Genomic DNA, 57,671 nt, shown 5'->3' with positions numbered 1-57,671 from the left:
CCCGTCGGGCGCAGCGCTCGACGGCGGCGGGCCCGCCGAGTGCTCGGGCAACGGGCAGGGCGGGGCTGGACGCGCTGGTCATGACGGCTCCGGCGGCGAGGGAGGGTTCCGGCGGCAACGGGCTTCCGGCAACGGGCTTCCGGCAACGGACTTCCGGCGAGGGGCGGCTCCGGGAACAACGGGTTCCGGGAGCAACGGCCCCGGCTCAGCCGTCGTCCGCCAACTCCAGGTGCCGCCGGACCAGATGGTGGACGCAGGCCACCGCGTGCGCCTCGGCCGCGGCCCGGGCGCCGGCCGCGTCGCCGGCCAGCACCGCGACCAGGATCTCCCGGTGCTGCTCGGCGAAGCGCTCCTGGTCCGGCCCGTGCGGGGCGGGCAGCCAGAGCAGCGGGCCGAGTTCGGCCTGGAGCCGGACGGCGAGCTGGGTGAGCCGCACCGACTGGGCGGCGACGGCGAGTTCGATGTGGAAGCGGGCGTCGGCGCGGCACCGCTCGGCGGGCCCTGCGGCGTCGCGCAGGTCGTGCACCAGCCGGGTGAGCCTCGGGCCGAGGTCGGCCGGGGCGCGTTCGGCGGCGAGCCGGGCGGCGGTGCCGAAGACGGCCAGCTCCTCGTCGCCGAGGTCGCGCAGGTCGACGGTGGCGAGGTCGCGCAGCCGGGCGAGCTGGAGGTGCTGGGAGCCCTCGGCGGGGGTGCGGACGAAGCTGCCGCCGTTGCGGCCGCGCCGGGTCTCGATCAGCCCGGCCTCGCGGAGCAGGGCGAGGGCCTCGCGGACGGTGCCGTTGGCGACGCCGAGCTGGTCGGCGAGGTCGTTCTCGCTGGGCAGTTGGTCCCCGTCCGCGACCAGCCCGAGGGCGATCGCCTCGGTGATCCGGCGGGCCACCGCGTCGGCGCGCCCGAGGTCGGCGAGCGGCGCGAGGACGGCGCTGAGCAGCGGGGTCGCACTGCCGATGGTCGTCACACCGCCCCCTCCTCGATCACCGTCGCCGGGTCGCCCGCCGCCGGATCACCCACCACCGGATGAGCGTCTCCGAACCGCCGTCGCCGAACCGCCGTCGCCGGATCACCGTCCGACCGGATGTTTCCCGCAGGGTACCTCCCGGTCGAGCGCGCACCCTTGCCGCTAGAAACTCAATCTCGTATGTTTTCCCGCAGCCTCGGCCCGAACAGCACCCCGCAGCACTCCCCCACGCATCACGACGACGCGTCACAACGACGCGTCCTGACGACGCATCACGACACGTTCCCAGGAGCAGGTCATGACCGATGCCAGTGCCCGTGCCACCGCCCACTCCCCCGACCCGGACGCCGAACGGCTGGCCGCCCTCGGCTACACCTCCGAGTTCAAGCGCGACATGAGCCTCTGGGCGAACTTCTCGCTCGGCTTCACCTATCTCTCCCCCGTGGTCGGCGTGTACACACTCTTCGCCACCTCGCTCCAGACCGCCGGGCCGCCGATGGTCTGGAGCTTCCTGATCGCGGGCCTCGGCCAGCTGCTGGTGGCCCTGGTGTTCAGCGAGGTGGTCGCCCAGTTCCCGGTGGCCGGCGGGGTGTACCCGTGGGCGCGCCGGCTCTGGGGCCGCACCTGGGGCTGGCTGACCGGCTGGGTCTACCTGCTGGCGCTGATGTCCACCATCGCGGCCGTCTCCTACGGCGCCGGCCCGTACGTGGCCGCCCTCCTGGGCGTCGAGCCGAGCACCGCGACGACCGTCTGGTGCGCGCTCGGCCTGCTGGCGCTCGCCACCGTGATCAACCTCGGCGGCACCCGGGTCCTGTCGGCGGCGGCCATGTTCGGCTTCGCCGCCGAGCTGCTCGGCGCCCTGGCGGTCGGCGCCTGGCTGCTGCTGACGCACCGCTACCACGGCCTCGGCGTGGTCTTCGACCGCTTCGGCGCGGGCGGCGACGGGAACTACGCCGACGCCTTCCTGGCCGCCGGGCTGATCGCGGTCTTCCTGTTCTTCGGCTTCGAGGCCTGCGGCGACGTCGCCGAGGAGGTGGCCGATCCGGGTCGACAGATCCCCAAGTCGATGCGGCGCACCATCTACGTCGGCGGCGCGGCGGCGATCGGGGTCAGCCTGGCCCTGGTGATGTCGATCCAGGACATCGGCGCGGTGGTCTCCGGCGACGACAAGGACCCGGTGGCCAAGGTGCTGCACGACGCCTTCGGCGCGGCCGGCGCCCGGGTGGTGATCGGCGTGGTGCTGATCTCCTTCCTGTCCTGCGTGCTGAGCCTCCAGGCTGCGGCGAGCCGGCTCGCGTACTCCTTCGCCCGGGACCGGATGATCGCGGGCAGCCGGCTGCTGGCCACCGTCTCGGGCCGGCTGCGGGTGCCGCCGTACGCGCTGCTGCTCGCCGCGGCGCTGCCCGGCGTGATCGTCGTGGGCGCCTCGGCGCTCTCCGAGGGCGCCCTCACGAAGATCATCTCCTTCTCCAGCATCGGGATCTACCTGGCCTTCCAGATGGTGGTGCTGGCCGCCCTGCGGGCCCGGCTGCGCGGCTGGCGCCCGAGCGGGGACTTCCGGCTCGGCCGCTGGGGCCTGGCGGTGAACATCGGCGCGCTGGTCTACGGCGTCGCCGCGATCGTCAACATCTGCTGGGGCCGCACCCCGGACGCCGCCTGGTACGACAACTACCTGGTGCTGCTCTCGGCGGTGGTCGTGCTCGCGGCCGGCGGCCTCTACCTCCTGCTGGCCCGCCCGCACCTGCGCGGCGACGCCCCCTCGGGCGACGCGGCGACCGGTGGCGCGGCGACCGGCGGCGCGACGGCCGCGGCCGGGGCGGCCAGGGGGCGGTCGTGACCGGGCTCCCGCTGGACGGCGTCCTGGTCGCCGACTTCGGTCGGGTCCTCGCCGCGCCCTACCTGACCATGCTGCTGGCCGACCTCGGCGCCGACGTGATCAAGGTCGAGCAGCCCGGCACCGGCGACGACACCCGCGCCTGGGGCCCGCCGCACGCCCAGGGCGAGGCCACCTACTTCCTCTCCGTCAACCGCAACAAGCGCTCCCTCACCCTCGACCTGCGCGACCCGGCCGACCACGCCCGCGCCGTCGAACTCGTCCGCCGCGCCGACGTGCTGGTGGAGAACTTCCGCCCCGGCACGATGGCCCGCCACGGCCTCGGCCCGGACCGCGCCGAGGCGCTCAACCCGCGGCTGGTCTACTGCTCGATCACCGGCTTCGGCTCCGGCGAGGGCGCCGGACTGCCCGGCTACGACCTGCTGGTGCAGGCCGTCGGCGGCCTGATGTCCGTCACCGGCCCGGCCCCCGGCGAGCCGGTGAAGACCGGCGTCGCGCTGGTGGACGTGCTGACCGGACTGCACGCGGCGGTCGGCGTGCTGGCCGCGCTGCGCGAGCGCGAGGCCACCGGCCGGGGCCAGCTGGTGGAGCTGAACCTGCTCTCCACCCTGCTCTCCGGCCTGGTCAACCAGTCCGCCGGCTACACCCTGGCCGGCGCCGTGCCCGGCATCCTCGGCAACCGCCACCCCTCCATCGCCCCGTACGAGGTGTTCACCGCCGCCGACCGCCCGCTGGTCGTCGCGGTCGGCAACGACCGGCAGTTCGCCGCGCTCTGCCGGGGCGTGGGCGCCCCCGAGCTGGCCGCCGACCCGCGCTTCGCCACCAACGCCGACCGGGTCGCGCACGTGGGCGCGCTGGCCCGCGAGCTCACCGCCCGGCTCGAACGCCGCACCGCCGCCGAGTGGTTCGCGGTCCTCACCCCGCTCGGCGTGCCCTGCGGACCGGTCAACGACCTGGCCGGGGCCTTCGCCCTCGCCGACTCGCTCGGCCTGCACCCGCGGGCGCCGCTGCCCGGCCCGGACGGCCGCCCGCTGGAGCTGGTCGCCAACCCGATCGGCCTCTCCCGCACCCCGCCCCGCTACCACCTGCCCCCGCCCCGGCTCGGCGAGCACACCGCCGAGCTCACCGCCTGGCTGGACGCCCCGTACGACCGACACGCCCCACATGACCCGACCGCCCCGACCGAGCCGTACGACAAGGACCCCGAGGACCGCCCATGAGCACCCCGCACCGGACCCGCACGCCAGGGTGACCCCGACGGGCACCGGCGAGATCCACACCCTGGTGGCCGGCCAGGCCCTCACCGGGCAGGCGGCATACCGCTAGGCGCGTACGGGGGGACGCCGAGGCCCGCGTCCGGCTTGTCCAGGGCCGGGCGCGGGCCGCCGATCCCCACCCGGTGCCGATGCCCGCGGCACCCGGTGAAGCCTTCCGAGGGGCGCGGTCAGACCGCGACCGCCTCCTCCATCTCCTCCTCGGCCTCCGCCGGCGTCTCGACCGGACGGCGCCCGCGGCCCTCGTACATCGCCGCGGCCACCAGCGCCGCACCGCCGAGCAGCAGCCAGACCAGCAGGGTCACGACGTGCCCGCCGAGGCCCGCGCCGCCGTCGAAGTACATGATGCTGCGCGCGCCCTCCAGGAAGCCGGCGCCGGTCCAGAAGCCGTGCAGGCCGCCGAAGAACCCGTTCTGCAGCTCGGGCCGGTAGATGCCGCCGGAGGAGGTGAAGTTCAGCATCACGAACAGCACCATCAGGGCCAGCGTGGTCCACTTCTTCAGGAAGCTGTGCAGGCCGATGCCGATCAGCACGATGCCCGCCGAGTAGAGCCAGCCCAGCGCCCAGATCGCCGCGTAGCCGTGGTCGACCACGTGGAAGACCGGCCCGGCGGTGACGATGCCGATCACGCTGACCGCCAGCGAGACCGCCACCCCGACCAGCGCCCGGACCGCCATGCTCAGCCCCGCGCCGGCGGCGCCGATCACCGCGACGCTGGCGTAGGAGCCGATGCTCAGTGCGACCAGCAGGAAGAACAGGCCCTGTCCGGTCGGGTCGCCCGCGGCCGGCGTGGTCAGGTCGGTGACGTGCAGCGGCACGCCCTGCCGGTCGGTGACGTTGGTGAACACCGCCGTGGCGGCCACCACCGAGGTGTCCGAGTTCCCCTTGGCGACGATCAGCTCGGGGCTCTTGGCGTCCGGCACGAAGGCGCCCACCAGGTCCCGGTCGCGCAGCTGCTGCTCGGCGGCGGCCCGGTCGTCCACGGTGCGGACGTCGAGCGCGTTCCCGGCCTTGCCCTGGATGGCCTGCGCCAGGCCCTGCGCCTGCGGCGTGGTGCCGACCACCGCCACCTTGAGGTGGTGGGGCTCGGGCTGGTGGAAGGCGCCCTGGTAGGCGAGCGCCATCCCCAGGCACATCAGCAGCGGGGTGATCAGGTGGACGGCCAGGTGCTTGAGCGAGTGCCCCAGGGTGGGCGCTGCGGCGGGGTTCCGGGGTGTGCTCATGGCGTTCGTACCGTCCTCCGGTGGCGTGTCTGTCAGCTTGATCATGAAGGTGGCAAATGCAACCAATGAGGGTGGTAAATGCAACCATCTATCGATGTAGCTTACAACTATCCGACACCGATCGGAAGCCGGGCCCCGAACAGGACCCGGCTCCCCGCCGCACCCGTACGCAGCCCGACTACCCCGCCCGCGCTCAGCCCAGCTCGAACACCCCGTACGAGAACCCGTCCGCCCGCAGCTCCCCGTCCGCCACCCGCACGCCCTGCACCTCCAGCGGCCGGACGCCCGGCGCCGACGGGACGCCCTCCGGCAGGCCCGACAGCCGGACGGACGCCGGCTCCCGGCGCGGATTGACCGCCACCAGGTACCGCCCGGCCCGGGTGTACACCAGCGGGTAGCCGGCGTGCCGGACCTCCACCCCGCCGGCCGCGCCCAGCCCCGGGTGCGCCCGGCGCAGCGCGATCAGCCGCCGGACGGTGTGCAGCAGCGAGGTGGGGTCGGCGCGCTGGGAGAGCACGTCCGGACGGTGCGGGTCCGGGTCCACCGGCAGGTACAGCCGCTCGGGCGGGGCGCTGGAGAAGCCGGCGGTGGGGCCGGGCGTCCACTGCATCGGGGTGCGCGAGCCGGCCCGGTTGAACCGCGGCCCGAGGACGCTGCCCTCGGTGTCGGGCAGGCCCGGCAGGTAGCGCATGCCGATCTCGTCGCCGTAGTAGACCGCCGGGAGGGTGGGCCAGGTGAGCAGGAAGGCGAAGGCGGGGGCGAGCTGCTCCGCGGTGCGCGGACCGGTGGCCAGCCGGGAGAAGTCGTGGTTGGCGGTGGGCAGCACGATCTGCCCGCCGCCCTCGGTGAGTTCGGCGGCGGAGCGCCAGGCGTCCAGGAAGGGCTGCGGGGTGCCCCGGCCCTCGCCCTCGAAGTAGCAGGCCTCCTGGTGCCAGAACTCCTCGACCGTCCCGCCGTTGTTGTTCCAGAGCGAGCGCAGCGGCAGGCCGTGGTCCGCGCCGCCGAAGTGCAGGAAGAAGTCGGCGTGGAAGCCGGCCGTGACGGCGGCGGCCGGGTCGCCCCACTCGGCGAGCAGGACGGCCTCGGGGTGGGCGCGGTCCAGCCAGTCGCGCAGCTCGGTCCAGAGCTTGGCGGTCTCCACCTTGCCCGGGTCGTCCTTGACCAGCGAGTAGGCCATGTCCACCCGGAAGCCGGACACCCCGAGGCCGAGCCAGTGCGCCATGATCGCGCGCAGCGCCGCCCGGTTAGCGCGCGGGCCGTCCGCGTCCACCGACTGCCGCCAGGGCTCCTCTGAACTGCCGCGCGCGTAGCCGAAGTTGAGCGCTGGCTGACAGTCGAAGAAGTTCGGCAGGTACCAGCCGGGGCGGCTGCCGGGCGAGGCGACGAAGCCGTCCACCGGGCGGTCGGACCAGATGTACCGGTGGTCGGACGGGTCCTCGGCGGAGGCCAGGAACCAGGGGTGGCGGTCGGAGGTGTGCCCGGCCACCAGGTCCAGCAGGACCCGGATGCCCTTGCCGCGGGCGGCCTCCACCAGGGCGGCCAGGTCCTCGGTGCTGCCGTAGCGCGGGGCCGGGGTGAGGTAGTCGGCGACGTCGTACCCGGCGTCGCGGAACGGCGAGGCGAAGCAGGGGTTGAGCCAGACGGTGTCGACGCCGAGCCAGGCGAGGTGGTCCAGGTGCTCGGCGATGCCTGCGAAGTCGCCGATGCCGTCGCCGTCGGAGTCGGCGAAGCTCTGCGGGTAGATCTGGTACAGCACGGCGTCGGCGAGCCAGTCGGGGCCGGGGCGGGTCGAGGTCATGGGCGGTTCCTCCTGCCGGGTCCGGGGCCCGGGGCTGGCCGGGCGGGGAGGGGGCTGGGCCGGGACGGGCTCGGCCGGGGCCGAGCCGGGTGCCCCCGATTCTCGTCCAATCCCGGCCGTCCCGACAGCCCGCCTCGCCCCGCCGCAGACGCCGATGCCCCGCCGCGAACACCGACGGCCCGACTGCGCCCCCGCCGACGACGCCGACGACCCGCTACGCCCCCGCCGCCCCGGCGCAGGCCGCCGTGAACGCCCGGGCCCGCCGGGTGATCTCCGCCCAGTCCCCCGCCGCGACCACGTCCGGCGGCACCACGTCCGTCCCCGCGCAGACCGCGAGCGCGCCGTGCGCCAGGAACTCGGCGGCGTTGCCCGCGTTCACCCCGCCGGAGGCCACCAGCGGCACGTCGGGGTACGGGCCGCGCAGGTCCTTGAAGTAGCCGGGGCCGAACGCCCGGGCCGGGAAGATCTTGACGGCGGCGGCCCCGAGGTCCACCGCGTGCGCCACCTCGGTCGGGGTGAGCGCCCCGAGCACCACCGGCACCCCGGCGGTGGCCGCCGCCTCGGCGACCTCGGGGCGGCAGCCGGGGGTGACCAGGAAGGACGCCCCCGCCTCGACCCCGCGCCGCGCCTGCTCGGCGGTCAGCACCGTTCCGACGCCGACCCGCCAGCCGGCCTTCGAGGCCCGGAGCAGATGGTCCGTCACATTAGGTGTGGTGTAGGTGAATTCGGTCAGGTTGATGCCGCCCTCGGCGAGGGCGGCGCAGAGCGCGGCGGCGTCCGGGATCCGGGGTGCGCGGACCACCGCGATCACCGGTTCGTCGCGCAGGACGGAAAGCCCGGTCGGAACGGAGGGGTCGGAGGAGGGGTCGGTCGGGGCGGACGGCTCGGTCATATGGCCAGGGTTCCTCGGTCGGTTCGGCGCAGGGCACGCCCGGGTCGGGCGCCGGTGGTGCGGCCCTCCCGGACGACGGCGCTGCCGTTGACGTACACGTACTCGATGCCCTCGGCGGGCAGCCGGGGGTCCTCGAAGGTGGCGGCGTCCCGGACCTTCCCGGGGTCGAGGAGCACCAGGTCGGCGTGGTGGCCGGGGGCGATCCGGCCCCGCCGGTCCAGCCCCAGCCGGGCGGCGGGGCGGCCGGTCATCCGGGCGATCGTCTCCTCCAGCGTGAGAACTCCCAACTCCCGGCTGTAGTGGCCGAGGTAGCGCGGGAAGGTGCCCCAGGCGCGCGGGTGCGGCCGGGCGCCGACCAGCAGTCCGTCGCTGCCGACGGTGTGCGCGCGGTGGCGCATGATCGCCCGGACGTTCTCCTCGTGCCCGACGTGCTGGAGGATGGTGGTGGCCAGCCCGTCCCGGCGCAGCAGGTCCAGGAAGACCTCGGTGCCGGTCCGCCGCTCCTCGACGGCCAGTTCGGCGACGGTGCGGCCGACCGTCCCGGCGAGCGGGGCCGAGCCGACGCCGGAGATCTGGATCGTCGCCCAGTCGGTGACCACCCCGTGGCAGCCGTCGCTGCCCTTCTCTTCCACCTCGTACCGGATCCTCGCGCACTGCGCGGGGTCGTCGAGCCGCGCCAGCGTCGCGGCCGGGCCGCCCTCGGTGGCCCAACTCGGCAGCAGGGCGGCCAGGGTGGTGGAGCCGGGCAGGTAGGGGTAGCTGTCCAGGGTGAGGTCGACGCCGTCGGCGAGCGCCCGGTCGAGGAGCTCCAGCAGCTCGCCGGCCCGGCCCCGGTTGACCCCGAAGTTCATCGTGGCGTGGGTCAGGTGCAGCGCGCAGCCGCTCCGCCGGGCGATCTCCACCATCTCCGCGTAGCCCTCCAACGCCCCTTCGCCGTACGAGCGTTGGTGCGGGGCGTGGAAGCCGCCGTAGGCCGCGACGACGGTGCACAGCTCGACCAGCTCGGCGGTGTCCGCGTACATCCCGGGGGTGTAGCTGAGGCCGCTGGACATGCCGACCGCGCCGTCCAGCAGGCTCTTCGCCAGCACCTGCCGCATCCGGTCGAGTTCGCCGGGGGTGGGCGGACGGTTGGCCCAGCCCATGACGAGCATCCGCAGCGTGCCGTGCGGGACGAGGTAGCAGGCGTTGACGGCGACGCCGCTGCGGTCGATCCGGTCGAGGTAGCCGGCGACGTCCCGCCAGTCCCAGTCGAAGCCGTCCGGATCGCCGTTCCAGCCCGCGAGTTGGCGGCGCAGCGCGGGCAGCGTGGTGTCGTCCACCGGGGCGTAGGACAGGCCGTCCTGGCCGAGGACCTCGCAGGTGACGCCCTGGGTGACCTTGGCCGGGTGCTCGGGTTCGCGCAGCAGGGCGAGGTCGGAGTGGGCATGCATGTCGATGAAGCCGGGGGCCAGTACCAGCCCGTCGGCGTCGACCACCTCGGCCGTGCCGGGGCCCTTGCCGATCCCGCCGGTCCCGCCGCCCTCACCGGACTCGCCGGTCCTGGCGATCTCGACGATCAGGCCGTCGGCGATCCGGACGTCCGCCCGGTAGCGCTCCGCGCCGGTGCCGTCCACCACGGTGGCACCGCGGAAGACCGTCGCGCCCCCGCGGGCCGCTCTCTCCCCGGGCATCAGAAGAACGTCCTGACCAGGCCGGTGACCTTCGGCTCGGCCGCGTCCGCGGAGTCCAGCACCGGGATCGCCGTCCACTTGTCGAAGGCGGTGCAGGGGTGCGAGACGCCCAGCCGCAGCACGGCGCCGATCGGCGCGAGGTCGCCCGCGTCGCGCAGGAAGGCGTGCTGGTCGTTGAGTGCCGTGATCCGGGCCGCCGTTCCGGTCAACTCGGCGCCGCCGCGCACCCGTTGCGGCTCCGGCAGGCCCTCATCGAAGGGCAGGTCGCGCTTGCCGGCGTCCAGCAGCGCGAGCTGCGGCTCGGGCCGGGAGACGACCCGGGCCCAGCCGTGCAGCGCACCGCGGAACGGCGTCCGCCCGCCGTCCCGGGCCAGCGGCGAGATGCCCCGGTAGAAGCCGTCGTCGTGGGCGATGTACGCGCCCGAGCGCAGCACTGTGAACGACTCCGGCAGGTTCGCCAACTCCTCGACCACCAGGTCGAAGTAGGCGCTGCCGCCGGCCGAGACCACCGGCGGGGTGCCGTCCGGGTAGGCGCTCGCCAGCCGGCCGTGCAGCTCGCCGAGCTCCCGCAGGTAGCCGCGGACGGCGGCCAGTCCCTCGGTCGAGGCGTCGTGCGCGATCGCGCCCTCGTAGCCGCCGATGCCCGCCAGGCGCAGGGTGGGGGCGCGCAGCACCGCGGCGGCGACCTCGACGGCGGCGTCCGCGCCGCGGGCGCCGGTCCGCCCGCCGGGGCCGCCGAGCTCGACCAGCACCTCGACCGGCCGTTCGGCTCCGGCGGCGCGCAGCGCCTCGTCCATCAGCCGCACGCTCTCGACGGAGTCGACCCAGGAGAGGAAGGCGAAGTCCGGGTCGGCGGCGAGTTCGTCGGCGAGCCAGGCGAGTCCGGCCGGGTCGAGCAGGGCGTTGGCGAGCAGGATGCGCTGGACCCCGAAGGCCCGGGCGATCCGCACCTGCGGCAGGTTGGCGAGGGTGATGCCGTGGCTTCCGGCGTCGAGCTGCGCCTGCCAGAGGGCGGGCGCCATGGTGGTCTTGCCGTGCGGGGCGAGCGCGACGCCCGCCTTGGCGCACCAGTCGGCCATGGTGCGGACGTTGTGGTCGAGGGCGGCGCCGTCGAGGGTGAGCAGCGGGGTGCCGAGCGAGGAGAGGGTGGGGCCGGTGGCGAGCCACTCCCGCGTGCTGCGGCCCCACGACTGCGGCGGAGCGGCTTTGAACCGCCAGTCGAGCGGTTCGTCGGCCAGGGCCGCCACCGCTCCCCGGGCGATCCCCGGCCCGGTACCGCTGCTTGCGAAGGTCTGCTCCACCGTGTTCCTCCATCCGCACAGGTTGCAACATGCGCAACGAGGGTTGCACATGCTGGCAACACGGTTCTAGCATCGGCGCCGGATCACGGTCAACGGACCGGGCTCCCGGTCGACGGGGTCGGCTCACGTGCGGTGCTCGCGGAGAAACGCGGTGCTCACGGACGAACGCGGCGTTCACGCGCCACGGAGTCGGCCCGGTGGGCCCGCTCTCGACGGAACGGCCGCAGACGAGGAGCCCCGCACATGCCGCGACAGGACACCCAGGGCCCGACCCGCCCCGGCGCTCCCCCGACGGCCGTGTGCGTGGGCGAGTCGATGGCCGTCCTGCTGCCGGACCGCCCGGGCCCGCTGGAGTCGGTGGAGAACTTCCGGCTCTCGGTCGGCGGCGCGGAATCCAACGTGGCGAGCGCGCTGGCCGCGCACGGCGTGCCGACCGCCTGGATCAGCCGGGTCGGCGACGACGGCTTCGGCCGCCGGCTGCTCGCCGAGGTCGCCGCCCGCGGCGTGGACGTCTCGGCGGTCGCGGTCGACCCGCACCGCCCGACCGGCCTCTACCTGAAGGAGGTCGGCGGCACCACCGGCGACCGCCACGACCTCGGGCCCGGCCGCAGCCGGCTGCACTACCACCGGCGCGGCTCCGCGGCCGCCGCGCTCTCCCCCGGCCTGCTCGCCGACCCGGCCGCCGCCGCGCTGCTGGCCGGCGCCCGGCTGCTGCACCTGTCCGGCATCACCGCCGCGCTCTCCGACGACTGCCTGGCCCTGCTGCGCGCCCTGCTCGCCGACCGCCGTCCGGGCCGCCTGGTCAGCTTCGACCTCAACTGGCGCCCCTCGCTCTGGCTCGACCGCGACCCGGCCGTCCTGCCGCCGCTGCTGGACGCCGCCGACCTGCTGCTGCTCGGCGCCGACGAGGCCGCGACCGCCTTCGGCACCGGCGACCCGGCCGAGCTCCGCCGCCGCTTCCCCACCCCGGCCACCGTCGTGGTCAAGGACGCGGCCCGGCAGGTCACCGCCCTGGAGCAGGACGGTACGGCGGTCACCGAGCCGGCCCTCGCGGTCGAGGTGGTCGAGGCCACCGGCGCCGGCGACGCCTTCGCGGCCGGCTACCTGGCCGGCACCGTCCGGGGCCTGGACCAGCGGCGCCGGCTGCGGCTCGGCCACCTGAGCGCCGCCTGCGCGCTGACCGCCCCCGGCGACCAGGCCGAGCTGCCGGACGCCGCCGTGGTGGCCGCCCTGCTCGACGCCTCCCCCGCCCAGTGGGCCGCCACCCGGGTCACCCCGGAGGGCATCACCGGCCCGTCCCTGCCCGCCGGCGTCGCACGCCCGACCGACCGGACGCCGTGCGCCGACCGGTCGTCGTCCGCCGACCGGGCCCGGGCACAATGAGCGGGAACCCCAGCCCTCGAAGCGGAGCACGATGAGTCAGACCGTCACCCGCGCCCTGCGCATCCTCGCCGAGCTCGGCGAGGGCGAGCGCTCCCTCGACCAGCTCGCCGAGGTGCTCGGCGTCCACAAGACGACCGTGCTCCGACTGCTGCAGAGCCTCGAAGAGGAACGGTTCGTCTATCGCGACGCGGCCTACCGCTACCACCTGGGCGCCGGCCTCTTCGCGCTCTCCGGTCTGGCCCTGGAGCAGCGCGGCGTGCGCCGGATCGCCGCCCCGCACCTGGCCGAGCTGAACGCCGCCACCGGCCAGACCGTGCACCTGGCCGCGTACGAGGGCGGCGAGGTGGTCTACATCGACAAGTTCGACTCCCGCCACCCGGTGCGGATGTACTCCCGGATCGGCCTGCGCGCCGCCCTGCACAGCGCCGCCGTCTCCAAGGTGCTGCTGGCCGACCTGCCGCTGCCGGAGCGGCGCCGGGTGGTGGCCGGGATCGACTTCGTCCGGCACACCGAACGCACCCTGACCTCCCCCGAGGCGCTGCTCGCCGAGCTGGAGAGGGTCGCCGCCCAGGGCTGGGCGCAGGACCACGCCGAGCACGAGTCCTTCATCAACTGCGTGGCCGCGCCCGTCCGGGACGCCAGCGGGCGGGTGGTCGCCGCCGCCTCGATCTCCGTCCCGGACGTCGTCCTGCCGTACGAGCAGGTGCTGGACCTGCTCCCGCAGCTGCTCGCCACCACCCGCGCCGTCTCGGCCGACTGCGGCCGCCCCGACCACAACTGACGAACCGTCATACAACGTAAGGAACCCGATGTCCGCCGAGCACCCCCAGACCTCCGAGAAGACCGAGATCCGCACCGACGGCGCCCCCGCCCCCGCCTGGATGTTCTCCCAGGGCGTCCGCAAGGGCCCGTTCCTCCAGGTCTCCGGCCAGGGCCCGCAGGACCCGGCCACCGGCGAGTACCTGCACCACGGCGACGTGAAGGCGCAGACCCGCCGCACCCTGGAGAACGTCAAGGCCATCGTCGAGGCCGGCGGCGCCACCATCGAGGACGTGGTGATGTTCCGCGTCTACCTCACCAAGCGCGCCGACTTCCCGCTGATGAACGAGGTCTACGCCGAGTTCATCGACGAGAACGTCAAGCCCGGCGGCGTGAAGCCGTGCCGTACCACCGTCTTCGTCGAGCTGCCGCAGGAGCCGATGCTGGTCGAGATCGACGCCCAGGCCGTCATCGGCTGACCCGGCCCCGCCCGACGGAAGGGCCCGGACGCCACCCGCGCGTCCGGGCCCTTCCGCCTGCCCGGGCCCGCCCGCTCGCCCCACCGCCCGCTTGCCGCACCGCCTGCTTGCCACACCCCCAGCCGCACATTAGGTTAGGCTCACCTAACTAACTGGAGGTCCGTCCATGAGCCTGCCCACCGGCGACACCGAGGTCCCCGAGCCCAGCACCGCCGACCGGATCCACAGCCTGCTCAGCACGACCTCCTCGCTCACCGTCCGCGCCCTGGGCGAGCACCACCACCTGGACACCCAGGTCTCCGTACACGGCTCCCGGCTGCGGCTGCGCGCCACCCTGGACGACCCGCTGACCACGGCCGCCGTCGGCGCCGCCGAGGGCCTCGCCGTCGTCCTCGACGTCACCGACATCGCCCCCGTCGCCGTCCGCGACCGCGTCCGCGCCCGCCTCACCCTGGCCGGCCGACTGCGACCGGCCCACCTCACCGACGACGGCCTCGGCGTGCACCTGCGGGTGGACGTCGCCCACGCCGTCCTCGCCACCCCGTACGCCACCGGCGCGATCACCGCCGCCGACCTCGCCCTGGCCACCCCCGACCCGCTGGCCCGGTACGAGGCCATGCTGCTCACCCACCTCGCCGACGACCACGCCGAGGCGCTCGACGTCCTCACCCGGCTGCTCGACCCGGCCGTGCTCGCCCACGCCCCGGAGGTCCGCCCGCTCGCCCTGGACCGCCACGGCCTGGTGCTGCGCCTGGACCACTCGCACGGCCACCGCGACGTCCGCCTGGTCTTCCCCGAACCCGCCCGGGACACCGACGACTTCGGCCATCGGATGCACGAGCTGCTGGCCGCCGCCCAGTACGGCCTGCCGGTCCACCGGCGCTGAACCCGGGCCCGCCCGGCACAAACGCCCGGGCCCGCCCGGCGCGAACGCCCGGGCCCGCCGGCCACCGCGGCCCCGGCCCGGTCACCGCTCGACCGCGTCCTCCAGCACCACCCGCCCGATCCGCGCGTACAGCCCGGGCCGCCACCGGCGCACCGCGAGCGCCAGCCCGATCCCGCCCGCGAACACCCCGATCACCAGGTACGGGATCAGCCGGAACAGCAGCGTGTGCGCCGCCTCCCCCGCCGCGGCGTCCCGGTTGAGCACCAGCAGCACCACCACCCCGGCCATCGCCACCCCGCCCGCCAGCGGCGCGGCCAGCGTCCGGAACCAGTGCGCCGTCTCCGGGTGCCGTCCGCGCACGTGGAAGTACCCGACCACGGCGAAGGAGCAGAGCGTCTGCACGACCAGGATCGCCATCGTCCCGAGCAGCGCCAGCAGCGTGTACAGGTGCGCGTACGGGTCCATGCCGGCCGCCAGGAACCCCGCCACCAGCCCCACCGCGATGACCGACTGTGTGACCGAGGCGACGTGCGGCGAGCCGTGCCGCGGATGGGTGCGGCCGAGCGCCGGGTGCAGCAGCCCCTCCCGCCCGATCGCGTACAGGTACCGGGCCGCGCACTGGTGGAAGGCCATCGCGCAGGCGAACGAGCCGGTGACGACCAGCCATTGGAAGACCTTCACCGCCCAGGCCCCCAGGTGCGCGGCGAGCTGGTCGAAGAACAGGCTGTTGCCGTCCTTGCCCGGCACCGCGCCGCCCGCCACCGCGACCGCCCGCTCGACCCCGTTGCCGGACACGATCATCCAGGACACGAAGACGTAGAGCAGCCCGACCCCGATCACGGAGATCAGCGTGGCCCGCGGCACCACCCGCTTCGGGTCGCGGGACTCCTCGCCGTACATCGCGGTGGACTCGAAGCCCACCCAGGACCAGAACGCGAAGAACAGTCCGAGCCCGGCCGCCGAGGTGCCCGAACTCCCCACCCCCTTCAGCGCGTTCAGCGGGTTCAGGGTCCCGGCCGCGAGCCCGTCCGGCCCGCCGCCGGAGAGCAGCACCGCCAGTGAGACCGCCGACAGGACGCCGATCTCCAGCACCAGCGCGACCCCGAGCACCCTGGCCGTCAGATGCAGGTCGAACCAGCCCATCACCCCGATCACCGCCGCCCCGAACAACGCGTACCAGCCCCAGCCGACGTCCACCCCCAGCTGCGAACGGACCAGCCCGCGCAGCGAGTACGCGAAGAAGCCGAGGGCCGCGGCCTCGGTGACGACGTACGCGAGCACCGCGAGCAGCCCCGAGGCCATCCCCGCCACCCGCCCCAGCCCGTGCGAGACGTAGCCGTAGAACGCGCCGGCCGCGGTGATGTGCCGGGCCATCGCCACGTAGCCGACCGAGAACACCGTCAGCACCACGGTCGCCACGATGTACGCCGCGGGCGCGCCCGCGCCGTTGCCCTGACCGACGATGATCGGCAGGTTGCCGGTCATCGCGGTGATCGGGGCGGCGGTGGCGAGCGCCATGAACACCACGCCGACCAGGCCGACCGAGTCCGCCTTCAGCCGGTCGACCCCGCTCGCCCCGGGCCGCTCCCGCCCGGCCGTCTCCCCCGCCACGCCCCCGCTGCGGACCGCCATCCGGCCTCCTCGCCTCCCGGCCCGCCCGACCGCCGGACCGGCCGGGCGCTGACCGTCCGCCAGCATGGCGCCCCGGAGGCACCCGGAGATCCCGGCGACCACCCTGCGGGACACCGGAGTTGACGCTTCGTTCGATCGCTCGAACACCCCGGGCGGGCCCGGGAACGAAAGCGGCCGGCCCGGCCGCACGAGGAGGTCCTCATGCGGCCGGGCCGGCCTGGGCGTGTCCCGCGCCCATGTCCGCCGTGCGGCGATCACCCGGTCGAGCGGTCACCCGACATGACCATCCCGGGCGATCGGTTCGCCCGCAGCGGCGGTGGTTCCTGGTACCCCGGAGCTCTCGGGGTCAGAGCGCGACGCCGTGCGCGCGCAGGTAGGCGACCGGGTTGATGTCCGAGCCGTACTCCGAGCCGTTGCGGATCTCGAAGTGCAGGTGCGGGCCGGTCACGTTGCCGGTGGCGCCGGAGAGGCCGATCTGCTGGCCGGCGGTGACGGTCTGACCGATCCTCACGCCGATCGAGGAGAGGTGCGCGTACTCGGCGTAGTGGCCGTCGGCGAGCCTGATCTCGACCTCGTTGCCGTAGGCGCCGCCGTTGCCGGCCTTGACCACGACACCGTTGGCGACGGCGCGCAGCGGGGTGCCGGTGGAGGCGACGAAGTCCTGGCCGGTGTGGTGGCCGGAAGCCCACATCGAGCCGGCCACGCCGTAGGCGGTGCCGAGCCGCGGGCCGGCCAGCGGGGCGACGAAGCCGGAGGTGGCGGCGGCGACCGGAGTGGCGGTCACGGCCTGGGCCGGAACGGCGACCTGGAGCTGGGTCTCGAGCTGCGCGGAGGGCTTGGCGGCCTCGGTCTGCACCTGGACCTGGGCCTGCGGCTTGGCGGCCTGGGTCGCCGGAGCGGACGGCTTGGCGGGCTTGGCCGGAGCGGCGGGCTTCGCCGGGGCGGCGTCGGCGGCCGGCGCGGCGGCGTGGCCGGACAGCGCGAGCTGCTGGCCCGGGAAGATCAGGTTCGGGTCGGCGCCGACGACCGAGCGGTTCTGCTCGTACAGCGCGTGCCAGCCGCCCTCGACGTTCTTGGCGTCGGCGATCTTGGACAGGGTGTCACCGCTGACGACGCGGTAGCTCTCCTGCGCGGCCTGGGCGGCCGGAGCGGCGGCCTTCGCGGCCTGCTTGGCCTCGGTGGAGGCGGCGGCCGGAGCGGCCGGGGTGTGGGCCTGGGCGCTCATCGCGGTGACGAGCGGGAGGGCGAAGGACACACCGGTGACGGCGGTGGCGATGCCGATGCGGGCGGCGCGGGGCAGGGCGATACGACGAGCCTGTGCAGGCATGGAATTTTCCTCTCCGACGCCTGCGAGGTGAGCTGTCGGGTTCGGGCTGGAGTTGCCCGGCCGCTTGCGCGGCTTCACCCCAAGCCGGTCCTGGACGCCCGCGCCCTGAGGCGCGAACTCCGGTCCGGCGACTTACCTGTGGGTCCCCCGCTCCTGCCGTACAGAGTTCGTTTCGAACCACCGGGCAGCGGCAGGACTCGGCGTTCCACCCGGCGGATCCGTCCGGACTGGCCGGGCGGTCGCTGAACTAAAACCCATCCGTTCGGGTGAAGCAATGTCGATCTCTTGAAACGGCAACGATCCCCCCTCCCACAGTGACCCTCCGCAGGCCCGAGCCCACGGTGCGTACACAACCCATTCACCCCCCGCCACTGATCCACGACCCTGCGCCGAGATCGGCCACGCCGCGCACCCGTCCGCTCACGCACCGCCAGCCGCCAACACACCCACCGGTGACCCTTGTCACGTGCGCCTCGGCAGCGCAGGATTCGCCCGTGGCCACCTCCAAGGCCGGCACCCTGCGCCTGGGCACCGCGCAGGGTCGCTGGGTACTAATGGCGACGGTGCTCGGCTCCAGCATGGCGATGCTGGACGGCACCGTGGTGAACGTCGCGCTGCCCCGGATCGGCGCCGACCTCGGCGCCTCCCTCGCGTCCCTGCAATGGACCCTGAACGCCTATCTGCTCACCCTGGCGGGCCTGATCCTGCTCGGCGGCGCGCTCGGCGACCGCTACGGGCGGCGCAAGGTCTTCCTGATCGGCGTGGTCTGGTTCGCCGTCGCCTCCGCGGCCTGCGCCGCCGCACCGAACATCCACGTGCTGATCGCCGCCCGCGCCGTCCAGGGCATCGGCGGGGCGCTGCTCACCCCCGGCTCGCTCGCCATGCTCCAGGCCGTCTTCCACCCTGACGACCGCTCGGCGGCGGTCGGGCTCTGGTCCGGCCTCGGCGGGGTGTCGGCGGCGGTCGGCCCCTTCCTCGGCGGCTGGCTGGTGGACGGCCCCGGCTGGCGCTGGATCTTCCTGCTGAACCTGCCGCTCGCCGCCGCCGTGATCGCGGTCACCACCCGGTCGGTGCCGGAGAGCCGGGACGAGGGCGCCTCCGGCCGCTTCGACGTCCTCGGCGCCGTGCTCGCCGCCCTCGCCCTCGGCGCGATCACCTACGCGCTGACGGCGGCCGGCGAGGGCCTGTCCCCCGCCGTCTGGGTCAGCGGGGTGCTCGGAGTGGCGCTCGGCGTCGCCTTCGTGGCGGTCGAGCGCCGCGCGCCCGATCCGATGCTGCCGCTCGGACTGTTCTCCTCCCGGCTGTTCACCGCCGTGAACCTGGTCACCCTGTGCGTGTACGCGGCGTTCAGCGGCGTCTTCTTCCTGCTGGTGGTGCAGCTCCAGATCGTGTCCGGCTTCTCGCCACTGGTCTCGGGCTTCGCGCTGGTGCCGATCACCGTGCTGATGCTGCTGCTGTCCGCGCGCGCCGGGCGGCTCGGCAAGCGGATCGGCCCGCGCATCCCGCTGACCGTCGGCCCCCTGCTGTGCGCCGCCGGGGTGCTGCTGATGCTGCGCGTCGGCCCGGACTCCTCCTACTGGGTGGACGTGCTGCCCTCCGTCACGGTGATGGGCTGCGGCATGACGCTGCTGGTCGCACCGCTGACGGCGACCGTGCTGGCCGCCGTCGAGGTCCGGCACGCGGGCATCGCCAGCGGGGTCAACAACGCCGCCGCCCGCGCGGCCGGCCTGCTCGCGGTCGCCGCCCTCCCGGCGCTGGCCGGGCTGAGCGGCGACGCCTACCGGGTGCCCTCCTCGGTCGACTCCGCCTTCCACACCGCGATGCTGATCTGCGCGGGCCTGCTGGCCGCCGGCGGGCTGATCGCCCTCGCGACCGTACGGGGCAACGTGCTCGCCGCCGACGACCAGCAGGTGGCCGAGCCGAACTGCGACTGGCCGTGCGGCACCACCACCCCGCCGCTGGACCCGGGCCACGTCCCCACGACGCGCGAGGGCCCCGCCACCGGTCCGGCGGCGGGGCCCTCGGCTCAGGGCTGACGAGACGTCAGAGGATGTCGCCGGGCGCGTACTTGGCGGCCTCCGGGTAGGCGGCCGCGACGGCCTCCACCTGGCGGACCACCTCGGCGACCTGGGCGCCGGCCGCGCCGGTGAAGGACAGCCGGTCGGCGAGCAGCGCGTCCAGCGCGGCCCGGTCCAGCGGGATCCGCTCGTCGGCGGCCAGCCGGTCCAGCAGCTCGTTCTCCCGGGCGCCCGCGCGCATCGCCAGCGCGGAGGCGACGGCGTGCTCCTTGATGACCTCGTGCCCGGTCTCCCGGCCGACGCCCGCGCGCACCGCGCCCATCAGCACCTTGGTGGTGGCGAGGAACGGCAGGTAGCGGTCCAGCTCGGCCTCGATCACGGCGGGGAAGGCGCCGAACTCGTCGAGGACGGTCAGGAAGGTCTCCAGCAGGCCGTCGAAGGCGAAGAACGCGTCCGGCAGCGCGACCCGGCGCACCACCGAGCAGGAGACGTCGCCCTCGTTCCACTGGTCGCCGGCCAGCTCGCCGGTCATCGAGGCGTAGCCGCGCAGGATGACGGCCAGGCCGTTGACGCGCTCGCAGGAGCGGGTGTTCATCTTGTGGGGCATCGCGGAGGAGCCGACCTGGCCCTCCTTGAAGCCCTCCGTGACCAGCTCGTGGCCGGCCATCAGGCGGATGGTCTTGGCCAGGCTGGAGGGCGCGGCGGCCAGCTGGACGAGGGCGGTGAGCACCTCGAAGTCCAGCGAGCGCGGGTAGACCTGGCCGACGCTGGTCAGCACGTTCTCGAAACCGAGGTGCCCGGCGACCCGGCGCTCCAGCTCGGCCAGCTTGTCGGTGTCGCCACCGAGGAGGTCGAGCATGTCCTGGGCGGTGCCGACCGGGCCCTTGATCCCGCGCAGCGGGTAGCGGGCGATCAGCTCCTCCAGGCGGCGGAAGGCGACCAGCAGCTCGTCGGTGATCGACGCGAACCGCTTGCCCAGGGTGGTGGCCTGCGCGGCCACGTTGTGCGAGCGGCCGGCCATGACCAGCTCGGCGTGCTGGGCGGACAGCTTGGCCAGGCGCACCAGCACGGCCACCGTGCGGTCCCGCACGTGCTCCAGGGACTGGCGGATCTGCAGCTGCTCGACGTTCTCGGTCAGGTCCCGGGAGGTCATTCCCTTGTGGATCTGCTCGTGCCCGGCGAGCTCGCTGAACTCCTCGATCCGGGCCTTCACGTCGTGGCGGGTGACCCGCTCACGGGCGGCGATCGAGCCGAGGTCGACCTGGTCGATCACCCGCTCGTAGTCGGCGACGGCGGTCGCCGGAACCTCGACGCCGAGGTCCTGCTGGGCCTTCAGGACGGCGAGCCACAGGTGGCGCTCGAGGACCACCTTGTGCTCGGGGGACCACAGCTGGGCCAGGGTCGCCGAGGCGTACCGGGAGGCCAGGACATTGGGGATCTGGGGCTTCGCGCTCACGCTTCGCAAGAGTAACAGCCGAGGTCACGCCGGACGGCGGCGGAGTGGGGTAGGCTGGGTCAATTGAGCGCCTTTCAGATGGCGCTTCGCGGCCTTCTCACCGCAAGGATACCACACCGATGAGCGAACCGCCAGTGACCGCGCGGGACTCCAGCGCCCTCGCCGCGGCCCTGCGCACCGAGCAGGCCCACCTCACCCGGCTCTACGCCCGGCTGGACACCGAGCGCGAACGGGCCCGCCGCACCGCCGACGGCGCCCACGACGGCGCCGGATCCGGCGGCACCCACCAGGCCCGGCTGGAGCGCGAGGTGCGCGCCCGCGAAGCCTCCCGCCACGCCGCCCGGCTGGAGGCGGTCGAGCGCGGCCTCTGCTTCGGCCGGCTCGACGAGCGCGACGGCACCGTCCACTACATCGGCCGCACCGGCCTGACCGACGAGGCGTACGAACCGCTGCTGCTCGACTGGCGCGCCCCGGCCGCCCGCCCCTTCTACACCGCGACCCCCGTCCACCCCGGCCCGGTGGTGCGCCGCCGCCACCTGCACACCCGGGGCCGCACCCTCACCGGCCTGGACGACGAGGCGCTCGACCTCGCCGGGCTGGACGACTCCGGCCGCCGCGCCCTGGTCGGCGAGGCCGCCCTGCTCGCCGCCCTCGACCGCGAGCGCACCGGCCGGATGGGCACCGCCGTCGCCACCATCCAGGCCGAGCAGGACCGGGTGATCCGCTCCCCGCTGCGCGGCGCCCTGGTGGTCCAGGGCGGCCCCGGCACCGGGAAGACACTGACCGCCCTGCACCGCGCCGCCTACCTGCTGTTCACCCACCGCGCCGCGCTGGAGCGCCGGGGCGTCCTGGTGATCGGCCCCAACCCCGGCTTCCTGCGGTACATCGAGGAGGTGCTGCCCGCCCTCGGCGAGACCGAGGTGGTGCTCCGCACCGTCGCCGAACTCCTCCCTGGCCTCGCCGCCACCGGCACCGACGACCCCGCCGCCGCCTTCGCCAAGGGCGGCCCCTGGATGGCCGGGGTGCTCCGCGCCGCCGTGGCCGCCCACCAGACGGCCCCCGTCGAGGGCCTGGACCTCGGCGAGGGGCTGCGGGTCTCCGCCCGGGCCTGCGCCGAGGCCAGGGACGCCGCCCGCGGCTTGCGACTGCCGCACAACCGGGCCCGCGCCTTCTACCTGGGCACCCTGCTCGACGCCCTCGCGATCGGCCAGGCGCTCACCCTCGGCCGCCCGTACGACGACGAGGAGGCGCACTACGCCCCGCGCGAGTTGTGGGAGCGGCCGGACGTCCGCGCCGCGCTCGACCCGCTCTGGCCCCGGCTCACCCCGCAACAGCTGCTCGAACGCCTGCTCACCGACCGGGAGTTGCTCGCCTCAGCGGCCCCCGAGCACGCGACCGCCCTGCTCCGCCCGCCCGGCTCCGAGTGGACGGCCGAGGACGTCCCGCTGCTCGACGAGGCCGCCGAACTCCTGGGCGCCGAGGGGCCCCCGGCCCCCACCGGTCAAGACTCGGACGAACTGGCCTTCGCCCAGGGCGTGTTGACCATCACCGGGCAGACCGACGACGCCCTGCTGGACTCCGCCGCCCTGGCCGAGCGCTTCCGCGACGACGGCCCGTACCGCTCCACCGCCGAGCGCGCCGCCGCCGACCGCACCTGGGCGTACGGCCACGTCGTCGTGGACGAGGCGCAGGAGCTGTCCGCGATGGCCTGGCGCGCCGTCCTGCGGCGCGTCCCGACCACCTCGCTCACCATCGTCGGCGACCTCGCCCAGACCGGCTCGCCCGCCGGCGCCCGCAGCTGGGCCGAGACGCTCGACCCGCACCTGCCCGGCCGCTGGCGCGAGGAACGGCTCACCGTCAACTACCGCACGCCGGAGCCCGTCATGGCCCTCGCCGCCGCCGTGCTGCGCACCGCCGTACCCGGCCACCGGCCGCCCGAGTCCATCCGCCCGGGCACCGAGCGGCCCCGCGCGGTCCGCGTCCCGGCGGGCGGCTTCGCCGCCGCGCTCGCCCGGCTGCCCGCCGGCCCGGGCACCCTCGGCGTGATCGCACCGGACGCCCTGGCCGGGGAGCTGGACGCACTCACCGTCGCCGACGCCAAGGGGCTGGAATTCGACGCGGTCGTGGTGGTCGAGCCGGCCGCACTCGCCCCGCGCGACCTCTACGTCGCCCTGACCCGGACCACCCGCTCACTCACCCTGCTCCACCACCGGCCGCTGCCACCGGAACTCGCCGGGCTGCTCTGACCGGGACGAAGCACTGGTGGCGTACGGGCGGCGCGGGGTCCTACTGCGCGCCGCCCGTACGACCGGCCAGCACCGGCAGCACCTGGGAGCAGATCGAGTGCAGGGCGATCCGCTGCTCGTCGGTCATCGCCTCGAAGGCCTGGTGGGTCCGGGCCATCTCGCCGCGGATGCGGTTCAGGATCTCCCGGCCCTCGGCCGTGATCACCACGATCTTCACCCGGCGGTCACCGGCCGCCGCCTCCCTGTTGGCCAGGCCCAGCGACTCCAGCCGGTCCACGATCCCGGTGACGTTCGAGGCGTCGCAGCCGAGCCTCCCGGCCAGCGCCCGCATCGGCACCGGCTCCTGCACCGCGCCCAGCGCCTTGGCCTGCGAGGAGGAGAGCCCGTGCCGGGCTGCGGCGGCCGCGAAGTCCTGGAAGTACGCGGCACCGACGGAGGCCAGCGCCTCCATCAACTCGGCGTTGGTCGGTACGGTCGTCGTCGCTGTCGAACCCATGGGGCCAGAGTACGACCAGGTGCTTCAGCAACTCAAGCTTTGACCACGGCAACCGTCCGCGAGCCGCCCCGGAACCCTCCGGTGTCAGAGCACCAGCTGGTCGAACAGCCGCCGGAGCTCCGCCTCCGGGTCCGCGGTCAGCCCGGTGTGCACCGGCCCCGGCTGGACGATCGCGCTGCGCGGCGCGGTCAGCCAGCGGAACCGCTGCCCGGCGCTGTCCCCCGCCGCCGGACCGGCCTGCGGGCCGCCGTGGCAGACCGCCTCGATCCCCTGCAGCGCCCGCCGCACGCCCTGCACGTCCGCCACCGGGTCCAGCGCCAGCAGCCGGGCCTGGTCCAGGTGGGTCCGGGCGGCCAGGTGCGATTCCTGTCGGCAGTACAGCAGCACCCCGACGTTGACGCACTCGCCGCGCTCGACCCTCGGCACCGCGCGGATCACGGCGTACTCGTAGTCGTGCAGCTCGACGGTGGCCGGCAGCACGGACAGCGTGAACTCGGTCATGCGGGCACCTCCGGCAGCCAGTCGCGCGGACCGGCCAGTCGCTCGGTCAGCTGGGTCCGGTACGCGGCGCGCACCTCGTCGGGCGAGTCGAAGCCGAACTCGTCCACCAGCCAGACCTCGGGGATCTGCGCCACCGCGCCCTCGATCGCCGCCTCGGCGAGCGGCGCGAGCGCCTTGTCGGCCGCCGCCAGGTCCGGCCGGGCCCCCAGCAGCGCGTGGTCGGAGGCGTCGTACGGACGGCGGATCCAGGCGGCGGCACCCGGCCAGTTGTGGTGGAAGATCAGGCTCGCGCCGTGGTCGATCAGCCGCAGCCCGCCGGTCGCCACCAGCAGGTTGGGGTTGCGCCAGGAGCGGTCGACGTTGCCGATCAGCGCGTCGAACCAGAGCACCTGCCCGGCGAGCTCCGGATCCACCTCGAAGCAGAGCGGGTCGAAGTTGAGCGCGCCGCTGACGAAGGCCATCCCGAGGTTGGTCCCGCCGCTGGCCCTCATCTGGTCCTGGATCTGGTGGTCCGGCTCACTGCGCGCGAGCACCGGGTCCAGGTCGACCGTCACCAGCTCCGGCACCGGCAGCCCGAGCCGCCGGCCGAGCTCCCCGGCCAGCACCTCCGCGACCAACGCCTTGCGGCCCTGCGCCGCACCGACCCATTTCAGCGCGTACAGCCGCCGATCGTCGGCCTCGACCAGGCCCGGCATCGAGCCGCCTTCTCGCAGTGGCGTCACGTACCGGATCGCCGTCACCTCGGGTAGCACGGCCGACAGCCTATCGGTGTCGCCACCCTTTCCTCTCTCCCCCTCCCGCCGCCACCCCGTTCTCCCTCTTCTCCCTTTTCTCCCCGCCCTCCTCCACCCCACCCCCACGGCCCCGCCCCGGTGGCAGCCCCCGCTGCTCCGTGCGAGTGTGGCGGACAGTAATGGGGACCTTCACGGCAAAGGGATGAGCGATGGAACGACCTCGGATCCTGATCGTGGGCGGTGGCTTCGCCGGCCTGGAGTGCGCCCGCCGCCTCGAACACAAGCTGTCACCGTCGGAGGCCGAGATCTCGCTGGTCACGCCGTTCAGCTACCAGCTCTACCTCCCCCTCCTCCCCCATGTCGCGGCCGGCGTCCTCACCCCGCAGTCCGTGGCCGTCTCGCTGCGCCGCACGCTGCGCCGCACCCACATCGTCCCCGGCGGCGCCATCGGTGTGGACCCGGCCTCCAAGGTGTGCGTCGTCCGCAAGATCACCGACGAGGTGGTGGCGCAGAAGTACGACGTCCTGGTGCTCGCCCCCGGCAGCGTCACCCGCACCTTCGACATCCCCGGCCTCACCGACTACGCCCGCGGCATGAAGACGCTCGCCGAGGCAGCCTACGTCCGCGACCACGTGATCGCCCAACTCGACCTCGCCTCGGCCACCTTGGACCAGAAGGAGCGCGAGTCCCGGCTCCAGTTCGTGGTGGTCGGCGGCGGCTACGCGGGCACCGAGACGGCCGCCTGCCTCCAGCGCCTGACCACCGCCGCCGCCCACCGCTACCCGCGTCTGGACGCCCGGCAGATCAAGTGGCACCTGATCGACATCGCCCCGAAGCTGATGCCGGAGCTCGGCGACCCGCTCGGCGAGGCCGCCCTGGAGGTGCTGCGCGACCGCGGCATCGAGGTGTCGCTGGGCGTCTCGGTGGCCGAAGTCGGCGCCGAGACGGTCAAGTTCACCGACGGCCGGGTGCTCCCCTGCCGCACCCTGATCTGGACGGCCGGGGTGGCCGCGAGCCCGCTGATCGGCACCCTGGACGCCGAGACGGTCCGCGGCCGGCTCGCCGTGACGGCGGAGATGCGGGTGCCGCAGTTCGAGGGCGTGTTCGCGCTCGGCGACGCCGCCGCCGTCCCCGACCTCGCCAAGGGCGACGGCGCGGTCTGCCCGCCGACCGCCCAGCACTCCGCCCGCCAGGGCCGCGCGGTCGCGAACAACGTGATCGCCTCGCTCCGCAACCAGCCCCTGGAGCCGTACTACCACAAGGACTTGGGCCTGGTGGTCGACCTCGGCGGCAAGGACGCGGTCTCCAAGCCGCTCGGCATCGAGCTGCGCGGGGTGCCCGCCCAGCTGGTGGCGCGCGGCTACCACCTGATGGCGATGCGCACCAACGCTGCCAAGTTCCGGGTGGGCGCCAACTGGCTGCTCAACGCGACCGCCGGCGACGACTTCGTCCGGACCGGCTTCCTCGCCCGCCAGCCCGCCCGGCTGCAGGACTTCGAGTACACCGACGCGTACCTGACGAAGGATCAGGTCATCGCGCACGCCCAGTCCCTGCTCGCCAAGGGCTGAGCACCGCGGAACGGCGGAACGGCGCCCCCACGGCCGAGGCCGCGGGGGCGCCGGACCGTGTGCTCACCGTGCGGTCAGGTACATCCCGCTCGCGTCCTGCCCGGCCGTGTTGCGGCACGCGTAGTCACCGCTCGGGCGCGCCCACAGCAGCGTCAGGCAGCGCCCGACCGCCTGCTGGCCGTAGTAGTTGGGGTGCATCGACTCCTGCAGCACGCCCTGCGTGGAGTTGAGGCCGCCGTCCAGGAAGCGCGCCCACTCACTGGTGGTCGCGGACGGGCCGGAGCTCGCGGTCGGCTGCCGGGTGGCCGTCGAGCAGACCTCGCGGCCCTGCAGCATGTCCGACAGGTCCAGAAACTGCGCGCCCTTGGCGGCGGCGACGCCCGCCAGCGCCTGGGAGATCTGCGGCACCATCGAGTCGCGGGCCCAGTCGGCGTCGCCGTCCCAGAACGGGCAGCCGCCGGTGTTGGAGCGGGTCCAGCCGCTCTCCGGGTACCGCATCTCGGCGCCGCGCGGGATCGGCGACGGGTAGGACTGCAGCACCAGGCGGTAGTCCGACTGCGCGTAGCCGGCGCCGGCCATCACCGCGCGGATCTCGTCGATCGCCTTGCCGACCCCGGCCATCGCGGCGGGCATCTTGGCGTCGATCCCGGACTGCGCGGAGTCGTGGCAGTAGGAGTACCAGATCAGGTAGTCCTGCACACAGGTGGAGATGACGTCCGAGAAGCCCAGGTCGTTGCCGCCGATCGACAGGGTGATCAGCTTGACGTTGTTCTGCCGTGCCACGGTGGCGAGTTGGTCGGCCTGCGGGGCCTCGCCCTTGAGCGACTGGCCGCCGTTGGCGGCACGGAAGACGTTCGCGCTGACGGCGCCGGAGCAGGCCAGGTCGATCTCGTTCTGGGCACCGGTCGAGGCGCTGAGCACCTCGGCGACGTCCGAGCGGTCGCACCCGCTCGCGGCGGTGGCGCCGTAGACCCGCGAGGGGTCGTACGAACTGCCGGTCCAGGCCCGGTCGGTGCCGTTGCGGCCGCCGCCGGTGCCGGCCGCGTTGCCCTTCCAGCGGCCGGCCTCGCCGGAGATGTAGCTGTCGCCGAGGGTGACGCTGGCGGTGGGCCCGGACGGCAGGACGGCCGGTGCGGCCGGGGTGGACGGAGCGGCGGAGGCCGGCGAGGCGACGGCCAGGCCCGCGACGGCGATCGGGAGGGCCAGGGCCGCGGCGAGCAGTCGTCGGCCGGGGCGAGGGGCGCTGCCGGTGCTGCGGGCACTGCGGGTACTGCTCGAACAGTTCTCGGGCACTGCGGAACTCCTGCGGCTCGGTCCTCCCGGGGAAACGGGGAACGGGAGGACGCCTGGGTGAGGGTGGGCCGCCGGCCGGTGGCGCGATGAAGATGACATGCGCGCGCCCACCACCGCTAGGCGTCTGCGGGAGGTTTCCGCTTTTGTTACCGCCGGGTTCAGACCAACCGGGCGGGCGACGCCCGGACGCCGCCCGCGGTTCACACCCGCCACACCTGTCCCACCCGCCCCGCACCCCAGGGCCCGAGCACGACTCACACCAGCCGCGACCCGACCCCGCCCGCCCCCAGCACCGCCGCCAGGTCCTCCGCCAGCTCCCGCGCCTGGGCCGCCTCCAGCCGCGCCGTGGTGAACCGCAGCCCGGGCGGCGACTGGATCCGGTACCGCGCGCCGGGCGCCGCGACCCAGCCGCGCTGCACCAGCGCCGCCAGCACCGAGGTCTCGTCCGGCACCGGCACCCAGACGTTCAGTCCGCTCCGCCCGTGCGCCGCGATCCCGCGCGCCGCCAGCTCGTCCAGCAGCGCGTCCCGCCGGGCCCGGTACGCGGCGGCCACCCGGTCGGCCGGCGCGGCGTCGCCGCTCCACAGCTCCGCGACGGTGCGCTGCAGCAGGTGGCTGACCCAGCCGGCGCCCAGCCGCAGCCGGCCGGTCACCCGTCCGATCGTCTCCTCGTCGCCGACCGCCACCGAGACCCGCAGGTCCGGCCCGTACGCCTTGGCCGCCGAGCGCACCACCGCCCAGTGCCGGGTGCCCGCCCCGACCAGCGGGTGGTACGGCTGGTCGACCATGCCGTGCCCGTGGTCGTCCTCGATCAGCAGCACCCCGGGGTGCTCGGCCAGGACGGCCTTGAGCGCCTCGGCCCGCCGCGCGGTGAGCGCCGCACCGGTCGGGTTCTGCGCCCGGCTGGTGACCACCACGGCCCGGACGCCCTCGGCCAGCGCGGCGGCCAGCGACCCCGGCAGCGGGCCCTCGTCGTCCAGCCGGACGGGCACCTGCTTCAGCCCCAGCGCGGGCAGCAGGTCGAGCAGGCTGCCCCAGCCCGGGTCCTCGACGGCCACCGCGTCGCCGGGGCGCAGCCGGGCGCCGAGGATCCGTTCGACGGTGTCCAGCGAGCCGGAGGCGACGGCGATCGGGCCGCCGGGCAGGCCGTCGGCCTCGAAGGAGGCGCGGGCGAGCGCGAGCAGCCGCGGGTCGACGCCGGCGTGCCCGTACAGCACGGGGTCGGTGCGCGCGGCCTCGGCGGCGGCCGCGAGGGCCTGGGCGAGGTCGGGCAGCAGGGCCGGGTCGGGGTTGCCGGTGGACAGGTCGCGGGCGTGCGGCGGGACGGGGATGCGGATCTGGTCGCGCGGGGTGAGCGCGGGTCTGGGCAGGATGCGGCTGCCCTTGCGGCCGGCGGTCTCGATCACGCCGCGGTCGCGCAGCAGCCGGTAGGCGGCGGCGACGGTGTTGGGGTTGACGCCCAGTTCGGCGGCGAGGTCGCGCAGCGGGGGCAGCGCGGTTCCCGGGGCGAGCTGCCCGCTGCTCACGCCCTGCTCGACGTGGGCCGCGATTTCGCTGGCGCGTCGCCCTTTCAGCGGATAGTCTCCTAGCACAAAGCTAAGTATGCACTAGTACATAGAGGATGTCATGTCGGCCAACCCGGAAGACTCGCCCAGCTACTCCCGCACCCCCAGGACCACCCCCACCCGCTACCGGGACCGGGCCACCTGGGAGCAGGAGGCGATCCACGCCATCCTCGACAGCGCCTACATCTGCCACCTCGGCTTCGTCGTCGACGGCGCCCCCGTGGTCCTGCCGACGATCTTCGCCCGGGTCGGCAGCCGGCTCTACGTCCACGGCTCCACCGGAAGCCGCCCGATGCGCAACGCCTCCGGCGAGCAGGGCATGCCGGTGTGCGTCACCGTCACCCAGGTCGACGCGCTGGTGCTCACCAAGTCCGCGTTCAACCACTCGGTGAACTTCCGCTCGGTGGTCGCCCACGGCACCGCGCACCAGGTCACCGACCCCGAGGAACTGGACGTGGCGCTCGCCGCCCTGGTCGACCACGCGATACCGGGGCGCTCCGCCGAGGTCCGTCCGGCCAACGCCAAGGAGCTCGCCGCCACCGCCGTCGTCCGGCTGGAGCTGGACGAGGTCTCGGCCAAGACCCGGGAGGACGGCGCCGCCGACGACCCGGAGGACACCGGCCTGCCGTACTGGTCCGGGCTGATCCCGGTCACCACCGTGCACGGCACCCCCGAGCCGCACCCCGGCACCGCCGTCCCGCTCCCCGCGCACCTGCGCGGCTACCCCCGCTGACGGGAGGCCCACCCGTGCTGATCAGATCCTGGGACCGCGGTGACGAGGCCGAGTGGCGCGCCTGGCTGGCCGAGGGCCGCGACTTCGGCCTGCTCGCCGCCAACGGCGGCCCCGGCGAGGGGCCGGTGCTGGTCCCGACGCACTTCCTGCTGGACGCCGACCGCGGCGAGATCCTGCTCCACCTCGCCGCGCCCAACCCGCTGCTGGCCGCCGTCCGGGCCGACCCGAAGGTCACCCTCGCGGTCACCGACGGCTACGCCTTCGCCCCGGGCCACTGGCGCGGCGCACCGGGCACGCCCACCAGCTACTACGCCTCGGTCCACTTCCACTGCACCGCCGAGGTGGTGGAGTCCGCGGCCGGCAAGGCGGAGATCCTCAACCGCCAGCTGGCGCACTTCCAGCCCGAGACGCCGGAGGTCCGGGTGGTGCCCGGCGAGGGCGAGCTGGCCCGGCAGCTGCCCGGCCTGCGCGGGCTCCGGCTGACCGTCGACGAGGTGCGGGCCAAGTTCAAGTACGACGACAAGAAGCCCGCCGAGGCGCAGTACGCGATCGCCGACCGGCTCGCCGAACGCGCCGACGGCCGGGGGCGCGGCCGCGACCAGTACGCCGCCGCCCGGGCCCAGTTGCTCCGCCGTCACCGGCGGCGCACCGCCGAGCCGCGGGGCGCCGCCGGCCCCGTGGGCGACGCCCCGCGCGCCGACCTCCCGCGCACCGTCGACCGGCGCACCGAGCGGCCGCGCGCCGCCGACTGACCCCGGATCACCCGGTCGGCCGCCCCCTCGGGCAGGTCGGCCGCCGCGCTGCTCGAATGTGAGACGAGCCCTGCCCACTCGGCGTCAGAGCGGGCCCGTCCACCCCCGGGAGCGCGCGTGTCCTCAGTCAACAGCCAACGGGCGGCCGGCGAGGCCCACCTCGGCCACGTGGTGTTCATCTCGGCGGCCGCCGCCATGGGCGGCTTCCTGTTCGGCTACGACAGCGCGGTGATCAACGGCGCCGTGACGGGCATCCAGAAGCACTTCGGGGTCGGCCACGGCACCACCGCCTTCGTGGTGGCGATCGCGCTGCTCGGCTCGGCGGTGGGCGCGGTGATCGCCGGCCGGCTCGCCGACCGCCTCGGCCGGGTCCGCACGATGCTGCTGGCCGCCGCCCTGTTCGCGGCCAGCGGCATCGGCTCGATGTTCCCGCCGAACATCGAGACCCTCGCCACCTGGCGCGTGGTCGGCGGCATCGCGATCGGCATCGCCTCGGTGATCGCCCCGACCTACATCGCCGAGGTCGCCCCGACCGCGTACCGCGGCCGGCTCGCCTCCTTCCAGCAGATGGCGATCGTGCTCGGCATCACCGTCTCCCAGCTCGCCAACTGGGCCCTCAACCAGGCCGCCGGCGGCGAGTCCACCAACCACCTCGGCGGCATCCAGGCCTGGCAGTGGATGCTCGGTGTCGAGGCCATCCCGGCCCTGGTGTACGGGCTGATGGCGCTCGCCATCCCGGAGTCGCCGCGCTTCCTGATCGCCGACCACCGCGAGGAGCAGGCCCGCAAGGTGCTGGTCGAGGTCGAGGGCGAGGGCGTGGACCTGGACGCCCGGGTGGCGGAGATCCGCTCGGTACTGGAGTCCAGCCACAAGCCCCGGATGAAGGACCTGATGGGCGGCCGCTTCGGCCTGCTGCCGATCGTCTGGGTCGGCATCGGCGCCTCGGTGTTCCAGCAGTTCGTCGGCATCAACGTGATCTTCTACTACTCGTCCCTGCTGTGGCAGTCGGTCGGCATCAACGAGTCCAACTCGCTGCTGATCAGCCTCTCCACCTCGATCATCAACGTGATCGGCACGGTGATCGCGATGGCCCTGGTGGACCGGATCGGCCGCAAGCCGCTCGCCCTGGCCGGCTCGATCGGCATGGCGGCCGCGCTGGGCACCGCCGCCTGGGCGTTCTCCTACCGGGAGGGCACCGGCGACACCGCCACCCTGGACAACACCCACGCCACCGTCGCCCTGGTCGCCGCGCACGTCTTCGTGCTCTGCTTCGCCTTCTCCTGGGGCGTGGTGGTCTGGGTCCTGCTCGGCGAGATGTTCCCCAACCGGATCCGCGCGCTGGCGCTGTCCGTCGCCGCCTCGGCGCAGTGGATCGCCAACTGGGCGATCACCGTCAGCTTCCCGGACCTCGCCGACTGGAACCTCTCCGCGACGTACGTCATCTACGCGGCCTTCGCGCTGCTCTCCATCCCGTTCGTGGCCTTCTGCATCAAGGAGACCAAGGGACGCGCCCTGGAGGAGATGGGCTGACCCGGACCGCCCCGCCGAACTCCCGCCGCTCGCGGCCCGACCCACCGAGAGGAAGCCATGCCTGACCAGGGCGGCTCCCGGCAGAACGTCACCTTCCCGAGCAACGGCCGTACCGCGCACGGCTACCTGGCCCGCCCGCCGCAGGGCGTCGGACCGGGCCTGGTGGTGGTGCAGGAGTGGTGGGGCCTGACCTCGCACATCGCCGACATGGCCGACCGCTTCGCCGCCGAGGGCTTCACCGTCCTCGCCCCCGACCTGTTCGGCGGCGCCACCACCCACGACGGCACCGAGGCGGCCCGGTTCCGGCGCGAGCTGCCGGTCGACCGGGCGGTGGAGGACCTGGCCGGGGCGGTCGACCACCTGCTCGCGCTGGACGGCGTGGTCGGCGACGCGGTCGGCGTGGTCGGCTTCTGCATGGGCGGCGGCTTCGCCCTGCTGCTGGCCGCCCGGGCCGGCGACAGGGTGGCCGCCGTGGTCCCGTTCTACGGCCTGCCGCCCGACCCGGACTTCGACTACCGCGGCCTGACCGCCCACGTGCTCGGCCACTTCGGCGAGCTGGACGGCTCGATCCCGATGGCCGCCGTGGACGAGGCGGCGATCCGGATCGGCGAGGCCACCGACGTCCGCCCGGAGATCCACTTCTACCCGGCCGGGCACGCCTTCATGAACGACGAGAACCTGATCGGCACCTACGACCCGCTCCAGGCCCGGATCGCCTGGCGCCGCACCGTCACCTTCCTCTGGGGCCACCTCGGCTGACGGGGCCGGCACGGCCGACGGGGCAGCCCTCGACGTTCGGGGCCATCTCGGCCGACGGGGCGGACTCGGCCGACGGGGCAAGCTCGGCTGAAACCCCACCCTCCCGACGCCCCGGTACGACAACCGGATGGACACCCGTACGCCCCCACGGCATAGTCTCCGGGTGCCGACCCCACCCTCACGCCGCTTCGCCTGGGCGAGCCGCAACTTCCGCATCCAGACCGCCGCCACCGTGGTCAGCGGCCTCGGCAACGCCGGCGCCCCCATCGCCACCGCCTTCGCCGTGCTCGGCACCGGCGGCACCACGACCGAGGTCGGCTACGTCACCGCCGCCCGGCTGGTGCCCACCGTCCTGCTGATGGTGGTCGGCGGCACCCTCGCCGACCGGCTGCCGCGCCACCTGATCATGGTCGCCGCCAACGTGTTCAGCGGGGTCTCCCAGGCCGTCCTGGCCGCCCTGGTGCTGACCGGTGACGTCCGGCTCTGGCAGATGCTGGCGCTCTCCGCGGCCGGCGGGGCCGGCTACGCCCTCTACTCCCCCGCCTCCGGCGGCATGATCATGCAGGCCGTCCCCCAGGAGCACGCCGCCCGCGCCTTCGCGGTCTTCCGGATGGGGCTCAACGCCTCCCAGATCGGCGGCGCCGCCCTCGGCGGGGCGCTCACCGCCCTCGTCGGCCCGGGCTGGGTGCTCGCCCTGGACGCCCTGTGCTTCCTGGTCGCCGCCGCCCTCCGCTTCTTCCTGGAGCCGGAGAAGGCCCCCGCGTCCTCCGGCAGCAGCATGCTGCGCGACCTGCGCGAGGGCTGGCGGGAGTTCGCCTCCCGCCGCTGGCTCTGGGTGATCGTGCTCCAGTTCTCGGTGCTGGTCGCCTGCATCAACGCGGTCGAGTCGGTGTACGGGCCGACCGCCGCCAAGGAGCGGCTCGGCGGGGCGGGCGCCTGGGGCCTGGCGATGGCCGCCTACGGCGTCGGCCTGGTGGCCACCGGCGTGCTGATGACGCGCTGGCGGCCGCGCCGGATCCTGCTGGTCGGCAACTGGGGGGTCTTCCTGTTCGGCGTGCCCGCCCTGGCCCTCGCCGCCGAGGTGCCGCTGCCGCTGCTGGTCGTCGCGATGTTCCTGTCCGGCGTCGGCGTCACCGTCTTCGGCGTCAACTGGATGGTCGCGCTCCAGCAGGAGATACCCGAGGAGATGTTCTCCCGGGTCACCGCGTACGACGAGCTCGGCTCCTACTCGCTGGCCCCGGTCGGCACCGCGCTGGCCGGCCCCGCCGCCGTGGCGCTCGGCCTGTCGGGCGCGCTCTGGGCGTGCGCCGCCGCCTGTCTGGTGCTCAGCGCGGTCGTCCTGCTGGACCCGCAGGTGCGCCGGCTGAGCCGTCGGGGCACGACGGACGCACCGGTGCCCGTCAGCGAGCCCGCGCCCGCTCCATGAGCCCCCTGTGCGCCCCGCGTGCGCCCGCCCGTGGGCAACCGCCGGTGCGCGGGTGACGTCCGAAGTGTCAGGAAACACCACCGTCTCCGAGGGGCCACCGGTGCCGAAGCCACTGCTGTTCCTGGACGTCGACGGCGTCCTCAACCCGGTCCGCCCCCACCCGGACGCCGGGTTCGACACCCACACCCTGTTCGGCTACACCGTCCTGCTGTCCGCCCGGCACGGCACCTGGCTGCGCGAACTCGCCGGAACGTACGACCTGGTCTGGGCGACGACGTGGGAGGAGAACGCGAACACCCACATCGCCCCGGCGATCGGCCTGGACCCGCTCCCGGTGGTCACCTTCACCGGCTACGTCCCGCAGCCCGGCGACCCGCGCGTCCCGCTGATGGAGCTGTTCTCCGCCGCCAAGTGGGCCCCGCTGCTGCGCTACGCCGCCGGCCGGCCGTTCGCCTGGGTGGACGACGTCATCCCGCCGCGGCTGGTCCGCCGCTCCCGGTTGCGCCGGGACCGCCTGCTGCTGCCCGTCGACCCCGGCGAGGGCCTGGAGCGCCGACACGTCGACCGGCTGCTCGCCCGTCCGCCGCGCGGCCGGGCGCGGTCGCTCAAGGGGTCGGCAGCCAGCTGACGTGCCCGGCCAGCAGCGCGTACCCGACAAAGGCCACCGTGTCGATCAGCGCGTGCGCCACCACCAGCGGCATCACCCGCCCCCAGCGCCGGTACAGCAGGCAGAACACCGCGCCCATCACCATGTTGCCGACCAGCCCGCCGACCCCCTGGTAGAGGTGGTAGGAGCCGCGCAGCACCGAACTCGCCGCCACCGCCGCCGGCCAGGACCACCCGACCTGCCCCACCCGGCGCAGCAGGTAGCCGAGGACGACGACCTCCTCCAGGATCGCGTTCTGCCAGGCCGACAGCAGCAGCACCGGCACCCGCCACCACACGTCCGGCAGCCCGGACGGCGCCACCGTCAGGTTGTACCCGGCCGCCTGCGAGGCCAGGTAGAGCGCCAGCCCCGACCCGCCGATCGCGGCCGCGACGGCGGCGCCCCGGCCCAGGTCGCGCAGCTTCTGCCCGAGGTCGAAGCCCAGCACCCGCAGCGCGACGCCCTCGCGCACCAGCAGGTACCCGACCAGCACCACCGGCATCAGCCCGCGCCCGATGTAGTACAGCTGCCACACCAGGTCCAGCCAGGGCCGCCCGGGCGCCCGCGAGCCGTTCAGCGTGGCGACCTGCTGGCCGAGCTTGAGCGGTTCGGTGAGCGAGCCGGTGAAGCTGATCAGCGCGCTGATCCCGCTGGCCCCGAGGGAGAGGCCGAGGACGATCAGCAGTTCCGCGCCGAACAGCCGACGGGTGGGCTTCGCGGTCTCCGGCGCGGTCGGGACGGTGGTCACGGGGGCTCCAGCGGACGGGCGGTCGCTCCGGCCGTCGGCCGACCGCCGGAGCGATCATCCTGACACAGCCGCCGGACCGCCCCGACGGGGAGGGCTCAGCCCACCGGCCAGGTGTGCACCGGCTCGCCGCCGCGCATGAGTTCGGCGTAGCGCCTGGTCATCGCCGCGAGCGCGGCCGGCCGGTCCATCCCGTACTGCTCGCGCAGCCGGTGGAAGGTCGCGGTCTGCCAGGACGCGCCGTTGGTGCGGCGCAGGCAGCGCTGCTCGATGATGCCCAGGTAGCGGTCCCGGTCGGCGGGCTCCACGCCCCACTCGTCCAGCCCCTGGTAGGCCATCGGCAGCAGCTCGTTGAGCACCAGGTCGACCGCGGACACGGTCTGCAGCCCGCCGCCGCGCCCGGCCCGCCCCGAGCGCGGCCACTGGAACACCGCGTCGATGCCGTACCGGGCGCCCTGCTGGAAGTTCTCGTCCGCCCGCTCGAACGGCAGCCGGGTCCAGATCGGCCGGGGCTGCTCGGCCAGCACCCGCACCAGTCCGTAGTAGAAGGCCGCGTTGGCGAGCGTGTCGGCGACCGTCGGCCCGGCCGGCAGCGCCCGGTTCTCCACCCTCAGGTGCGCCACCCCGCCCGCGATGTCGTACACCGGGCGGTTCCAGCGGTAGATGGTGCCGTTGTGCAGCCGCATCTCGGCGAGCCTGGGCGCGCCGCCGGAGGCCAGCACCTTCATCGGGTCCTCGTCGTCGCAGATCGGCAGCAGCGCGGGGAAGTACCGCAGGTTCTCCTCGAACAGGTCGTACGCCGAGTCCACCCAGCGCTCGCCGAACCAGGTGATCGGGCGCACGCCCTGGGCCTTGAGCTCCGCCGTACGGGTGTCACAGGCCTGTTGGAAGAGCACCGGACGGGTCTCCCGCCACAGCTCCCGCCCGAACAGGAAGGGCGAGTTGGCGCCGAGCGCGAGCTGCGGCCCGCAGATCGCCTGGGCCGCGTTCCACACCGAGGAGAACCGCTGCGGGGTCACCTGGAGGTGCAGTTGGAGCGAGGTGGCGGCGGCCTCGGCCACCATGGTGATCGACTCCAGCTGGAGGTGCTCGACGCCCTCGATGTCCAGCGCGATGTCCTCCCCGCGGGCGGCCAGGATCTGGTCGCTGAGCAGGCTGTACCGCTGGTTGTGGCTCATCGCGTCCAGCCCGGTGTGGGCGTGCTCCAGGGTCGGCAGGATGCCCACCATGACGATCCGGGCGCCCGCCTCGGCCGCCTGCCGGTCGGCGTAGCGCAGCCCGGTGTCGATCTCCTCGCGCAGTTCCTCGAACACGTGCCCGCAGAGCCGGTGCGGCGTGATGTTGACCTCGATGTTGAAGCGGCCCAGTTCGGTCTGGAAGTCGCTGGAGCCGATCGCGCTCAGCACCTGCGCGTTGTTCATGGCCGGCAGGCCCTGCTCGTCGGCCAGGTTGAGCTCGATCTCCAGGCCCATCACCGCCCGCGGCCGGTCGAAGCGGTCCTCCCGGATCATCCGTCCGAGCACGTCCAGACACGTGTGGAGCTTGCGCCGGTAGAGCTGCCGGTCCGCCAGTTCCGCCCGAGTCGCCACGACCTTCTCGCCCACGGTCCCCTCCTCCAGAGCCACCCCGTCGAGCACCCGGTCGACCGACCGTGCAAGCATGATGCCCACCGCGAAGATCGATACCCGAACGTGCGTACTGGCTTGCAATGCAAGGCATCTGACGGAAAATCAGACGAACTGTGGACTTGCCCGACACCACAGCCTGTGATAAACAGATCACCCTGCGCACCTGTTCGAATTCGCACAGCGCTCCGGCCGGTCCGCCTCGCCCCGAAAGCCCTCGTCGAGGCGGCGACCGCGCCGGCACCGCGATCCTGCACAACCGGACACGGCCCGGCCCCGTCACCGACGACGCGTCGCCCCGCCACGCCGGTATGCCGCACTCGCACGCCGATCTCGCTTGGAGAGGCGGACCCCGCCATGACTCTGCAAACCCCCCAGCCCCCGCCGAGCGCCCTGCGCGCCGTCCTGGGCGCGCTCGACTCGGAGACCGCGCTGCGCCAGCCCGCCGCCGCAGCACTGCGCCATCCGACCGGCCCACTGCTCCCCGCCCACCCGCTCGCGGTGCACGTCCTGAACGGCCCGCGCCCGGAGCTGCCGGCCGCCCGCCGCACCGGCTGGCGCTTCCTGATCAAGGACGGCGCCGAGGTGGCCGCCGCCGCCGAGGTGGTGCAGAGCGCCGAGGGCCACAGCTTCTCCCACTTCACCGCCGGCCCCTACCTCGACTCGACGGTCCGGGCGCTGCGCGAGGCCTGGCAGCTCGCCCAGGGCTCCCGGACCCGCCGGCAGCCCCGACTGCTGACCTTCCCCGGCCAGTACGCCACGGCGCTCTGGCTGCACAACCCCGACGCCGACCCGGACGGCGACCTGCTGATCCCCCTGGCCCCGGCCCCGCTCGGCGTCGCCGCGCACCGCGCCCGGCCGGCCGCCGAACTGCTGCCGCTGCTCGCCCGCGCCCCGCTCGCCGGGCCGCTGCTGCTCGGCACCTCCTGACCCGCCGACGCCCCACGGGCCGCCGGGCCCACCCGCCCGGCGGCCCTCGACCGCGCCCGCGCGCCCGCTCCCAAACCCTCACCCGAACGGTGACCACCCGTCCGGGCCATTCGGCATGGCCCCAACGGGCCATGTCCCGACTGACCCACCGGTGCGCCTTTTCCCGTCGGCCCCACCTGAACGGGTGATCTCTACCCGGGAGTTGTGGCGCATGTCACGAAATCCCTGCGCGCGGCTCCCGGGATGCCGACACTGGGAACCAGCGTGGAAGGACCCCCTGTCCTACCCACTTGGGCGCCGGCCCACACTTGGCCGGCGCGCGGACAGGATCCGACCACCGCGGCGGCCCCGGACGGCACCACCTCCGGCGACCGCACCACGGGGAGGATCGCAGAGCGAAGCGAGGGTACGCATGTGCCAGCACCGTCCTGAGTGCCCGACGGCCGAGTCCGAGGACCGCGAGGCGGCCGTATCGGTGGCCCGTCACCCGGAGCAGGGCTGGAGCCTGCTCTGCAACGGCGTCGTCCTGTTCGAGGACACCGGCGAACTGCTGCCCGACGGCCGGGTGATCGCCCCGCGCCGCCCCGTCGCCCACGCGGCCTGACCACCCGGTCCGACCGTACGGCGGGGGCAGCCGCCGACCAGCGCAGACGGGCAGGGCCCCGGCGGAGAACTCCGCCGGGGCCCTGCCGTCCGACCCGGACCACCTGGGCCCGGTCGGGTCAGACGCCGTACTCGTCCAGCGGCGGGCAGGAGCAGACCAGGTTGCGGTCGCCGTACGCGCCGTCGATCCGGCTCACCGGCGGCCAGTACTTGTCCGCCGGGTTCACGCCCGCCGGGAAGACCGCCTCCTGCCGCGAGTAGCCGTGCGCCCAGTCGCCGGCCAGCGTGGCGGCGGTGTGCGGGGCGTTGCGCAGCGGGTTGTCGTCGGCCGCCCACTCGCCCGAGCCGACCTTGTCGACCTCGGCCCGGATGGTGATCATCGCGTCGCAGAAGCGGTCGATCTCGTGCAGGTCCTCGGACTCGGTCGGCTCGATCATCAGCGTGCCGGCCACCGGGAAGGACATCGTCGGCGCGTGGAAGCCGTAGTCGATCAGGCGCTTGGCGATGTCGTCCACCGTCACGCCCGTCTCCTTGGTCAGCGGGCGCAGGTCGATGATGCACTCGTGCGCGACCAGCCCGCCCGGACCGGTGTAGAGCACCGGGAAGTGCGGCGCCAGGCGCTTGGCGATGTAGTTGGCGTTCAGCACCGCGACCTGGGTCGCGTGCTTGAGGCCCTCGCCGCCCATCAGCCGGACGTACGCCCAGGAGATCGGCAGGATGGCCGCCGAGCCCCACGGCGCGGCCGAGATCGGGCCCACGCCGGTGGCCGGGCCGGCCTCCGGCTGCAGCGGGTGGTTCGGCAGGTACGGCGCCAGGTGGGCGCGCACCGCGACCGGGCCGACGCCCGGGCCGCCACCGCCGTGCGGGATGCAGAAGGTCTTGTGCAGGTTCAGGTGCGAGACGTCCGCGCCGAACTTGCCCGGCTTGGCCAAGCCGACCAGGGCGTTCAGGTTGGCGCCGTCCACGTACACCTGGCCGCCGGCCTCGTGCACCAGGGCGCAGATGTCGGTGATCTGGGTCTCGTACACGCCGTGGGTGGACGGGTAGGTGACCATCAGCACGGCGAGGTTGTCGCGGTGCTGCTCGATCTTCGCCTTCAGGTCCTCGACGTCCACGTCGCCGTCGACCAGGGTCTTCACCACGACCACGCGCATGCCGGCCATCACCGCGGAGGCCGCGTTGGTGCCGTGCGCCGAGGACGGGATCAGGCAGACGTCGCGCTGGGTGTCGCCGTTGGCGTGGTGGTAGGCGCGCACGGCCAGCAGACCGGCCAGCTCGCCCTGCGAGCCCGCGTTCGGCTGGATCGACACGGCGTCGTAGCCGGTCACCTCGACCAGCTGCTGCTCCAGCTGGCGGATCAGGGTCAGGAAGCCCTGGGCCTGGTCGATCGGCGCGAAGGGGTGCAGCTGGCCGAACTCCGGCCAGGTCACCGCCTCCATCTCGGTGGTCGCGTTGAGCTTCATGGTGCAGGAGCCCAGCGGGATCATGCCGCGGTCCAGCGCGTAGTCCCGGTCCGACAGGCGGCGCAGGTAGCGCAGCATGGCGGTCTCCGAGCGGTGGCTGTGGAAGACCGGGTGGGTCAGGTACTCGTCCTCGCGCAGCAGCGCGGCGGGCAGCGCGTCGGCGGCCTCGGCGACCTCGACGGCGGGGACGCCGAACGCGGCCCAGACGCCGGCCAGGTGCTCGCGGGTGGTGGTCTCGTCGGTGGAGACGGAGATCCGGTCCGCGCCGTCCTGGTGGACGTTGATGCCGTTGGCGCGGGCGGCGGCGGCGATCTCCGCGGCGCGGCCCGGGACGACGGCGGTGACGGTGTCGAAGAACTCGCCGTGCAGCAGCTCGACGCCGCCGGCCCGCAGGCCCTCGGCGAGGGCGGCGGCGTAGCGGTGGGTGCGGCGGGCGATGTCGGCCAGGCCGTCGGGGCCGTGGTAGACGGCGTACATCGAGGCCATCACGGCGAGCAGCACCTGGGCGGTGCAGATGTTGCTGGTGGCCTTCTCGCGGCGGATGTGCTGCTCGCGGGTCTGCAGCGCCAGGCGGTAGGCGCGGTTGCCGTCGACGTCGACGGAGACGCCGACCAGGCGGCCGGGCAGCGAGCGGGCGAACTCGGCGCGCACCGACAGGTAGCCGGCGTGCGGGCCGCCGAAGCCCATCGGCACGCCGAAGCGCTGCGAGGTGCCGCAGGCGATGTCGGCGCCCAGCGAGCCCGGGGACTTGAGCAGGGTCAGCGCGAGCAGGTCGGCGGCGACGGCGACGATCGCGCCCAGGCCGTGCGCCTGCTCGATCACCGCGGTGAGGTCGCGGACCACACCGGTGGCGCCCGGGTACTGGAGCAGCACGCCGAAGACGCCGCGCTCGACGATCTCGGCCGGGATGCCCTCGGACAGGTCGGCGACGACGACCTCGACACCGGTCGGCACGGCACGGGTGTTGATCACCGCGACGGTCTGCGGCAGCGTCTCGGCGTCGACCAGGAAGACGCCGCCCTTGACCTTGGTGACGCGGCGGGCCAGCGCCATCGCCTCGGCGGCCGCGGTGCCCTCGTCCAGCAGCGAGGAGCCGGAGGTCGGCAGGCCGGTCAGGTCGGAGACCAGGGTCTGGAAGTTGAGCAGCGCCTCCAGGCGGCCCTGCGAGATCTCCGGCTGGTACGGGGTGTAGGCGGTGTACCAGGCCGGGTTCTCCATGACGTTGCGCAGGATCACCGGCGGGGTGAAGGTGCCGTAGTAGCCCAGGCCGATCATCGGCTGGAGCACCTGGTTGCGGCCGGCCAGCTCGCGCAGCTCGGCGAGGACCTGGGCCTCGGTCCGGCCCGCGGGCAGGTCCAGGGCGGTGATGGAGCGGATCGCCTCGGGCACCGCGGTGGCGGCGAGCTCGTCCAGCGAGCCGTAGCCGACGGACGCCAGCATCTTCTCCTGCGCGGCGGCGTCGGGGCCAATGTGGCGGTTCTCGAAGGGGCTGGCCAGCTCAAGCTCGGTGAGGGTCGAGGCGCCGGTGGGGCGTCCCGCGTTCGGCTGGGCGTTCATGGTGGTCGAGGCCTCCTGGTCACGGACCGGCGGGGGTACGCACGCCGGCCGGCCTCGCCGCTGCGGACAGCGGACGAACCTGGGCGGGCGGACCCGACAGGCCTCCCCCTCTGTCATCGGGACCTGAGAGCTTCACCCGCACGGGGCGCTGTGGGCGCTCCGTCGGCTTGCACCGTCGGTGAGGGTGGTGATCGCCGGCTTCCGCGCCGACGCTCCTGCCCTGCTTTCCAGAGTGACCTACCCCACACGGTACGGATGCCTGAGAGATTCCGGGGAGGAGTTGCTCCTTCGGCGCTCCGACCAGCGGCTTTCGCAGTCGGAGACTCTCCCGAGCGGGCTCTGCGGTCGTCGCCCAGGGTACCAGCGGGAGGCCCCCCGATCACGGGTGCGTCAGGTCGTTCGGGGTCTACGCGCGTCCCCCGGACGGTCCAGCGCGCAGCCCGTCCGGCGCACCCCGCTCGCGTCCGTCCGATTCATGGCTTTTGGTGTGAAGTGGCGGACGGAACGGGTGCTCCGGCCGCCTTCCTGCGGGAGTTCCGCAAGCTCAGCGCACGGGAGGAAAGAGTGCAGACCGACATCGACCCCCGGGACCTCATCGGTCACAAGGCCGTCGACCGCAACGGAGACAAGATCGGCACGGTCGACGAGGTCTACCTGGACGACGCCACCGGCCGGCCCGAGTGGGCCGCGGTCCGGACCGGCATCTTCGGTCGGGACGCCTTCGTCCCGCTGACCACGAGCGAGTTCGCCGGCGACGAGCTCCGGGTGCCGTACGACAAGTCGCTGGTGAAGGAGTCGCCGGACTTCGGCGTCGGCCAGCACCTGTCCCCCGCCCAGGAGCTCCAGCTGTACCGCTACTACGGGCTCGACACCCCGATGGACGGCCGCCCGAGCCACGAGAACGGGAGCCGGCCCAAGCAGGCCGACCTCGACTTCGGCACCACGGCGGCGGCCGCCGCCGCCACGACGACCGCGGCGGCCCCGGCGAAGTCGCTCACCTTCCACACCCCCGAGCGCTCCCCCGATCCCGTTCCCGAGCCCGCCCCGGCCAGAGCCCCCGTCGCCACCGCCCCGCCCACCGCCGCCGTCACCGCCGCGGTCGCCGACAGCACCGGAACCGCCCCGGAGGCCGACATGCGGATGCTCAGCACCCCCGAGGCCACCACCGCCACCCCGGCGGCCGCGCCCGTCGCACCCACCGTGGAGCCGAGGCCGCAGTCGCAGCCCGCCCCCGCGCCCGCGCCTACGCCCGCCCCGGCGGCGACCGTCAGCGCCGCGCACGCCGACGGCGCCCCGTCCGCCCCCAGCGGCCCGGTCGAGATCACCTGCCGCGAGGAGCGGCTGGAGGTCACCACCGAGTGGCACACCCTCGGCACCGCGAAGCTGCGCAAGTACGTGACGACCGAACAGGTCGAGCGCCGCATCCCCGTGGTCCACGAGCGCGTCCGGGTCGAGCGGATGCCGGTCAGCGACGCCGAGCGCGCCACGCTCAGCGAGAAGGACATCGCCGAGGCCGTCGAGGAGGTCACCCTCCGCGAGGAGCGCGCGGTGGTCCGCAAGTACCTCGCGCCCGTCGAGCGGGTCCGCCTGGTCGTCGAGCGCTACACGACGGAGGAGGTGGTCCGGGAGGAGCTCCGCCGCGAGCACGTCGAGGTCCACGACACCACCGCCACCCAGAACACCTCCCCGGCCGGCTCGACGCCACCCCCCGCCTCACCCCCCGCCACCGACTCACCCCGCCCGGCCGCACTGCGCCCGCTCGTCTGAAACCACCCGCGAAGAGGGGCCCCGGACACCGTCCGGGGCCCCTCTCGCACACCCACCGCAGGCACCCTCCCCACACCTGCCACCCCCCACCACGGCCCTTGTCACGTACCCGACCGTTCACCTTTGCCAAAACTTAACCACTCGATATTTGACACTCTGAAGTATCTCCCTGCATGGTTACTTCAGTTCATTCACTATGTACGGGAGGAAGCAACCGTGAGTGAGGCACCACAGCCCACCACCGCGGCCGAGAAGCAGAGCAGCGCCCGGGTCCTGCCGGCCCTCATCCTGGCGATGCTGTCGTTCAGCGTGGTGCAGACCGCGGTCGTCCCGATCCTGCCCTCGCTGGCCAAGGAACTGCACGTCTCCGCGTCCAGCGTCACCTGGCTGATGACCGCCAACCTGCTCTCCGCAGCCGTGCTGACTCCCCTCCTGGGCCGCTTCGGCGACCTCCGGGGCCGCAAGCCGATGCTGCTGATCTCGCTGGCCGGCCTGGTCGCCGGTTCGGCGCTGGCGGTCAGCACCCACTCCTTCACCTGGCTGGTCGTCGCCCGTGTCCTCCAGGGCGCCGGCGGTGGCGTCCTGCCGCTGGCGATCAGCATCGTCCGTGACGAGCTGCCCAAGCAGAAGGTGACCGGCGGCGTCGCCGCCATCAGCGCCTCGATGGGCGTCGGCTCCGGCCTCGGCCTGGTCGCGACCGGTCTCCTGCTGGAGCACTGGAACTACAAGTCGATCTTCTGGATGGGCCTGGTCTTCGGCCTGATCGCGATCGCCCTGGTCGCCTTCCGCGTCCCGACCGACCCGGTGACCGACAAGGAGGGCGGCGCCGACCCGCTGGGTGCCCTCACCCTGGCCGGCTGGCTCTCCGCGCTGCTGGTCGCGGTCAGCCAGGGCAACCACTGGGGCTGGACCTCCAACAAGACGCTCGGCCTGTTCGCCGTCGCCGCCGTGGTCGCCCTGATCTGGGGGATCATCGAGACCAAGGTCGCGCACCCGCTGGTGGACATGAAGATGATGGCCCGTCCGGCCGTCGCCTTCACCAACGTGGCCGGCCTGCTCATCGGCTTCGGCATGTACGGCTCCTTCATGGTCATCAGCAACTTCGCCCAGACCCCGGAGAAGCTGACCCACTACGGCTTCACCGCCAGCGTGCTGCACGCCGGCCTCCTGCTGCTGCCGTCCGCGATCGGCTCGATGGTCGCCGCCCCGGTCGGCGCCCTGCTGATCGCCCGTCGCGGCCCGCGCCTGCCGCTGGTCCTCGGTGGCGTCCTCGGCGCCATCGCGATGGCCTACCTGGCCGTGCGCCACGGGCACGAGGGCGACATCTACACCGCCTCGGCGATCTTCGGTCTCGGCGTCGGCCTCGCCTTCGCCGCGATGCCGGCCTACATCAACGGTGCCGTCCCGGTCGAGCAGAGCGGTATCGCCAACGGCATGAACTCCGTGCTGCGCACGGTCGGTGGCGCGATCGGCACCGCCGTCATGGCCGCCATCCTGACCGGCGACACCATGAAGCTGCCGCCGCAGATCCCGCTGTCGCTGCCCACCCTGGACGCCTACAAGCACGCGTTCTGGACCGCAGCCGTGGTCTGCGTCGTCGCCGGCGTCGTCCCGTTCCTGATCCGCGGCACCAAGTCGGCCGCCACCGCGACGGTCGTCGGCGGCTCGGCCCAGCAGGACTCCAGCCCCGAGCTGGTCAAGACCGACGCCTGACGAGGCGTCCGGCCCCCGCGCTCAGGGACAGGGCGCGGGGCCCGGTCCCCGTACATCGTGAGGGCATCACGAACGCACGGGGTCCGGCACGGTGATCGGCCCCACCCGGTACTCCCCCACCGGGTGGGGCCGCTTCGCGTTTCAGGCTCCTTCCCCCGGCCCGCCGTTCCCCTCCGACACACCGTCCGGCCCCTTGTCCGGTGCCTCGTCCGCACCCGCGTCCCGGCGCAGCGGCAGCGGCCGGGACGGTTCGAGCGCCGGGTCGTCCACCGCGAAGGTCCGTACCCGCCCCGGCCCGTCCCACGGCGTCTCGAACCGTACGGTGACCCTCCCGACGCCGCTGCCCTGCACCCAGCCCGGACCGAACTCCTCGTGCCGGACGTCCTGTCCGGGCACCCACCGCCGCACCACGACGGCCTCCGGCTCCACCTCGGCCTCCTCGGCCTCGGCCGCCGCCTCCGCGTGCTCCGCGGCCTCCTCCCGCAGCGCCTGGGCGAACAGGTCCTCCTGGGTGTAGTCGGCGAGTTGGGCGACGCCCACGCCGAGCAGCCGGACCCCGCCGGTGATCTCCACCTGCTCGGCCAGCCGGCGCGCGGTCGCGGTGATCACCGCCTCGTCGTCGGTGGGCCCGCCGAGCGTCTCCGAGCGGGTCAGCGTCGAGAAGTCGAACCGTCGGACCTTGAGCACCACCGTCCGCCCCGAGCGCCCGGCCGCCCGCAGCCGCCGTACGCACCGGCCGGCCAGGGCCTCCACCTCGCGCAGCACCCGTTCCCGGTCGGCCAGGTCCACCTCGTAGGTGTCCTCCACCGACACGGACTTGGCGTCCTGGTCGGCGATTACCGGCCGCTCGTCCAGCCCTATGGACATCTGGAAGATCCCGGCGCCGTGCGCCCGCCCGACCAGCTGCACCAGCTCCGCCTCCCCCGCCTCCGCGAGGTCGGCCACCGTGCTCAGCCCGGCCCGGCGCAGCACCTGTTCGGTGGCCGGCCCGATCCCGGGCAGCGCCCGCACCGGCATCGGGCCGAGCACGGCCCGCTCCTGCCCGGGCTCGATCATGACCAGTCCGTCCGGCTTGGCCTGCTCGGAGGCGATCTTGGCCATCAGCTTGGACCCGGCCGCCCCGACCGAGCCGGTCAGCCCGGTCGACCGCTGGATGTCCGCCCGCAGGTCCTCCGCGAGCGCGAGGACCAGCCGTTCGCCGGTCTCGTGGTCCGCCTCCAGCAGCGCCGGTCCGTACGGGCCTGCCTCCAGGTCCACGAAGGCCTCGTCCAGGCTGAGCGGCTGCACCAGCGGGGACAGCTGCCGCAGCAGCCCCATCACGATCTCGCTGTTCTGCCGGTAGGCCTCGAACCGCCCCGCCAGGAAGGCCGCGTTGGGGCAGAGCCGGCGCGCCTGCGCCATCGGCATCGCCGAGTGCACCCCGAACCTGCGCGCCTCGTACGAGGCCGTGGAGACCACCCCGCGCCCGCCGAGCCCGCCGACGACCACCGGCTTGCCGCGCAGGCTGGGCTTGGCCGCCTGCTCCACCGCCGCGAAGAAGGCGTCCATGTCGAGGTGGATGATGCTCGGCAGAGATCGCACCCGCCGATCATCGCGTACGGGTCCGACAGTGCGTACGAACCGGGCCGGAGGCCCCGCTCCCGGCCCCCGTCGCTACTGCTTCGCGGCCTCCGCCAGCGCCTTCGGAATGCCGTCCTCCCGGGGCCCGAGGAACACCGGGTCCGGCCGCAGCCAGGCGTTGGCCGCCGCCTTGCCCGCCCCGGCGACCTCCCGCAGCCCGCCGTACAGCCAGGTCGCGTCGTGCAGTTCCGGCACCCCGACCGCGTACGAGCGGATGCCCGCCGCCTCGCACAGCGCCAGCGCCCGGCGGACGTGGAAGTCCTGGCTGACCAGCACCGCGTGGTCCACCCCGAAGATCCGGCGCGCCCGGGTGCAGGAGTCCCAGGTGTCGAAGCCCGCGTAGTCCCGCACCACCCGGTCCTCGGGAACGCCGTTCCGGGTCAGGTAGTCGTACATCGCGTCGGGCTCGGAGTACTCGACCCGCCCGTTGTCCCCGGTCACCAGGATCGCCCGCACCTTCCCCTCCCGGTACAGGTCCACCGCCGCGACCAGCCGGTGCTCCAGGTACGGGGAGGGCTTGCCCTGGTACAGGCCGGCCCCGAAGACCACCGCGACCGGCGCGGCGGGCGCGCTCTCCACGGTGCCCACCCGGTCCCCCGCGGCGAACCACACCCAGGCGCTCGGCGCCAGCGCCAGCGAGCAGAGCACCGTTCCGACCTGGAACACCCTGCGCTGCGTCCGCCGCTGCCGCAGTTGGGCCCCCAGCAGTCCGGCCCTGCGCCGCAGCAGCCCCGATATGCCGGTACCGACTCCCACGTGCCCTCCCTCGATCACATCAACCGGGGAACACGACGGGGCCGCGGGTCCGAACGGTTCCCCGTCCGGGCCCGCGGCCCCGTCGAACGCCTGCTCAGACCGCCCGGTTGCGCCGCTGGGCCAGCTCGTCGGCCGGGTCGTGCCCGACCATCGTCTCGCCGGTGTCGGTGCGCTCGGCGTGCAGCCGCCCGAGGGTGAGCTCCAGCTCCTGCCAGACCGCTCCGACCGCGATGCCGAAGACCCCCTGACCGCCCTTCAGCAGGTCCACCACCTGCTGCGGCGTCGTGCACTCGTACACCGTCGCGCCGTCGCACATCAGCGTCATCCCCGCCAGGTCGGCCTGGTCGGCGGCCTGGAGATGGGCGACCGCCACCCGGATGTTCTGCAGCGAGACACCCGCGTCGAGCAGCCGCTTCACGATCTTCAGCAGCAGGATGTCGCGGAAGCTGTAGAGCCGCTGGCTGGTCGACGGGTACGCGGTGCGGACGCTGGGCTCCAGCAGTCCGGTGCGGGCCCAGTAGTCCAGCTGACGGTAGGTGATGCCGGCCGCCGCGCAGGCCGTCGGGCCCCGGAAGCCGAGCAGGTCGGACGTCGGGGCCAGCCGTTCGATGGCCGGCTGGCCCGCCTGTACGGCCGGGAACCTGCCGACCCGGGGGAAATCCGTGACGGTGCGAGCGGTGCGCGGCATGTGCACGGCGCACCGGCCTCCCACGGCCGCGTCATCGCCGGTGCTGCTCATGCCTGCCTCCGTCCACTTGTGCTGCGGGCAACCCGACTGCGGGCATCGGCCACCCGGACAGCCACTCCTGACGGTAGGCAGTCCCCTATGACCCGTCAACGATCGCCACGCCGGGCCAGACAAACCACATCACTCAGGAGAGTGGTTTTTCGTGCCCCTAGTGTGGGTAGATGGACGGATTTTGGCAAAACGATGGGCCGAAAGGCCGCACGGTCGGGCCCCGCTACTGCGGGCCGCTGCCGCCGAAGTCCTCGGGCGACACCTGGTCGAGGAACTCGCGGAACTTCTCGACCTCGTCCTCCTGCTCGTCCGGGATCGCGATGCCCGCCTCGGCGAGCACCTCCTCGCTCCCGTAGATCGGCGTGCCGGTGCGCAGCGCCAGCGCTATGGCGTCGGACGGCCGTGCGCTCACCTCGACCCCGCCGGCGAACACCAGCTCGGCGTAGAACACGCCCTCCCGCAGGTCGGTGATCCGGACCTCGGTGAGCTGCTGGCCGAGCGCCTCCAGGACGTCCTTGAAGAGGTCGTGCGTCAGCGGCCGCACCGGCGTCATGCCCTGCTGGGCGAAGGCGATCGCGGTCGCCTCGCCGGGGCCGATCCAGATCGGCAGATAGCGATCTCCCCCGACCTCCCGCAGCAGCACGATCGGCTGGTTGGAAGGCATCTCCACTCGGACACCCACGACGTCGAGCTCATTCACACAGGCAACCCTATGGCTCCGCTCCCGGATATGAAAGCGCAGGGCCGACGCCGCTGGTCAGCGCGGTGCGGCCAGGGCGCGCCGCGGGCGGCACGCGCTATCCACGCGTCCGCATCCCGGCCTGGACCATGGCCGCGTGCAGCCGTACGGACAGCGTCGCGAGCTCCCGGGCGGTGGCCTCCGCGTGCGCCCTGGTCTGCGGGTTCCGGTGCCGGCGCAACGGCGCCACCACCTGTTCCACCAGCGCGATCTCGCGGTCCGCCGCGGCCTTCATGGCGCGCAGGTGCCGGGGCTCCAGCCCGTACCGGCCGAGCTCCGCGACCAGCCGGGCCACCTGGAGCGCCTCGCCGTCGTAGCCGCCGTCCGGTCCCGGGGCGACGAGCCCGTAGGACTCCCACTCGGCCAGTTCCGGCTCCCCGGCCTCGGCCGCCGCGAGCAGTTCGGCGCGCCCCAGCCGGACGCCGGAGGGCACCTCGCCGCCGGCCACCAGCTCCCGGTCCGCCTCCTCCAGCGGCCCGGGCCGGGTGTCGGCGGCGGAGGGCAGCGCGGGCGGGTTCTCACCGCGCTCGATGGCGTCCAGGTGCTCCCGGATCACCCGCAGCGGCAGGTAGTGGTCCCGCTGCATGCGCAGGACGTAGGCCAGCCGCTCGACGTCGGCCGGGCTGAACTTGCGGTACCCCGAGGGCGTGCGCTGCGGCTCGACCAACCCCTCCGCCTCCAGGAAGCGGATCTTGGAGATGGTGACCTCGGGGAAGTCGTCGCGCAGGAAGGCCAGCACCGCGCCGATGCTCAGCAGCTCGTCACCGCCGCGCCGGCGGCCGGCGGGCCGCTCGGCCCGGACCGGCTGCCGCGGGCCCGCGACCACCCCGCGTCCGCCGCGGTCCGCCTGCGGACCGGACGGGGTTGGGGTGGCCGCCCCGAGAGAAGAGGAAGGGGTATTCGTATTCACTCGGGCTCCTGCCGACGTCGTTTTCAGTACCCCCGGTTGTGGCCGGCGAAGAACACCAGCCGGTACTTCCCGATCTGCACCTCGTCGCCGTTGTTCAGCGGCACCTCGTCGATCCGCTCCCGGTTCACGTAGGTGCCGTTGAGGCTGCCCACGTCCGCGACGCTGAAGCCGGCCGGGGTGCGGCGGAACTCCACGTGGCGGCGCGAGACCGTGACGTCGTCGAGGAAGATGTCACCCTGCGGGTGGCGACCCGCCGTGGTGACGTCCGAGTCCAGCAGGAACCGGCTGCCGGAGTTCGGACCGCGCTGCACGATCAGCAGGGCCGAGCCCGGCGGCAGCGCGTCGATCGCCGACAGCACCTCGGCCGACAGGGCCGGCGTGGCGCCGGTGCCGGTCGTGGTGGTGGGGTCGTACGACTCCAGGCCGGAGATGGAGATGGTCGACGTGGTCTCCGCCGCCCCCTCCGGAAGCAGGCCGCCGCGCAGCGCCGTGCCGCAGTTGGAACAGAACCGGGCCGCGGCCGGGTTCCGGTTGCCGCACCTGGGGCACGGAGTGGGGCCAGCCATGTTCACAGCCTCCTGGCGCGGCACACCCGACGGGTTGTGCCCGGCGTACGGATCCGGGGCAAACCCTCCACCAGAGGTTGAGGGTCCTGACGGGAAACCTATGCGCGGCTCGCCGGAGGGGTCAACCGACGCGCCGTAGCCCGCCTGATTCCCCGCGTACTGGGCGGCGCCGCCGTCCCGGTACAGCTGCTGACCTGCGTACGGCGCGGCCTCGGGGGCCGGACGCATGCCCGGCACTGCGGGCTCGTCCTCCGGTCGGCGGTGACGCGCGGTGGGCGCCTCGACGGCGGCGGCGTCACGGCCCTTGTTACGACCGAACAACTTCGAGAAGAAACTCACGGGCGAATCCCCTTGCGTGTGACAGACCCGCCCGCGGGGCAGGGTGAGAACCTCGGACATGCTGCGGGCCCGGTCGTTGCGGCTCGGGCCCGCTGGAGTGGTACTCCGGCGGTTGGTACTGCGGTTGTTGCTCCGGAGCGTACTGGTGCGAACCAGTCTCGCCCATGTGACGGCGGCGCCCCGCAGCGGGTGCCGCCCGCCCTTGACGGGCCGTTCGCCGGGCGCCCCGTCACTTCGAAGCCGGCTTGGCGTACTGCGGCGACTTCGGGTCCACGAGGGCGTCGACGACCACCTTCTGCTGCTGGGCGATCGTCGCCCGCGCCTGGTGGCTCTCCAACGTGCGGACGACACCTCCCGGGATGTTCAGCGCGGGTGTCAGATCCTGCGGGTTCCCCACGACCGTGAAGCGGTAGGGCTGCGAGACCTTCTTCCCGTCGATCTGCACCCCACCGGCCGACAGGTCGGTGAAGTAGGTGTTGACCACCACGCGCACATCGTTGATCTGAATCGCCTCCGCCCCCGCCGCTCGAAGTTCTTGCAGGGTGTCCAGCAGCATATCTGCCTTCACCTGCCCTTGGGGATCATCGACCGTGAGTACGATGCCCGGACCAGTGGCTTTGACGGTGCCGGCGAGCACGCCGAGCTCCGTCGCCTTCTTCCTGGTCTGCTCCTGGGCCTCCTTGGCCTGGTTGGAGCTGTTCTCCAACTTCGCCAGGGACTGCTCCAGCTCCGCCTTCTCCTGCTGAAGACGTTGCTGACGGCTGTCCAGTTCATCGAGGATCCGCACCAGGTCCTCCTGGCGGGCCCCGCGGAGCTGACTGTGGTGGTCGTTGGTCGACCGCACCTGGATCGCCAGCCCCAGGCCGAGCGAGAACAGCAGCAGCGCCACCACCAGCTGCCCGCGCGACAGCCGCGGCGGCCAGAGCGCCGCCTTCAGGCGCCGCCGGCCGGCACTCCGGTCCGCGACAGGCTCGGGCTCGGGTTCCGGCTCGGACCCCGCTTCCGGCGCGGGCTCCGGGCCCGACACGGGCTCGGGCGTGGGCTCGGGCTCAGCGGCAGGCGCGGACTCCGGCTTCGCCCCGGTCTTCGGCTCGGTCTTCGGCTCGTCCCCGGGGGCCGGCGCGGTGACCTTCGTGAGCCGCAGCGTCGGCTCGGGCACCGAACCGGCCTCAAGCTCAGCCTTAGCGTCAGACTTCTCCGCCGAGGCGACGACGGGCCCCACGGCCTCGGCGGTCTCCCCGGCCGTCCCGGCAGCCTCGTCCGCGTCCGCCGCACTGTCCGTCCGAGGTGCGTCCACGACCTCCCGGACGGGCTTCGACACCGCCTTCTCGACCGTTTTCCCGCCCGGCTCTCCAGCCGGTTTCCCGGCGGCCGGCCCGGCCACCGCCGCCTCCCGCCCGTCCTCCGCCGCGGGCTCGCGGCCCGACTCAGGCACGGAAGACATGGCGCCGGATCGCGGCCGCGTTGGAGAAGATGCGGATGCCGAGGACGACGACCACGCCGGTGGACAGCTGCGAGCCGACGCCCAGCTGGTCACCGAGGAAGACGATCAGTGCCGCGACCACCACGTTCGACAGGAACGAGACGATGAACACCTTGTCGTTGAAGATCCCGTCGAGCATCGCCCGGACGCCGCCGAACACGGCGTCCAGCGCCGCCACCACCGCGATCGGCAGGTAGGGCACGACGGCGTCCGGCACCTCGGGTTGGACGAAGAGGCCGACGACCACCCCGATCACAAGACCCAGTACGGCAATCACGGTCTGGCTGCTCCTGTCCCTGTCGTGGTCTTGGTGGTTCCGGTCGGCGGACGCCGCTTGGCGGTGGAAGCACCGCTGGTCGGGGCCGACGAGGCGGAAGCGGAAGGCGAGGCCGACGGTGAGACGGACGCGCCGGGGCTCTCCTGGGTTCCGGCTCCGGCCGGCGGCGTTGCGCCCGCGGTCGCCGGGGGCGAGGCCTCGGGCGTCACCGGCTGCGCGGTCCGCAGCGTCACCCCCACCGCCGCCGGCAGCGTCAGGTTCTTCTGCACGGAGAGCGTCGACTTGATGCCGTACTGCTCCTGGAGCAGCCGCAGGTATTGCCCGGCCATGTCCTTCTCGAAGGCGGTGAGGAGCTTCGAGCCGTCCCCGATCGCCTGGATGTTGTACGGCGGCACCAGCGGCCGGTTGTCCACCAGCACCGCCTCGCCCGCGGCCCGGATCGCGGACAGCGCGGTCAGCCGCTGGCCGTTGATCGCGATCGCCTCGGCCCCGGATCCCCAGAGGCCGTTCACCACCAGCTGCAGGTCGCGGTCCCGCAGCCGGCCGCTGTTGGAGAAGCCCTGCCCGGCCCTCGGGTCGACGTTGCCGCCGCTGCCCGTGCCCGCGGCGTCCTCCAGGACCAGCTTCACGCCCGGCCCGGTGACCTGGCCCAGGCCCACGGCCCCGCTCACCCCGCCGGGATCGGCGTCGCCCGAGGCGAGCGCCTGCTGCTGCGTGCTGTCGACCTTGAGCCGCAGCTCCTGCACCTGCTTCTGCAACCGGTCGGCCGAGGTGTTGCTGTCGTTGATCCGGTGGATCAGCGCGTCCCGTTCCTTGGCCAGCGAGGGCTCGGCCTTGTGCGCGTTCACCGCGCCCACCGTCACCACCGCGCCGACCAGCGCCAGCCCCGCCCCGAGCGTCAGCAGCCCCGGCAGGGTCCCGGGTATCCGGCTGTCGCGGGCACCGCCGCGCGCGGCGGCCGCCTCCGCGTAGCCCTCGTCCAGGCTGTGGTCCATCACGTTGGTCAGCAAGGACATCGAGGCGTCCGGGCGGTTGTACCGTCCGTTCGGGGCACTCGGCGTCGGCGTCGCTGGCATGGAGACCATCGTCCCATGTCGTCGAGGGGGCCCGTGCACGGCCCCTGAGCTGCACACACGCTGCACACATGACGGAATGTGACGGAATATTCCGAATGATGTGAAAACGGACAGAGGGGCGCGCGGGTCACACCGCGCGCCCCGCCGTCCGAGGCGGTTCCGAGCTCAGCTCCTGATCGTGCTCAGTCCCGGTTCGTCACCGTCCCGCTCCGTCGACCACGGCCGCCCACTCGTCCAGCAGGGCCTCGGTGGCCTCGTCATCGGGGCCCTCCGCCCAGAGGTGGGTGACCGCCTCGGCCGGGTCCGGGAGCACCAGCGTCCAGCGCCCGTCCGCCTCGACCACCCGGACGCCGTCGGTGGTGTCCAGCCGACGGCTGCCGGCCGCCTCCACCACCGAGCGCATGACCATGCCCTTGGCGGCCCACGGCGTCGCGATGTCCCGGCGCCGGATGTGCGCCTGCGGGATCCGGGCGTCGATCTGGCTCAGCGTGAGCTGGGTCCGCGCCACCAGGCCGACCAGCCGGACGAACGCCGCGGCACCGTCCAGCACCCCGCTGAACTCGGGCACCACGAAGCCGCCGCGCCCGTCCCCGCCGAACACCGTGCCCTCGGCGGAGGCCGCCTTCGCGAGGTCGTCCGGCGTCGTCGTGGTCCAGATGACCTGGGTGCCGTGGTACGCGGCGACCTGCTCGGCGATCCGGGTGGTGGTCACCGGCAGTGCCACCTGCCCGCTGCGCCGCTCGGCGGCGACCAGGTCCAGCAGCACCAGCAGGGCCCGGTCGTCGTCGATCACCCGCCCGAGCTCGTCCACGAACGCGACGCGCTCGCCCACCGGATCGAACCGCACCCCGAAGGCCGCCCGCGAGGAGGCGACCAGCTCACCGAGCCTGGCCAGGCCCGCCCGCCGCGTTTCCGCGTCCTCGGTCGGCCGCGCCTCGTCCAGCCCGCTGGAGACGGTGAGCGCCTCGACCCCGAGTCGGCCCAGGATGCTCGGCAGGACGAGGCCCGCGCTGCCGTGCGCGGTGTCCACGACCACCTTCAGCCCGGCCTCCCGGACTCCGGTCGTGTCCACCGTCCGCAGCAGGTTTCCCGCGTAGGAGTCGAAGACGCTGGAGGGGAAGGTCAGGTCCCCGATCTCACCGGGGAAGGCCCGCCGGAACTCCTGGCGCGCGTAGACGCGGTCGAGCTTGCGCTGGCCGGCCTGCGAGAGGTCCGCCCCGCGCTCGTCGAAGAAGAGGATGTCCAGCGAGTCCGGCACACCCGGCGTGGTCCGCAGGAAGATCCCGCCCGCGCTCCCCCGCGCCGTGTGCTGCCGGGCCACCGGCATGGGCACGTTCTCGAGGTCGCGGACGTCGATCGCGGAGGTCTGGAGCGCCGAGATCATCGCCCGTTTGAGCGCACGCGCACCACGCGAGTGGTCACGCGCGATGGTGACGGTGGCACCCTTCTTCAGCGTCGTCGCGTACGCCCCCGCCAGCCGGACGGCCAGCTCCGGGGTGATCTCGACGTTCAGGATGCCCGAGACGCCGCGGACCCCGAACAGGTGCTCCTGGCCGCGCGACTCCCAGATCACCGAGGTGTTGACGACGGCGCCGGCCTCGATGGTCTTGAACGGGTAGACCCGGACGTTCGCCCCGATGATCGACTCCTCGCCGACCAGGCACTCGTCCCCGATCACCGCGCCGTCCTCGATCCGCGCGGCCCGCATCACGTCGGTGTTCTTGCCGACCACGCAGCCCCGCAGATTGCTCTGCGGCCCGACGTACACGTTGTCGTGCACCACCGCCCTGTGCAGGAACGCGCCGCGCTTGACGACCACGTTGCTGCCCAGCACGGTGTGCTCGCGGATCTCCACGCCGGCCTCGACCTTGGCGTAGTCCCCGATGTACAGCGGCCCGCGCAGCACCGCCTCCGGGTCCACCTCGGCGCCCTCGGCGACCCAGACCCCCGGGGAGATCTCGAACCCGTCGAGCTCGACGTCGACCTTGCCCTCCAGGACGTCCGCCTGGGCCTTGCCGTAGCTCTCGTGGGTGCCCACGTCCTCCCAGTAGCCCTCGGCGACGTACCCGTAGACCCGCTTGCCCTCCTTCAGGAGCTGGGGGAAGACGTCACTCGACCAGTCGACGGACTCGCCCGCCGCGACGTAGTCGAAGACCTCGGGTTCCATCACGTAGATACCGGTGTTCACCGTGTCGGAGAAGACCTGCCCCCAGGTCGGCTTCTCCAGGAACCGCTCGACCCTCCCCTCCTCGTCCGTGATCGTGATGCCGAACTCCAGTGGATTCGGCACCCTCGTGAGACAGACGGTGACCAGAGCGTTCTTACTGCGGTGAAAGTCGATCAATTCCGAGAGATTGAAGTCGGTCAACGCGTCACCGGAGATCACCAGAAAGGAATCGTCCTTGAGCGCGTCCTCGGCGTTCTTGACACTCCCCGCAGTGCCCAGTGGCGTCTCCTCGTGGGCATAGGTCAGATGCATGCCCAGCTCTTCGCCGTCACCGAAATAGTTCTTGACCAGCGACGCCAGGAACTGCACGGTGACGACGGTGTCGGAGAGGCCGTGCCGCTTCAGCAGCCGAAGCACGTGCTCCATGATCGGCCTATTGGCGACCGGAAGCAGCGGCTTCGGCATGCTGGAGGTCATCGGGCGGAGTCGAGTGCCCTCGCCCCCTGCCATTACAACGGCTTTCATTACGGGTGCGTCCTCCTTCGCGGTGGTGGACCGGCAGGTCCATCAAAGCGTTCCAGAAGGTTCTCTACCCGGAAGGTATCGTCCGACGCACCGAGGAGGCGTGGGGCTTCTCTCAGATCACGTCTCAGACTGTGGACGCCGGGCCCGCGGTGCTCCCCCGGACGATCTGCCGCGCCTGGACCGCGTAAAGAATCGCGGCCCACCAGTACAAGGTCGTCCCCCACCAGATGAACGCCCAGCTCACCACCTCGGCCGGCCGGGCGATCCAGCTGTCGACACTGCCGAGCAGCAGAAGCGGAAACGCGTACATCAGATTGAAGGTCGCGGCCTTCCCCAGGAAACTCGTCTGGAGCGGTCCGTAACCGCGCCGGGCCAGAATCGGCAGCAGGCCGGCGATGAATGCCTCACGGGCCAACAGGATCGCGGTGAGCCACCACGGCAGAATCCCACGCCACGTCAACCCGACCAGCGTGGACAGCACGTACAGCCGGTCGGCCAGCGGATCGAGCAGCTGCCCCACCCGGCTGATCTGCCCCCACCGGCGGGCGAGCTTCCCGTCCAGGTAGTCGCTGATCCCGCTCAACATCAGGATCAGCAGCGCCCAACCGTCATTGTTGGGCCCGTCGAAGACCGGCCACAGGATGAGCCAGAGGAAGAGCGGAACACCGACCAGCCGGCCCATGCTCAGCATATTGGGGATGGTGAGGACGCGATCGGTCTGGACCCGCGTCTCCTGGACCTCCACCCGGGGGGCCTCCTGTCCCGTGTGACGACAATTGCATGTTGACCCTACAACAGAGAAGCCCCCGACCGGTTCACCCGGCGGGGGCTTCTCTAGAAGAATTGTTCGGCGGCGTCCTACTCTCCCACAGGGTCCCCCCTGCAGTACCATCGGCGCTGTAAGGCTTAGCTTCCGGGTTCGGAATGTAACC

Annotated in this window: 48 protein-coding genes, 1 rRNA gene and 2 riboswitches (1 of these 51 running past the window's edge); of the genes, 19 read left to right on the top strand and 30 right to left on the bottom strand. The window is 73.5% G+C overall.

The window, feature by feature from the left end:
• Both ACFCY1_RS19700 and ACFCY1_RS19695 read right to left on the bottom strand, forming a co-directional pair.
• Positions 1-82: the 5' end (the start) of a cache domain-containing protein gene (locus tag ACFCY1_RS19700; RefSeq protein WP_375875385.1), read on the bottom strand. The gene continues 680 nt to the left of window position 1, outside the view; only the first 82 of its 762 coding nucleotides appear in the window; it begins with the start codon at positions 80-82; its stop codon lies beyond the left edge, outside the window.
• A 123-nt stretch (positions 83-205) separates the two neighbouring features.
• Complete coding sequence (locus tag ACFCY1_RS19695) at positions 206-958, bottom strand: FadR/GntR family transcriptional regulator (protein ID WP_234348498.1); 753 nt, start codon at positions 956-958, stop codon at positions 206-208.
• A gap of 298 nt (positions 959-1,256) precedes the next feature.
• On the opposite strand from ACFCY1_RS19695, the gene ACFCY1_RS19690 reads away from it, so the two are divergent.
• Positions 1,257-2,795, top strand: a complete 1,539-nt coding sequence (locus tag ACFCY1_RS19690) for an APC family permease (RefSeq protein WP_375875384.1) — start codon at positions 1,257-1,259, stop codon at positions 2,793-2,795.
• Between the two features lie 68 nt (positions 2,796-2,863).
• Positions 2,864-4,012: a CaiB/BaiF CoA transferase family protein gene (locus ACFCY1_RS19685; protein WP_375875428.1), complete on the top strand. Its 1,149-nt coding sequence runs from the start codon at positions 2,864-2,866 to the stop codon at positions 4,010-4,012.
• 224 nt (positions 4,013-4,236) lie between these two features.
• Here the strand turns inward: ACFCY1_RS19685 and ACFCY1_RS19680 are convergent, their stop codons facing one another.
• The 5 genes from ACFCY1_RS19680 to ACFCY1_RS19660 form a co-directional block, all read right to left on the bottom strand.
• Complete coding sequence (locus tag ACFCY1_RS19680) at positions 4,237-5,289, bottom strand: membrane protein (RefSeq protein WP_049654540.1); 1,053 nt, start codon at positions 5,287-5,289, stop codon at positions 4,237-4,239.
• Between the two features lie 193 nt (positions 5,290-5,482).
• Entirely contained in the window at positions 5,483-7,087 is a 1,605-nt protein-coding gene (locus ACFCY1_RS19675; protein WP_375875383.1) for an alpha-amylase family glycosyl hydrolase, read from the bottom strand.
• 214 nt (positions 7,088-7,301) lie between these two features.
• Positions 7,302-7,979, bottom strand: coding sequence for a bifunctional 4-hydroxy-2-oxoglutarate aldolase/2-dehydro-3-deoxy-phosphogluconate aldolase (locus ACFCY1_RS19670; RefSeq protein WP_375875382.1), 678 nt, complete (start codon positions 7,977-7,979; stop codon positions 7,302-7,304).
• Complete coding sequence (locus ACFCY1_RS19665) at positions 7,976-9,649, bottom strand: amidohydrolase family protein (RefSeq protein ID WP_375875381.1); 1,674 nt, start codon at positions 9,647-9,649, stop codon at positions 7,976-7,978. Before ACFCY1_RS19665 ends, ACFCY1_RS19670 begins: the two co-directional genes overlap by 4 nt.
• Positions 9,649-10,950 (bottom strand): alanine racemase, encoded by a 1,302-nt coding sequence (locus ACFCY1_RS19660; RefSeq protein WP_241853052.1) that lies wholly within the window; start codon positions 10,948-10,950, stop codon positions 9,649-9,651. Before ACFCY1_RS19660 ends, ACFCY1_RS19665 begins: the two co-directional genes overlap by 1 nt.
• 243 nt (positions 10,951-11,193) lie before the next feature.
• On the opposite strand from ACFCY1_RS19660, the gene ACFCY1_RS19655 reads away from it, so the two are divergent.
• The 4 genes from ACFCY1_RS19655 to ACFCY1_RS19640 all read left to right on the top strand — a co-directional run bounded on the left by ACFCY1_RS19655 (position 11,194) and on the right by ACFCY1_RS19640 (position 14,457).
• The gene (locus tag ACFCY1_RS19655) at positions 11,194-12,333 is read left to right on the top strand and encodes a sugar kinase (RefSeq protein WP_375875380.1); all 1,140 of its coding nucleotides are present in this window, start codon (positions 11,194-11,196) and stop codon (positions 12,331-12,333) included.
• A gap of 31 nt (positions 12,334-12,364) precedes the next feature.
• The gene (locus ACFCY1_RS19650; protein ID WP_049652384.1) at positions 12,365-13,114 is read left to right on the top strand and encodes an IclR family transcriptional regulator; all 750 of its coding nucleotides are present in this window, start codon (positions 12,365-12,367) and stop codon (positions 13,112-13,114) included.
• A 28-nt stretch (positions 13,115-13,142) separates the two neighbouring features.
• Positions 13,143-13,571 carry a RidA family protein gene (locus ACFCY1_RS19645; protein WP_375875379.1) on the top strand — a complete coding sequence of 143 codons (429 nt, stop codon included), beginning with the start codon at positions 13,143-13,145 and terminating at the stop codon, positions 13,569-13,571.
• Between the two features lie 166 nt (positions 13,572-13,737).
• Positions 13,738-14,457, top strand: a complete 720-nt coding sequence (locus tag ACFCY1_RS19640; protein WP_375875377.1) for a DUF2470 domain-containing protein — start codon at positions 13,738-13,740, stop codon at positions 14,455-14,457.
• An 81-nt stretch (positions 14,458-14,538) separates the two neighbouring features.
• Here ACFCY1_RS19640 and ACFCY1_RS19635 read toward each other — a convergent pair whose 3' ends face one another.
• Both ACFCY1_RS19635 and ACFCY1_RS19630 read right to left on the bottom strand, forming a co-directional pair.
• Positions 14,539-16,089, bottom strand: a complete 1,551-nt coding sequence (locus tag ACFCY1_RS19635) for an APC family permease (RefSeq protein WP_375875376.1) — start codon at positions 16,087-16,089, stop codon at positions 14,539-14,541.
• A gap of 346 nt (positions 16,090-16,435) precedes the next feature.
• Positions 16,436-17,416 (bottom strand): peptidoglycan DD-metalloendopeptidase family protein, encoded by a 981-nt coding sequence (locus ACFCY1_RS19630; protein ID WP_375875375.1) that lies wholly within the window; start codon positions 17,414-17,416, stop codon positions 16,436-16,438.
• Positions 17,417-17,418: 2 nt separating this feature from the next.
• Positions 17,419-17,619, bottom strand: a riboswitch (cyclic di-AMP (ydaO/yuaA leader).
• A gap of 351 nt (positions 17,620-17,970) precedes the next feature.
• Here ACFCY1_RS19630 and ACFCY1_RS19625 point away from each other — a divergent pair.
• Positions 17,971-19,452: an MFS transporter gene (locus tag ACFCY1_RS19625; RefSeq protein WP_117492711.1), complete on the top strand. Its 1,482-nt coding sequence runs from the start codon at positions 17,971-17,973 to the stop codon at positions 19,450-19,452.
• A 7-nt stretch (positions 19,453-19,459) separates the two neighbouring features.
• Here the strand turns inward: ACFCY1_RS19625 and purB are convergent, their stop codons facing one another.
• Positions 19,460-20,890: an adenylosuccinate lyase gene (gene purB, locus ACFCY1_RS19620; RefSeq protein WP_049652391.1), complete on the bottom strand. Its 1,431-nt coding sequence runs from the start codon at positions 20,888-20,890 to the stop codon at positions 19,460-19,462.
• 119 nt (positions 20,891-21,009) lie between these two features.
• Here purB and ACFCY1_RS19615 point away from each other — a divergent pair, with 119 nt between their 5' ends.
• Entirely contained in the window at positions 21,010-23,136 is a 2,127-nt protein-coding gene (locus ACFCY1_RS19615; protein WP_375875374.1) for a HelD family protein, read from the top strand.
• A 40-nt stretch (positions 23,137-23,176) separates the two neighbouring features.
• On the opposite strand, the gene ACFCY1_RS19610 is transcribed toward ACFCY1_RS19615, so the two are convergent.
• From ACFCY1_RS19610 to ACFCY1_RS19600, 3 genes are all read right to left on the bottom strand, one after another.
• Positions 23,177-23,632 (bottom strand): MarR family winged helix-turn-helix transcriptional regulator, encoded by a 456-nt coding sequence (locus ACFCY1_RS19610; protein ID WP_049652396.1) that lies wholly within the window; start codon positions 23,630-23,632, stop codon positions 23,177-23,179.
• An 84-nt stretch (positions 23,633-23,716) separates the two neighbouring features.
• Entirely contained in the window at positions 23,717-24,133 is a 417-nt protein-coding gene (locus ACFCY1_RS19605) for a DUF3037 domain-containing protein (RefSeq protein ID WP_049652398.1), read from the bottom strand.
• Positions 24,130-24,885 carry a HipA family kinase gene (locus tag ACFCY1_RS19600; protein WP_049652400.1) on the bottom strand — a complete coding sequence of 252 codons (756 nt, stop codon included), beginning with the start codon at positions 24,883-24,885 and terminating at the stop codon, positions 24,130-24,132. Before ACFCY1_RS19600 ends, ACFCY1_RS19605 begins: the two co-directional genes overlap by 4 nt.
• 191 nt (positions 24,886-25,076) lie before the next feature.
• Between ACFCY1_RS19600 and ACFCY1_RS19595 the strand changes: the two genes are divergently transcribed.
• The gene (locus ACFCY1_RS19595) at positions 25,077-26,435 is read left to right on the top strand and encodes an NAD(P)/FAD-dependent oxidoreductase (protein WP_049652402.1); all 1,359 of its coding nucleotides are present in this window, start codon (positions 25,077-25,079) and stop codon (positions 26,433-26,435) included.
• A gap of 63 nt (positions 26,436-26,498) precedes the next feature.
• Here ACFCY1_RS19595 and ACFCY1_RS19590 read toward each other — a convergent pair whose 3' ends face one another.
• Positions 26,499-27,728, bottom strand: a complete 1,230-nt coding sequence (locus ACFCY1_RS19590) for a GDSL-type esterase/lipase family protein (RefSeq protein ID WP_375875373.1) — start codon at positions 27,726-27,728, stop codon at positions 26,499-26,501.
• Between the two features lie 254 nt (positions 27,729-27,982).
• Positions 27,983-29,320, bottom strand: a complete 1,338-nt coding sequence (locus ACFCY1_RS19585) for an aminotransferase class I/II-fold pyridoxal phosphate-dependent enzyme (RefSeq protein ID WP_375875371.1) — start codon at positions 29,318-29,320, stop codon at positions 27,983-27,985.
• Positions 29,321-29,354: 34 nt separating this feature from the next.
• Here ACFCY1_RS19585 and ACFCY1_RS19580 point away from each other — a divergent pair, with 34 nt between their 5' ends.
• The 6 genes from ACFCY1_RS19580 (at position 29,355) to ACFCY1_RS19555 (ending at position 35,121) form a co-directional block, all read left to right on the top strand.
• Positions 29,355-30,026 (top strand): pyridoxamine 5'-phosphate oxidase family protein, encoded by a 672-nt coding sequence (locus tag ACFCY1_RS19580; protein WP_049655499.1) that lies wholly within the window; start codon positions 29,355-29,357, stop codon positions 30,024-30,026.
• A gap of 14 nt (positions 30,027-30,040) precedes the next feature.
• A complete protein-coding gene (locus ACFCY1_RS19575; protein ID WP_074004471.1) occupies positions 30,041-30,778 on the top strand; it encodes an FMN-binding negative transcriptional regulator in 738 nt (245 codons plus the stop codon).
• 117 nt (positions 30,779-30,895) lie between these two features.
• Entirely contained in the window at positions 30,896-32,308 is a 1,413-nt protein-coding gene (locus ACFCY1_RS19570; protein WP_074004470.1) for a sugar porter family MFS transporter, read from the top strand.
• Positions 32,309-32,365: 57 nt separating this feature from the next.
• Positions 32,366-33,067 carry a dienelactone hydrolase family protein gene (locus ACFCY1_RS19565; protein ID WP_049655503.1) on the top strand — a complete coding sequence of 234 codons (702 nt, stop codon included), beginning with the start codon at positions 32,366-32,368 and terminating at the stop codon, positions 33,065-33,067.
• A 163-nt stretch (positions 33,068-33,230) separates the two neighbouring features.
• Entirely contained in the window at positions 33,231-34,493 is a 1,263-nt protein-coding gene (locus ACFCY1_RS19560; protein ID WP_234348529.1) for an MFS transporter, read from the top strand.
• Between the two features lie 100 nt (positions 34,494-34,593).
• On the top strand, positions 34,594-35,121 hold the full coding sequence (locus tag ACFCY1_RS19555) for an HAD domain-containing protein (protein ID WP_375875370.1): 528 nt from the start codon (positions 34,594-34,596) through the stop codon (positions 35,119-35,121).
• Here ACFCY1_RS19555 and ACFCY1_RS19550 read toward each other — a convergent pair.
• Both ACFCY1_RS19550 and ACFCY1_RS19545 read right to left on the bottom strand, forming a co-directional pair.
• Positions 35,099-35,887, bottom strand: coding sequence for a CPBP family intramembrane glutamic endopeptidase (locus tag ACFCY1_RS19550; protein WP_049655508.1), 789 nt, complete (start codon positions 35,885-35,887; stop codon positions 35,099-35,101). The genes ACFCY1_RS19555 and ACFCY1_RS19550 overlap by 23 nt on opposite strands.
• Positions 35,888-35,982: 95 nt before the next feature.
• Positions 35,983-37,488, bottom strand: a complete 1,506-nt coding sequence (locus tag ACFCY1_RS19545) for a glutamate--cysteine ligase (protein WP_049655516.1) — start codon at positions 37,486-37,488, stop codon at positions 35,983-35,985.
• 378 nt (positions 37,489-37,866) lie between these two features.
• Between ACFCY1_RS19545 and ACFCY1_RS19540 the strand changes: the two genes are divergently transcribed.
• Together ACFCY1_RS19540 and ACFCY1_RS19535 are read left to right on the top strand one after the other, a co-directional pair.
• Positions 37,867-38,439: a hypothetical protein gene (locus ACFCY1_RS19540; RefSeq protein WP_074004468.1), complete on the top strand. Its 573-nt coding sequence runs from the start codon at positions 37,867-37,869 to the stop codon at positions 38,437-38,439.
• Between the two features lie 412 nt (positions 38,440-38,851).
• Positions 38,852-39,043: a DUF5999 family protein gene (locus ACFCY1_RS19535; RefSeq protein ID WP_049659119.1), complete on the top strand. Its 192-nt coding sequence runs from the start codon at positions 38,852-38,854 to the stop codon at positions 39,041-39,043.
• Positions 39,044-39,161: 118 nt separating this feature from the next.
• Here the strand turns inward: ACFCY1_RS19535 and gcvP are convergent, their stop codons facing one another.
• Complete coding sequence (gene gcvP / locus ACFCY1_RS19530) at positions 39,162-42,062, bottom strand: aminomethyl-transferring glycine dehydrogenase (protein ID WP_074004467.1); 2,901 nt, start codon at positions 42,060-42,062, stop codon at positions 39,162-39,164.
• 237 nt (positions 42,063-42,299) lie between these two features.
• Positions 42,300-42,403, bottom strand: a riboswitch (glycine riboswitch).
• Between the two features lie 151 nt (positions 42,404-42,554).
• Here gcvP and ACFCY1_RS19525 point away from each other — a divergent pair.
• Both ACFCY1_RS19525 and ACFCY1_RS19520 read left to right on the top strand, forming a co-directional pair.
• The gene (locus ACFCY1_RS19525) at positions 42,555-43,829 is read left to right on the top strand and encodes a PRC and DUF2382 domain-containing protein (protein WP_375875369.1); all 1,275 of its coding nucleotides are present in this window, start codon (positions 42,555-42,557) and stop codon (positions 43,827-43,829) included.
• 216 nt (positions 43,830-44,045) lie between these two features.
• Entirely contained in the window at positions 44,046-45,542 is a 1,497-nt protein-coding gene (locus ACFCY1_RS19520; RefSeq protein ID WP_063780197.1) for an MFS transporter, read from the top strand.
• A gap of 141 nt (positions 45,543-45,683) precedes the next feature.
• On the opposite strand, the gene ACFCY1_RS19515 is transcribed toward ACFCY1_RS19520, so the two are convergent.
• The 12 genes from ACFCY1_RS19515 to rrf form a co-directional block, all read right to left on the bottom strand.
• The gene (locus ACFCY1_RS19515; RefSeq protein WP_375875368.1) at positions 45,684-47,123 is read right to left on the bottom strand and encodes a DNA polymerase IV; all 1,440 of its coding nucleotides are present in this window, start codon (positions 47,121-47,123) and stop codon (positions 45,684-45,686) included.
• A 72-nt stretch (positions 47,124-47,195) separates the two neighbouring features.
• Positions 47,196-47,888, bottom strand: coding sequence for a vancomycin high temperature exclusion protein (locus ACFCY1_RS19510; RefSeq protein WP_375875427.1), 693 nt, complete (start codon positions 47,886-47,888; stop codon positions 47,196-47,198).
• A gap of 124 nt (positions 47,889-48,012) precedes the next feature.
• Positions 48,013-48,657, bottom strand: a complete 645-nt coding sequence (locus ACFCY1_RS19505) for a MerR family transcriptional regulator (protein WP_049653260.1) — start codon at positions 48,655-48,657, stop codon at positions 48,013-48,015.
• 223 nt (positions 48,658-48,880) lie between these two features.
• On the bottom strand, positions 48,881-49,357 hold the full coding sequence (locus tag ACFCY1_RS19500; RefSeq protein WP_030303568.1) for a bifunctional nuclease family protein: 477 nt from the start codon (positions 49,355-49,357) through the stop codon (positions 48,881-48,883).
• A gap of 97 nt (positions 49,358-49,454) precedes the next feature.
• Complete coding sequence (locus ACFCY1_RS19495) at positions 49,455-50,150, bottom strand: MerR family transcriptional regulator (protein WP_198959445.1); 696 nt, start codon at positions 50,148-50,150, stop codon at positions 49,455-49,457.
• 179 nt (positions 50,151-50,329) lie between these two features.
• Positions 50,330-50,872: an FHA domain-containing protein gene (locus tag ACFCY1_RS19490; RefSeq protein ID WP_049653265.1), complete on the bottom strand. Its 543-nt coding sequence runs from the start codon at positions 50,870-50,872 to the stop codon at positions 50,330-50,332.
• Positions 50,873-51,440: 568 nt separating this feature from the next.
• A complete protein-coding gene (locus ACFCY1_RS19485; protein WP_049653279.1) occupies positions 51,441-52,355 on the bottom strand; it encodes a DUF881 domain-containing protein in 915 nt (304 codons plus the stop codon).
• A 283-nt stretch (positions 52,356-52,638) separates the two neighbouring features.
• Positions 52,639-52,971, bottom strand: a complete 333-nt coding sequence (locus ACFCY1_RS19480; RefSeq protein ID WP_030062488.1) for a small basic family protein — start codon at positions 52,969-52,971, stop codon at positions 52,639-52,641.
• On the bottom strand, positions 52,968-54,047 hold the full coding sequence (locus ACFCY1_RS19475) for a DUF881 domain-containing protein (RefSeq protein WP_049653280.1): 1,080 nt from the start codon (positions 54,045-54,047) through the stop codon (positions 52,968-52,970). The genes ACFCY1_RS19480 and ACFCY1_RS19475 overlap by 4 nt, the downstream gene beginning before the upstream one ends.
• A 196-nt stretch (positions 54,048-54,243) precedes the next feature.
• A complete protein-coding gene (locus ACFCY1_RS19470; RefSeq protein ID WP_049653268.1) occupies positions 54,244-56,739 on the bottom strand; it encodes a mannose-1-phosphate guanyltransferase in 2,496 nt (831 codons plus the stop codon).
• Between the two features lie 124 nt (positions 56,740-56,863).
• A complete protein-coding gene (locus tag ACFCY1_RS19465) occupies positions 56,864-57,484 on the bottom strand; it encodes a CDP-alcohol phosphatidyltransferase family protein (protein WP_049653270.1) in 621 nt (206 codons plus the stop codon).
• Positions 57,485-57,584: 100 nt separating this feature from the next.
• Positions 57,585-57,671 (bottom strand): 5S ribosomal RNA (gene rrf / locus ACFCY1_RS19460); the annotation flags it as partial.

The organism is Kitasatospora sp. NPDC056273 (assembly GCF_042268845.1).
Lineage (GTDB): Bacteria > Actinomycetota > Actinomycetes > Streptomycetales > Streptomycetaceae > Kitasatospora.
This window is presented reverse-complemented; position numbering and strand designations above follow the sequence as displayed.

What these genes read in the sequence shown, in the direction of transcription:
- ACFCY1_RS19690 (WP_375875384.1), top strand. Translation starts at nt 1,257, where the DNA reads ATGACCGATGCCAGTGCCCGTGCCACCGCCCACTCCCCCGACCCGGAC.
- ACFCY1_RS19685 (WP_375875428.1), top strand. Translation starts at nt 2,864, where the DNA reads ATGCTGCTGGCCGACCTCGGCGCCGACGTGATCAAGGTCGAGCAGCCC.
- ACFCY1_RS19680 (WP_049654540.1), bottom strand. Translation starts at nt 5,289, where the DNA reads ATGAGCACACCCCGGAACCCCGCCGCAGCGCCCACCCTGGGGCACTCG.
- ACFCY1_RS19675 (WP_375875383.1), bottom strand. Translation starts at nt 7,087, where the DNA reads ATGACCTCGACCCGCCCCGGCCCCGACTGGCTCGCCGACGCCGTGCTG.
- ACFCY1_RS19670 (WP_375875382.1), bottom strand. Translation starts at nt 7,979, where the DNA reads ATGACCGAGCCGTCCGCCCCGACCGACCCCTCCTCCGACCCCTCCGTT.
- ACFCY1_RS19665 (WP_375875381.1), bottom strand. Translation starts at nt 9,649, where the DNA reads ATGCCCGGGGAGAGAGCGGCCCGCGGGGGCGCGACGGTCTTCCGCGGT.
- ACFCY1_RS19655 (WP_375875380.1), top strand. Translation starts at nt 11,194, where the DNA reads ATGCCGCGACAGGACACCCAGGGCCCGACCCGCCCCGGCGCTCCCCCG.
- ACFCY1_RS19650 (WP_049652384.1), top strand. Translation starts at nt 12,365, where the DNA reads ATGAGTCAGACCGTCACCCGCGCCCTGCGCATCCTCGCCGAGCTCGGC.
- ACFCY1_RS19645 (WP_375875379.1), top strand. Translation starts at nt 13,143, where the DNA reads ATGTCCGCCGAGCACCCCCAGACCTCCGAGAAGACCGAGATCCGCACC.
- ACFCY1_RS19640 (WP_375875377.1), top strand. Translation starts at nt 13,738, where the DNA reads ATGAGCCTGCCCACCGGCGACACCGAGGTCCCCGAGCCCAGCACCGCC.
- ACFCY1_RS19635 (WP_375875376.1), bottom strand. Translation starts at nt 16,089, where the DNA reads ATGGCGGTCCGCAGCGGGGGCGTGGCGGGGGAGACGGCCGGGCGGGAG.
- ACFCY1_RS19630 (WP_375875375.1), bottom strand. Translation starts at nt 17,416, where the DNA reads ATGCCTGCACAGGCTCGTCGTATCGCCCTGCCCCGCGCCGCCCGCATC.
- ACFCY1_RS19625 (WP_117492711.1), top strand. Translation starts at nt 17,971, where the DNA reads ATGGCGACGGTGCTCGGCTCCAGCATGGCGATGCTGGACGGCACCGTG.
- ACFCY1_RS19615 (WP_375875374.1), top strand. Translation starts at nt 21,010, where the DNA reads ATGAGCGAACCGCCAGTGACCGCGCGGGACTCCAGCGCCCTCGCCGCG.
- ACFCY1_RS19610 (WP_049652396.1), bottom strand. Translation starts at nt 23,632, where the DNA reads ATGGGTTCGACAGCGACGACGACCGTACCGACCAACGCCGAGTTGATG.
- ACFCY1_RS19605 (WP_049652398.1), bottom strand. Translation starts at nt 24,133, where the DNA reads ATGACCGAGTTCACGCTGTCCGTGCTGCCGGCCACCGTCGAGCTGCAC.
- ACFCY1_RS19595 (WP_049652402.1), top strand. Translation starts at nt 25,077, where the DNA reads ATGGAACGACCTCGGATCCTGATCGTGGGCGGTGGCTTCGCCGGCCTG.
- ACFCY1_RS19580 (WP_049655499.1), top strand. Translation starts at nt 29,355, where the DNA reads ATGTCGGCCAACCCGGAAGACTCGCCCAGCTACTCCCGCACCCCCAGG.
- ACFCY1_RS19565 (WP_049655503.1), top strand. Translation starts at nt 32,366, where the DNA reads ATGCCTGACCAGGGCGGCTCCCGGCAGAACGTCACCTTCCCGAGCAAC.
- ACFCY1_RS19540 (WP_074004468.1), top strand. Translation starts at nt 37,867, where the DNA reads ATGACTCTGCAAACCCCCCAGCCCCCGCCGAGCGCCCTGCGCGCCGTC.
- ACFCY1_RS19535 (WP_049659119.1), top strand. Translation starts at nt 38,852, where the DNA reads ATGTGCCAGCACCGTCCTGAGTGCCCGACGGCCGAGTCCGAGGACCGC.
- gcvP (WP_074004467.1), bottom strand. Translation starts at nt 42,062, where the DNA reads ATGAACGCCCAGCCGAACGCGGGACGCCCCACCGGCGCCTCGACCCTC.
- ACFCY1_RS19505 (WP_049653260.1), bottom strand. Translation starts at nt 48,657, where the DNA reads ATGAGCAGCACCGGCGATGACGCGGCCGTGGGAGGCCGGTGCGCCGTG.
- ACFCY1_RS19490 (WP_049653265.1), bottom strand. Translation starts at nt 50,872, where the DNA reads ATGGCTGGCCCCACTCCGTGCCCCAGGTGCGGCAACCGGAACCCGGCC.
- ACFCY1_RS19475 (WP_049653280.1), bottom strand. Translation starts at nt 54,047, where the DNA reads ATGCCAGCGACGCCGACGCCGAGTGCCCCGAACGGACGGTACAACCGC.
- ACFCY1_RS19470 (WP_049653268.1), bottom strand. Translation starts at nt 56,739, where the DNA reads ATGAAAGCCGTTGTAATGGCAGGGGGCGAGGGCACTCGACTCCGCCCG.